The organism is Pseudoalteromonas sp. Z9A6 (assembly GCF_011378805.1).
GTDB classification, from domain to species: domain Bacteria; phylum Pseudomonadota; class Gammaproteobacteria; order Enterobacterales; family Alteromonadaceae; genus Pseudoalteromonas; species Pseudoalteromonas distincta.
On sequence record NZ_WTKZ01000020.1, the window covers coordinates 1 to 57,671 of the forward strand.

The following is a 57,671-nucleotide window of genomic DNA, read 5'->3' on the forward strand; positions in this document are numbered from 1 at the left end:
ACGTTCCTAAAAAGAGTAATTCTACAGCCTCAACGCCCAAATAACAGGCAAAAAATTGTTGGCTAAAATGGCGACGAAGGAGCAAAAAGCCAACTGTTTTTTGTCCTAGTTTATTTGCTTGTTAGATGCCGTATTATGCTAAGATATCAACCTTTCCATTTAGCTGTTTACCGTCAAGATCTTTAAATTTATTTAAAACACCTGATAAAAAGTCAGTATTCTCACCAATGCTTTTTTTAAAATCTATAGATTTTTCAACTTGCCCAATTAAGTCTACTTTGATTTTACCTATTTTTTCGGGATCATTATTATATTGTTCAAGAACATTTAATGGTATAAATGGCACCACATCAAGTAAAGCACTTTCCCCTGATTTAATTAATGTATTAATTTCATCAATTGATATGTTTCTCATATCAATCTTTGTAGGTTGTGAATTATTTTGGTTTATGTTTTTTTCTACAGCAATAGATTCAGTCGGCATTTTATTGCCGCTAGATGCTGTCGTAATGGAATAGTTTTGCCCTACATTTGAAATATTCATATTAAACTCCTCGTGCATTAATAGATATTTGATATTAAAGCAAAAGATGTACCATGTTAGATATTATACTAATGACTATTTTAGGCATATAACAATTTTGTATCCGACATTTGTCGCTTTATAAACCGACAAATGTCCAAATATTACAAAGATTCTAATTTAACCAGCTAATAAGGACTTGTAAACAACTAGTTAGCCGATATTTAAGTTTCCTTGATGTAGAAATACCCCAAAATGGTAGAGATCAGTAATATCGGACAAAAAAGTAATGAGCCATAAAATAGGTGTAAGCGATATTATTAATAAGATAACTTAAATTTTTCTCTAAGCTTTTGCCTTTAACCTAAAAAAAAAGCCGCTGTTTATTACAAACAGCGGCTTTCGTATTAAGATTTACAAGCTTAAAACTTGCTTAACTTAAACTTGATTTTTATTGTTTACCAATCACTTCAAGTCCACCCATGTATGGGCGTAATACTTCTGGTACTACAACTGTGCCATCGGCTTGTTGGTAGTTTTCTAGAATGGCTACTAGTGTACGGCCAACGGCTAAGCCTGAACCATTTAGTGTATGTAGTAACTCTGGCTTTTTAACACCTTCACGGCGAAAACGTGCTTGCATTCTACGCGCCTGAAAGTCAGCCATGTTTGAACATGATGAAATTTCGCGGTATGTGTCTTGCGCAGGTAACCATACTTCTAAATCGTATGTTTTAGCTGAGCCAAAGCCCATGTCGCCCATACATAAAATTACTTTACGGTACGGAAGCTCAAGTGCTTGTAGTATTTGCTCTGCGTGACCTGTTAACTCTTCAAGCGTTGCCATTGAGTCTTCTGGTTTTACAAGTTGTACAAGTTCAACTTTATCAAACTGGTGTTGACGAATTAAGCCACGTGTATCGCGACCATAGCTGCCTGCTTCACTTCTGAAACACGGAGTGTGGGCAACTAAGCGAATTGGTAAATCGCTTTCATCGTAAATTTCGTCGCGGGCGCTATTTGTAAGCGGTACTTCAGCAGTAGGAATTAAGCTAAAGCCGGCTTGTTGTTCGCCGTCGTCATTTACAAGGCCTAATGTGTGGAACAAATCGCCCGCAAATTTAGGTAGTTGGCTGGTGCCATAAAGGCTTGCGCTATTTACTAGGTACGGTACATACATTTCTGTGTAGCCGTTTTTATCAGCGTGTGTATCTAACATAAATTGCGTTAGTGCACGGTGCATACGCGCTACTTGGCCGCGCATTACGGTAAAGCGTGCGCCACTAATTTTAACGCCCATTTCAAAGTCTAAACCGTTTAGGTCTTGGCCTACATCTACGTGGTCTTTAACTTCAAAATCGAATTTTTTAGGTGTGCCCCACGTTAAAATTTCAACGTTGTCGTCTTCGTCTTTACCGGCGGGTACTGACTCGTCTGGCAAGTTTGGAATTGCTAACGCAATGTCGTTAATCGCGGCTAATACTTCATCTTGCTCAGTTTTAGCTGCGTCTAGCTCACTGCCTAAGTTAGCCACTGCATCAAGTAATGGCTGTGCGTCTTCGCCTTTTGCTTTGGCTTGACCAATTGCTTTTGCGCTTGCATTACGTTGACTTTGAAGTTCTTGCGTTTTTACTTGTAATGTTTTGCGTTTTTCTTCAAGTGCCGTTACCGTCGCTACATCGAGTTCGTAACCGCGCGCCGCTAAACGTGCTGCAGTTTGTTCGATGTCTTGACGTAAAAATTTAGAATCTAACATGTTAGTTTTTTAACCTTTTTGCATTACTAGCTGAAGGCCCAGCCAAGCCATAAAAATACACACCATCACGTTTAAGATGATATTGAGGGCCATTTTAATAAAGTGACCTTGTTGTAATAACAACAACGAGTCCATTGAGAATGTTGAAAAGGTGGTTAATGCACCTAAAAAGCCAATACCGATAAGGGTTTTGGCGGGGCTTGCGGTGATAATTTCTTTATCTATCAAACCGTACAAAATGCCCATTAACAATGAACCCAGAATATTAACCGTCAACGTGCCAAAAGGGAATCCCCTACCGAGGAGTTTTAGCATGCTTTCACTAATAAAAAACCGTAAACACGCACCTGAGGCTCCGCCAAGGGCGATCATCATATAAAGTTTAATCATTTTCGTATCGTTTAAGTGGGCTTTGCGCATCGCGCTCTTTTAGGTAATCGAGTTTTTGTTTAATTTTTTGTTCAAGTCCGCGCTCGCTCGGTAAGTAATATTCTTTACCGTCCATTTCTGGTGGTAAATATTTTTCACCTGCGGCAAATGCGCCTTCTTCATTGTGCGCATAACGGTACTCGGCGCCATACCCTAAGTCTTTCATTAAGTTGGTTGGCGCATTACGTAAATGCTCCGGCACTGGGTAACTTGGCTCGTTTTTGGCATCTGTTTTTGCTTGATTAAACGCCATATACACCGCATTACTTTTAGGTGCGCTGGCTAAATATAGAGTGGCTTGTGCAATTGCACGCTCGCCCTCGCTTGGGCCAACACGTTGAAATATATCCCACGCATTTAAGGCTACTTCCATTGCACGCGGATCGGCGTTACCAATGTCTTCTGTAGCTATGGCAAGTAAACGCCTTGCCACATACAATGGGTCGCCGCCACCGGCTAAAATTCGGCAATACCAATACAGTGCGCCGTCGGGGGAGCTACCTCGTACTGATTTATGAAAGGCCGATATTAAATCGTAAAACTCATCGCCGCCTTTATCGTATTTAGCTAAATGTGTTGGTAGCACTTGGCTAAGTACGTGCTCATCTACGTTGTATTGACCGTTTTTCTCGGTTGTTAAGTCAACTGCTTGTTCAAGTAAATTAAGTACTTTACGCGCATCGCCGCCACTTGCTTGGCACAGTGCCTTTTTAGCGTTGTCGGCAATAGTGATGTGTTTTTGGCTTAGCTGCTCGTCTTGTTTAAGTGCGCGCTCTATTACGGTGTATAAGTCGGTATCGGCAAGCGATTTTAAAACATACACGCGCGCACGCGACAATATAGCGTTGTTAAGGGCAAACGATGGGTTTTCGGTGGTTGCACCTACAAATATAAAGGTGCCGTCTTCTATGTGCGGTAAAAAGGCATCTTGTTGGGATTTATTAAAGCGATGAACTTCGTCAACAAACATAAGGGTGCGTTGGCCACGGCTTTCTAGGTTGTCCCGCGCTTGCGTTACGCTGTCGCGTATATCTTTTACACCTGCAGTTACCGCCGACATTTGAATAAGTGAGGCATCAGCATGGTTGGCAATAATTTGCGCAAGTGTTGTTTTACCCACACCAGGCGGACCCCATAAAATTAAACTATGGCATCGCCCCGCGACAATGGCTTGATGCAGTGGTTTATCAGCACTTAATAAGTGCTGCTGACCAATGTATTCATCAAGTGTTGTAGGGCGCATACGCGCGGCAAGTGGGCGTACATCGGGCCCAAAATTAAAACCTAAATTACTCACCGTTACTCTGATCGTCTATTTCAACACCTTCAGGAGGCGTAAATTCAAAAGTGCTTTGATCAAGCGGCATATTAACTTGGGCATTGTTAAACGTAAATGACGATAGCTGCCCTGAGTTGTCGGTAACCACTAGTTTAGCAAGCCCTTGCTCGTTACCCGCAAATGCTATATCAAGTTGTTCTACTTGGCTTTCTACGCCTTTATTTGGCGTTACGCTAAAGCCTGTACTTGTTGCAAGTACGCTGTATTTTTCCCACTGTGCTGGGTCTTTTGATGTCAGTAGCACAAATGGTGTTGAATCGATTAGGCTGCTGGTTTTCATAATCGTTACTTGCTCAGCAAAGCTGTCGAAGTAATAGGTTTTATCACCGTTTGATACAAATAACGTATCGTCTGGATTAGTTTGCTGCCAGCGAATCATCATAGGCTGTTGGAGCGCTATTGTGCCCTCGCCTTGCATAACTGCTTGGCCTTCTTTGTCTGTTACTTGTTGTGCAAACTGCGCTTTAAAGCTTTTTAAAGTGGCAAGTCTGTCTTGTAATGCTTGGCTGTCGTCAGCAAAGCTTGGTGCGGCAAGTACGCTGCCTAACACTAATAATAAGGCGTTAACTTTTTTCATGAATTTGCTCCATTAGGTACTAATACATCGCGAGCGCCGTTATGACCTGGTGAACTCACGATACCCGATGTTTCCATTTGTTCTACTAAACGTGCTGCGCGGTTGTAGCCAACACGTAATTTACGTTGCACTGACGATACAGATACTTTGCCGGTTTCAATTACAAACGACACAGCTTCGTCGTATAACGGATCAGATTCTTCATCTGCATTTTCGCTAGCTTCACCCGGTAATAAAATATCTTCAGTGGCATCGCCATTGAGTATTTCGTCAATGTAATTTGGTTTAGCACGTGCTTTCCAATCGTTTACTACGGCGTGTACTTCATGGTCGTCTACAAACGCGCCATGCACACGCTCTGGTACGCTAGTGCCTGGCGGTAAATAAAGCATGTCGCCCATGCCTAGTAAGTTTTCTGCACCTTGTTGGTCAAGTATTGTCCGTGAATCTATTTTGCTTGATACCTGAAACGCCATACGTGTTGGAATATTAGCTTTAATTAAGCCGGTAATTACATCAACCGACGGGCGCTGCGTAGCAAGCACTAAGTGAATTCCTGCCGCACGTGCTTTTTGAGCAATACGTGCAATAAGTTCTTCTACTTTTTTACCTACAATCATCATCATGTCGGCAAATTCGTCTATTACTACAACAATACTTGGTAATTTACCTAGCTCGTCGGGGCCTTCTTTCATGCCATCGGTGTCTTTAAATAATGGATCAAGAATTGGGTAACCCGCTTCATTGGCTTCAAGCACTTTTTGGTTGTAACCTTTTAAGTTACGCACACCCAATGCTGACATTAATTTATAACGACGTTCCATTTCGCCTACACACCAACGCAGTGCGTTGGCAGCTTCTTTCATATCGGTAACTACTTCACACAATAAATGCGGAATGCCTTCGTATACTGAAAGCTCAAGCATTTTAGGGTCAATCATGATCATACGTACATCGTCAGGACCCGATTTGTAAAGCAAGCTTACTATCATGACATTAACGCCCACTGATTTACCTGAACCAGTTGTACCGGCTACCAATAAATGTGGCATTTTACCTAAGTCAGCACAAACCGGCTGACCAGCAATGTCTTTACCAAGCACCATGGTAAGTGGCGACGGATTTTGCTCAAATTTAGGGGCGTTTATAACTTCTGATAAACGCACTATTTCACGGTGTTTATTTGGAAGCTCAATACCAACATAGGTTTTACCTGGAATAACTTCTACAACACGTACACTAATTGCCGAAAGCGAACGGGCCAAATCTTTAGCTAAGCCTGTGATTTTAGACACCTTTATACCTGGCGCTAAATCTAGCTCAAAACGCGTAACAACGGGGCCTGGGTATACCGCTACTACGGTTGCTTGTACATTGAAGTCGAGAAGTTTTGTCTCTACTAGGCGCGATACGCTATCAAGCTCTTCTTGCGAAATTGGGTTTTTAGCTTTATCCGGTCTGTCGAGTAAATCGAGCGATGGTAATGGCCCTGGTGGTGGCTCTTGCGTTAATAATTGCTCAAACTTTTCTTTTGCCGTTGGCGGTGGTTGATATTGCGCTTTTGGTTTAGGCATTGGTCTTGCTGGCGATACCACCGTTGTAACTGGTTTTTCAGGCTCCACAACTGGGCTTTGATCAAGCGCATTTAATGCAGCAGCCGTGTCCATTGGTTCGTCATCTATTGCGCTAAAGCCAATTTCTTGATCGAGTATATCGTCAAGTTCATCAAACGGCATAAAGTCATCACTAATTTGTGGTTCACTAAATGGTGTTTGAGGCTTATCTATTGCTTTTTGTTTATCTGCTTTTTTAGCTGATGTAGGCAGCTCTATTTGCTCTTTTATATCGTCTTCAAAATGGGCGTCTGCTTCATCGTTATTATTTACTTTACCTGCAGTGTGTTCTCGGTGCATCCAGCCTTTTGCATACGATACAACATAGCGATAAAGCCTAACCATTAAATCGCCAAGGTAATCTACAAAATCAACCCACGATACTCCCGTCAATAAGGTAAGCCCTGCAAAAAAGAAACACAGCAATAATATAGATGTACCGGTAAAGTTAAACGCAGGCATCATGGCTGATGCAATAACATCGCCCACTACCCCACCCGATGAAAAGTTATAAATATCGTCGAAATTAATACTACTAATAGCGGTAGCTGAGGTAATAAATAAAGCAAAACCAATAACTCGCAGCGCTAAGGTAGTGTAATCAAGCTGTAAAATGCGGTGAGGTTGTTTAAATAGCAAGTAGCCAAATAGCTGAATGGCCGCAGGCACTAAGTAAGCCAACCAACCAAAGGTGAGTAATAAAATGTCGGCTATCCATGCACCGGCTGCTCCTGTGATGTTGCTTACTTCGCTAAAACTAGTTTGCGACCATGCAGCATCTGCTGGATCAAAGCTGATCAAGGCACATAAAATAAATATTGCCGTAAAGGTACTGATAATCAGCCCTGTTTCTAATAGTCTTTGCACACCGTTTAGGCGCATAGTTCCCTATTCCTCTTTATTATTCTATTTTTATTCACACTTACTTAGCAGTGAAATACCTTAGCAGGAAATGCAATTTGTTGCACTTTATCTTAACCTTGATGGCCTGATTATGAACAAGTTTTTATAATTTGAGCTTATATAAGCAAATGACGCAGCTAATATAAATAACCTTAAGTAATATAAGGACGAATAATTACGCCTTCTTCACCTTTTACTTCTTCCATTACTACATAAGTTCGGCTTTCACTTACATTTGGCAGTTTCAATAGTATGTCGCCTAATACGCCACGGTATTCTGACATATCATTTACGCGCGTTTTAAGTAAAAAATCAAAATTACCCGATACTAAATGACATTCGATAATTTCTTCGTGCTTTTTAACCGCAGCACTAAACTCATCAAATACGTCGGGAGATGTTTTAGTAATCGTTACTTCTACATACACAGATAAACCTTGCCCAAGTTTAGCGGGATCGACCACCGCTTTATAGCCAAGTATGTAACCTTCTCGTTCTAGCTTTTTTACTCGCTCCAAGCAGGGCGTGGCGCTTAGGCCAACTCGTCTGGCCAGTTCTACATTCGACAAGCGTCCATCGTGTTGTAATTCCATTAAAATTTTACGGTCAATTCTATCTAATAATTGATGCATAGTACCAACAAGTTTTTTATGCTGTTTATTTTTATTATCTAGATGATAACACTAGATTTGAGTTTAAAAAAGGTGAGACACACGGGCTTATGATGAATATAATAGTGGAAAATGTTAATCCGTTCTTAATAAGGCAAATGATATGATTATTGGTGTTCCTAAAGAAATTAAAAACCATGAATACCGTGTAGGTATGGTTCCTGCAAGTGTTCGTGAATTAGTAAACCACGGTCACCAAGTGATTGTAGAAACTGATGCAGGCATGGGCATTGGTTTTACTAACGAAGATTACACACAAGCGGGTGCTGAAATTTTAGCAACTGCTGCTGATGTTTTTGCTAAAGCAGACATGATTGTAAAAGTAAAAGAGCCGCAAGCTGTTGAACGTGCAATGCTACGTGAAGACCAAATTCTTTTCACTTACTTACACCTTGCACCTGATCTTCCACAAACTGAAGACCTTGTAAAAAGCAAAGCTATTTGTATTGCATACGAAACTGTAACTGACTCACGCGGTGGTTTACCGCTTCTTGCTCCTATGAGCGAAGTTGCTGGTCGTATGTCTATTCAAGCTGGTGCACAAGCGCTAGAAAAATCTAACCACGGTCGTGGCATGCTACTAGGTGGCGTACCAGGCGTTGAAGCTGCTAAAGTTGTTGTAATTGGCGGCGGCATGGTTGGTCGTAGCGCAGCGCAAATGGCTGTTGGTCTTGGTGCTGAAGTTGTCGTTCTTGATCGTAACATCGATGTATTACGTGCACTAGACGCGCAATTTGGTAATAAAGTTAAAGCTATTTACTCAACTGCTGATGCACTAGAAAAACACGTACTAGAAGCTGATTTAGTAATCGGTGGTGTACTGATCCCTGGTGCAGCTGCACCTAAACTAGTAACTGCTGAGCACATTAAAGCAATGAAACCTGGTTCTGCAATTGTTGACGTTGCAATCGACCAAGGTGGCTGTATTGCTACTTCTAAAGCAACGACGCATGCTGATCCAACTTTCATCGTTGATGAAGTTGTTCACTACTGTGTTGCTAACATGCCAGGTGCTGTTCCACGCACATCTACGTTTGCACTTAACAATGCAACATTGCCTTTCATCATTAACCTTGCAAACAAAGGTTATAAAAAGGCGCTACTAGATGACGCTCACTTCTTAAAAGGCTTAAACGTAATTAAAGGCCAAGTAACTTACAAAGAAGTAGCTGAAGCGTTCAACATGGAATATGTTGACCCACGCACAGCGGTAGAAAACGCATAATTTAGCGTTTCGTAGTTAGGTTGGTATTAAATAATATAGTAACTTAACTACAACACATAAAAAAAGCAGCTAATTAGCTGCTTTTTTTATGTCTGATTTAAAGTAAATTTATATGAAACGCTTAATTATAAAATCTACTTTTACGCGCTTAGCTTGGCCAAGTAGTTTTTTAACTGGCTGCGGGTAATCATCCATGGTTTCTAAATCATCTGGGCCTTTTAAACGGCGGCAGTGATGTAAAATTTCCTGCTTTTCGTTATCAATAGCATCCATAATTGTTTGCTCTGGATCTTCTATTAAAATACCGTTTTCGATATCAAGACCCCATGCACGCGGATTTAAGTTATGCCCACTCAGTAAATGTTTTGTTCTATCTGAACAAATACCTTTTAAATGAAACGAATTACTTTCATCTTTCCACAGATACACATTTAAATTACCGTTATCGATGTGGCGTTTTTGCGTTTTTACAAACTTATGCAAAATAGTTTCGTATAAATAAGGTAATGCCCCTATTTTACTAAACGGCTCGCTTGGCGGTAAATAAAAGTCATTTGCTGTTTTATCCCCTACCACAATAGTCACTTGCTTGCCTTGCTTTAATAATCGGCGCAGTGATCGCATAAGTGGCGCCGGAAAATTAAAGTATGGCGTATACAACACAAGCTCTTGCTCTGTGGTATCAAATAACGCTTTTATTAAACGATTTAATTCGTTATTACGACGACCAAGCCCTAAAAACAAACGAATACCTAATGCTTGCGTATTCAGTTGCTCTGCTGCGTTGTAACTTGCAACTTTTAAATCACGCATTAATTGCTTTTGATCAAGCTTGAAGTCGTGTAAACGCTTAAGCGGTCGTGTGTCTATGCGTGGCACAGCAACGGAGCTAATTAGCTTTGTCTCAATAAAATCAACCACTGAGTCACACAGTTCGCTCTGCGTTATTAAAAAGTAACGATCGAGTCTGTAACGCTCGTTATACTGCAAATACACGTTGTTTAAGCTTGCGCCGCTGTAAAGTAAGGTATCGTCAATGACAAAACCCTTTAAATGTAATACGCCGAATAATTCTTTAGCTTTTACAGGTACGCCATAAACTTGTACGTTCGATTTAAACTTTTCTAAATCGTCACAGTATAAACTTGCGTTACCATCAGACTTCTCTGCACCAATTAAACCACGTTGCGCACGATGAAAATCCACCAGCACTTTTACATCAAGCGCAGGGTTCTCTAATGATACTCGATGCAGGGCTTCTAAAATCTCGCGGCCTGCTTCGTCATCCTGTAAATAAAGCGCTGTGATATAAATTCGTTTTTTTGCATTAGCGATCAAACGTAGCAATTGCGTTCGGTAATCTTGCGCATTGGTTAAGACGTTAACGTCTTTTGAAGTCAACCCGAATGCGGGTTTTTCCTGCCAAAATAACATAGTTGCCTATTTGCTTAGGTCACATAATCTATCAGTGACAAATAAAATTAGGTAAAACATAACAAAAAAAATCAAAGGGGTCATGAATTAACGCTGTTTTGTTGCCTGTTAGTCTATTTATTGAGCTACTTAGGTGTTTTAACTGTAAAAGTACTGAGCTCTAGTACACAATACTGCACAGCTTTTCGATTTGCGAAAAAAAATAATCGCGGATTTTGTTTACATCCGCCTTGATTTTCTTAGAATCGAGCGCATTAAAGACCGTATTAAACGTTTAGGAAAAAATAATGACTGAAGCAAAACATTGTAAGCTACTAATTTTAGGCTCTGGCCCAGCTGGTTATACTGCCGCAGTATATGCAGCACGTGCAAATTTAAACCCTGTTTTAATTACAGGCATTCAACAAGGTGGTCAATTAACAACCACGACTGAAGTTGAGAACTGGCCTGGTGATGCACACGGCTTAACGGGCCCTGCATTAATGGATCGTATGAAAGAGCACGCTGAGCGCTTTGAAACTGAAATCATATTCGATCACATCAATAAAGTAGATGTATCTAAGCGCCCTTTCACACTAACTGGCGACCAAGGTACTTACACATGTGATGCGTTAATCATTGCAACAGGTGCTTCTGCTAAATACTTAGGCTTAGAGTCTGAAACTAATTTCCAAGGCCGTGGCGTTTCAGCCTGTGCTACATGTGATGGCTTTTTCTATAAAGGTCAGAAAGTAGCGGTTGTTGGTGGTGGTAATACAGCGGTTGAAGAAGCGCTATACTTATCTAACATTGCTGACGAAGTACATGTTATTCACCGCCGTGATAGTTTCCGTAGTGAAAAAATACTTGCAGATCGCCTAGCTGAAAAAGCAGCTAACGGTAACGTTGTTTTACATTACAACCGTACGCTTGACGAAGTATTAGGCGACCAAATGGGCGTAACTGGCATTCGTATTAAAGATGCACAGTCTGATGCAACAGAAGAGCTAGATTTAGCCGGTGTATTTATTGCTATTGGTCATAAGCCAAATACAGATATGTTTGTTGGTCAACTAGAAATGAAAGACGGCTACTTAGTTGTAGAGTCTGGATTGAATGGTAACGCAACTCAAACAAGTGTAGAGGGCGTTTTTGCTGCAGGTGATGTGTCTGACCACATTTACCGTCAAGCAATCACATCAGCGGGTACAGGCTGTATGGCTGCCCTTGATGCAGAGCGTTTCTTAGATAATTTATAAGCAATTAAATAAATTATAATAGGGCTGATTATTCAGCCCTTTTTTTATGTCTAAAATATAGTTACACTTTTACGATCAATTATAAAATAAGTACTGTATGAGAAATCAGCTATACCAATTAAGTGAAACCGATATAGCATTCCCCAATCCGGAATACGCATTAGAATCCCCTGATGGCTTGTTAGCAATTGGCGGAGATTTAAGTTTACCTCGCCTAAGTAATGCCTACAAAAGCGGAATATTCCCTTGGTTTAGCGAAGATGAGCCTATTATGTGGTGGTCGCCGAGCGAACGCGGGATTTTTGAACTGGATGATTTTCATATAAGTAAGAGCCTGCGTAAACATTTAAAAAAGCACCCTGTAAAAGTAACCATTAATAATGCCTTTGAGGAGGTAATAGAAGCTTGTCGCGATCAACGCCTTGATACCGATGGCACTTGGATCACCTCTGACATGCTCAACGCTTATGTTAATGCACACAATGCTGGCATTGCCCATAGCTTAGAAGTGTGGAGCAACGGAGAGCTTGCAGGTGGCTTATATGGTATTATGCAAAATGGTGTTTTTTGTGGTGAATCGATGTTTCATCATCAAACCAATTGCTCAAAGCTTGCTATGTGGGCACTGGTAAATTGGCTTAAACGTCATAATGCGCATTTTATTGATTGCCAGTTAGAAAACCCTTATTTAATGACCTTAGGTGCACAAGTAATCCCCCGCTCAACATTTTTGACTAAACTAAAAGCTGCACATAACTATATTATTAATCCTATTATGTGGGAGCCACAAGAACTTGACGCAATCTATGAATGAGCAACTTCCTGCACGTGTTGGTTTAACCCAAGAATTTGACTGTAGTTATTTACCCAACAGACAAGAGCAACTTTTAGTTATTCTAGATCCTAGTTGCTACAGTACAGACAAATTTGAGTCATTATTAGGCTTAGGGTTTCGTCGCAGTGGTAACCAAATATATCGTCCACACTGCCCAATATGCAGTGCATGTAATTCTGTACGTGTATTAGCACAAGACTTTATCCCTTCAAAATCGCAAAAACGTAAACTAAACAAAGCAAAAAACCAGTTTGAAGTGAAATACTCGACGCAAGAACGCCCTGAGTATTATCCGCTCTATAGTAAATACATAACGATGCGCCATCAGGATGGAAGTATGTATCCTCCTGAAAAAGAACAGTTTCAAAGCTTTTTACTTTGCAGTTGGCTCAAAATCACATTTATTGAACTATGGTACCAGGATACTTTAGCCGCAGTTGCCGTAACTGATTGTATGAACAGCTCTATTTCTGCAATTTATACTTTTTTTGACCCCGACTTTGAACACTATAGTTTAGGCTCTGTGATGATATTAGAGCAGCTTAAATTTGCAAAAGAGCAAAATAAGCAATACGTGTACTTAGGCTATCAAATTGATGAATGCGATAAAATGAAGTACAAAACTCAGTTTTTACCAGCTCAAAAACAGCTCAATGATGAGTGGGTGGCTATTTAATTTGCAAATATAGTCCCTGCGCCTTTACTTATTGGTGTATTTTGGGCAAAATCTGCAGCGTTTAACTATTAAAGAGGTGTTACGCTAAACATGGCGAAAGAAGACGTAATCGAAATGCAAGGGACAGTCCTTGATACTTTACCAAATACAATGTTCCGAGTTGAGCTAGAAAATGGTCACGTAGTTGTGGCTCACATTTCAGGCAAAATGCGCAAAAACTATATCCGTATTTTAACCGGCGATAAAGTAACGGTAGAAATGACTCCTTACGATTTATCAAAGGGTCGTATCGTATTCCGTGCTCGCTAAGTAAGTGCGTAAACGAGATTTAGTTTTTGGCTAGTGTTTTACTAGCTTTAAGCGTTTATTAAATGTAATTGATAGACATTGACTAGCAATTACATTTAATAAACAAAAAACCCAGTTTTTACTGGGTTTTTTGTTGGCTATAAAAATGGCAAAAAAATGGCCCGCTATTATTTAGCGGGCCATTTTTATTTAACTTAGTTGTGTAATTAACGTTTTACGCTGGCGTTAAATTGCTCTCGTAATCAAAGCGAATCTTCTTGTCCTTAACCGATACTTTAACTGTACCGCCATCAACAAGTTCACCAAACAGTATTTCATTAGCTAATTGCTTTTTAAGCTCTTCTTGAATAACACGTGCCATTGGTCGTGCGCCCATAGCCTTGTCATAACCTTTATCTGCGAGCCATTCACGCGCTTTAGGCGTAAGCTCAAGATTAACCGATTTTTTATCAAGCTGAGCTTGCAGTTCCACAATAAATTTATCAACCACCAGTAAAATAACTTCACGTTCAAGGTGATTAAACCAAATAATGTTATCTAAACGGTTTCTAAATTCTGGCGAAAATACTTTATTAATTTCGCCCATTGCATCGTGCGTATGATCTTGCTCTGTAAAACCAATCGACTTACGCGTGGTTTCTTGTACGCCCGCATTGGTAGTCATTACAACCACTACATTTCTGAAATCAGCTTTACGACCGTTATTATCGGTTAACGTACCGTGATCCATAACTTGTAGTAAAATATTGTAAATATCTGGATGCGCTTTTTCAATCTCATCTAAAAGTACAACCGCATGTGGGTTTTTAATAACCGCCTCGGTTAATAAACCGCCTTGCTCAAAACCAACATATCCTGGTGGAGCACCAATTAGTCGGCTGATTGCGTGGCGCTCTACATACTCAGACATATCAAAACGAATAAACTCAACACCCATACATTTAGCAAGTTGCTTAGTTACTTCTGTTTTACCAACACCTGTTGGGCCTGCAAACAAGAACGAACCCACTGGTTTTTCTTCGCTTGATAAACCTGAGCGAGATAAACGAATAGCCGATGTAAGTGCATCAATAGATTGATCTTGTCCAAACACCAGCATTTTAAGATTACGGTCTAGATTTTTAAGCGTCTCTTTATCTGTTGAAGACACATTTTGTGGTGGAATACGTGCCATCTTCGATATTATTAGCTCTATATCAGCCACACCAATGGTTTTTTTACGTTTAGAACTAGGTTGTAAACGTTGGTTAGCTCCCGCTTCATCAATTACATCAATTGCTTTATCTGGCAAGTGGCGCTCATTAATGTATTTAGCACTAAGTTCAGCAGCTGCTTTTAATGCTTTTTGAGTGTAGCGAATACCATGGTGCTCTTCGTAACGCTCTTTTAATCCATTTAAAATTTTAGTGGTATCGGCAACACTTGGTTCAAGTACATCAATTTTTTGAAAACGGCGTACTAATGCACGGTCTTTCTCAAAAATATTTTTATACTCATTGTAAGTGGTTGAACCCATACAACGTAACTTACCACTTGAAAGAAGTGGTTTAAGTAAGTTTGAAGCATCCATAACGCCACCAGACGCTGCGCCGGCACCTATTATGGTATGTATTTCATCAATAAATAAAATAGACCCAGGTTGTGCCTGAAGCTCTTTTAATAAGCTTTTAAAGCGCTTTTCAAAATCGCCACGGTATTTAGTACCTGCAAGCAATGCCCCCATATCTAGTGAGTACACAACTGCATCTGCAATTACTTCTGGTACTTGCTCGTTAACAATACGGTACGCTAAACCTTCAGCAATAGCTGTTTTACCAACGCCCGCTTCACCAACAAGTAATGGGTTATTCTTTTTACGACGACACAATACTTGTACCGTACGCTCTACTTCGCTGTCGCGCCCAATCAGTGGGTCAATATTACCTTCACGAGCCTGAGCGTTTAAGTTAGTTGTAAAGCTGTCTAGCTTACTTGCTTCTTCGTTTTGAACTTCTTGCACTTCTTCATTTATATCATCGCTGTCGTCGCCTAGTTCATCATCAGCTTTTGAAATGCCGTGCGAAATAAAGTTAACAATATCTAAGCGCGATACATCATGCTTTTTAAGTAAATAAACGGCTTGGCTCTCTTGCTCAGAAAAAATAGCAACCAGGACATTGACACCCGTCACTTCGTTTTTTCCTGACGATTGCACATGAAACACAGCGCGTTGTAATACACGCTGAAAACCAAGCGTTGGCTGAGTTTCACGTTCTTCTTCTAAATCGGGGATGACGGGTGTTGTTTCGTCAATAAATTCTAATAATTCGGTTTTTAAGCCTGAAAGATTAACACCACACGCGTTTAATGCTTCTCCTGCAGAAGGATTATCTAATAGCGCAAGTAAAAGGTGCTCTACGGTCATAAACTCATGACGGCGAGTGCGCGCTTCACGAAACGCGGCATTTAAAGTGAGTTCTAAGTCTTTGTTTAGCATTGGCAACCCCTTACTGAGATAATAATTTATACCACAACAATCGGATGTTTGATCACCCTAATTGGTATTTATACCAATTGTATTAAATTGGTATTATTCCTGCTCACAACTACAAAGCAGTGGATGCTCGTTATCCCGTGAGTAACGGTTAACTTGTTCAACTTTGGTGTGGGCAACATCGGCGCTGTAAACACCGCAAATACCCTTACCTTTTTCATGAACCTGAAGCATCACATCGGTTGCTCTATCGCTATCCATATTAAAAAACGTCGTTAAAACTTCAATTACGAAGTCCATCGGCGTGTAGTCGTCGTTATTTAAAACAACTTTATATTTTCGCGGCGGCTGTAGCTTTTGCTTTTCACTGTCGCGAACTGTGTCGATAACACCTGAATCTTTCATACCACTCATAATTAAATATAGTCTTGTCTTTGTAACTCAAGCAAACTTGAATAAAAAATAAATAAAATGTTAAAAAATAACTCAAAACACTTGACTGGTTGGCTAAATAAACTACAGTCAAACATAGATTGATTAAACCTTAGTCAGTCTAGCAAATTATACGGTTTAGAATAACTAAATTAGTCAACTTATTGAAGGATGTAGAAGTATGGCTTGTGGTAAAGTTAAATGGTTCAACAACGCCAAAGGTTTTGGTTTCATCGTAGAAGACGGCTGCGAGAATGATATCTTCGCTCATTACTCAACAATTGTAATGGACGGCTATAAAACGCTTAAAGCTGGTCAAGATGTAACATTCGAATTAGAACAAGGGCCTAAAGGCCTACACGCTAAAAATATTGCCCCAGATGGTGACATTATTGAGTGACGATTGTTTTGTTCGACTAAAGCGAGCGACCTTTTAAGATCCTCGCTTAATTCCTTAAGCATACTAACTTATCTCTTCTTCCCTTATTTATTGCCTCTTTTCATTCAAATTCAACCCTTTTCCTTGAATTTATTTTATATACCCCAATGTTCTAAGAGTTGATTGTTTAACTGCTTATTGGGCATGCTCAAACTCTAGCCCTTTTTATTTAAGCTTGTTACACTCTTGGTGCTAAAAATTGCGCATAACACCTTATCGCCTCTTTTATATGTACTAGGCTAAAGGCTGATTTATTTTTGTTAATTTTTTAGCTATAAATACGATTCCAGTTCGTCAGGTGTGACTATTCTGCTTTTATAAAAGAGCAACGCTGAGTACCAACACCTAACAAACTATTCATTACGAGCGTACGTGTTCATTAACTTGTTTAATAATATGTACTCACTCATAAGTAATGATTTTCTTTGCATTGTTGAATAAGACCTTATCGGTCGACTATCTAGGAATGATGATGACATCAAAAATTATCTATACAAAAACGGACGAAGCTCCGGCACTAGCAACTTATTCGTTGCTACCGATCATCCAAGCATATACAAATGCGGCCGGTGTTGAAGTTGAAACTCGCGACATTTCATTAGCAGGTCGTGTAATTGCTAGCTTCCCTGATTATTTAACAGAAGAACAACGCATCGGTGATGCACTTGCTGAACTTGGCGAGCTTGCTAAAACACCAGAAGCAAACATCATCAAATTACCAAACATCAGTGCATCTGTACCACAGCTTCGCGCTGTAATTAAAGAGCTTCAAGCAAAAGGTTACGCTCTTCCAGAATACCCTGTAGAACCTAAAAATGATGAAGAAAAAGCAATTCAAGCGGCTTACGACAAAATTAAAGGCAGTGCAGTAAACCCTGTACTACGTGAAGGTAACTCAGATCGTCGCGCGCCAGGCTCTGTAAAAGAATATGCACGTAACAACCCACATTCAATGGGTGCATGGAGCAAAGATTCGCAATCTTACGTTGCAAGTATGAGCGAAGGCGATTTCTTCGGTTCAGAAAAATCAGTAACTGTTGATACAGCAACTGATGTGCGTATTGAACATGTTGCAACTAACGGTGACGTTACTGTTCTAAAACAAAGCACACCTCTTTTAGCTGGCGAAGTTATTGATGCATCAAGCATTAGCGCTTCTAAGCTTCAAGCTTTCTTAGCTGCAGAAATTGACGCTGCTAAAGAGAAAGGTGTTTTGTTCTCGCTTCACATGAAAGCGACAATGATGAAAGTATCTGATCCAATCATCTTCGGTCACGCTGTAAAAGTATTCTACAAAGATGTATTTGCTAAACACGGTGAGCTTTTTGAAGAGCTAGGTGTTGATGTAAATAATGGTTTAGGCGACGTATATTCTAAAATTCAAACATTAGACGATGCTAAGCGCGAAGAAATTGAAGCAGATATTCAAGCTGTTTACGCTAACCGCCCTTCTATTGCTATGGTTGATTCTGACCGTGGTATTACAAACTTACACGTACCAAGTGACGTGATCATCGATGCATCTATGCCTGCAGCAATCCGTTCAAGCGGTCAAATGTGGAATAACGATGGTAAATTACAAGACACTAGCTTTGTAATTCCTGATCGTTGTTACTCAAGTGTTTACCAAGCAACTATCGATTTTTGTAAAGAAAATGGCGCGTTTGATCCAACAACAATGGGTAGCGTTCCAAACGTTGGCCTTATGGCTCAAAAAGCTGAAGAATACGGTTCACACGACAAAACATTTGAAGCAAAAGCGGACGGTTCTATCCGTGTTGTTGATGCAAATGGTAATACATTACTTGAGCACAATGTTGAGCAAGGCGATATCTGGCGTATGTGTCAGGTTAAAGACGCACCAATTCAAGATTGGGTTAAGCTTGCAGTAAATCGTGCACGCGCAACAGGCGTTCCAGCTATTTTCTGGTTAGACGAAAACCGTGCACATGATGCGCAGCTAATCAAAAAAGTAAATAAATACCTACCAGATCACGATACAGCTGGCCTAGATATTCAAATTTTAGCACCGCTTGAAGCAACATTGTTCTCACTAGCGCGTATTAAAGAAGGTAAAGACACTATTTCTGTAACAGGTAACGTACTACGTGATTACCTAACAGATTTATTCCCAATTTTAGAATTGGGTACGAGTGCTAAAATGCTTTCAATTGTTCCACTTATGAACGGTGGTGGCTTATTTGAAACTGGCGCGGGTGGTTCTGCACCTAAGCACGTTCAACAGTTCGAAAAAGAAAACCACTTACGTTGGGATTCTTTAGGTGAATTTCTAGCACTTGCTGCATCACTTGAGCACTTAAGCGTAACTGCTGGTAACAACAAGGCACAAGTACTTGCTGATACCCTAGATAAAGCAACAGGTACGTTCCTTGCTGAAAACAAATCGCCTTCACGTAAAGTGAAAGAAATTGATAACCGTGGTTCTCATTTCTTCCTATCTTTATTCTGGGCACAAGAACTTGCTAAGCAAAATGATGACAGTGAACTTAAAGCACAGTTTACTCAAATCGCTAGCGACCTTGAGTCTAATAAAGAGCAAATCGTAAGTGAACTTAACGATGCGCAAGGCCCTGCAGTTGATTTAGGCGGTTACTTCCAGCCTAACGATGATGCAGCCTTTAAAGCGATGCGTCCAAGCACTACATTTAACGATATTCTTGCTAAATTAGTATAAATATTAGTTTAAATTTAAAAGCCGCTTACTTGTAAAAGTAAGCGGCTTTTTTATGTCTAAACTTTACAAAAAAAGGCCGCTATCATTAGATAGCGACCTTTTTGATTAACCAAAACTATTTAAGTTATTTAAACTCTGATTACTTAGTATAAGCCCGTGGCATTTTTGAATCTGTTGTATAACGGTCACGCAGTTTATCTTGACGAGATTGTGTAGAAACCTCAACGCCATTAATAAACATTTTGCTCACATGGCTGCTTAGCTCAAACGGGTCATTACTCCATATTACTACATCAGCAGCTTTGCCAACTTCAAGGCTACCTGCATTAATGCCAAATACATCAGCAACGTTTGATGTAACCGCTTTTAACGCACCTTCTTGGCTCATACCGTACGACACAGCATTACCAGCATCAAAACGCAGCTGATAAATATTGTGACTTGCATCACCACCTACCGTTAATAATACTTTAACGCCTGCTTTTTCAAGCACACTTGCATTATCTAAACTTGCATGAAGCGAATCAAAGCTTCCTGGTAAGCTATCCATTGCACTAATAATCACTGGAATATTTGCTTTAGCAACGCGCTCTTTTACTACAACAGCGTCTTGTGCGCCGTTAAGTACTAAATTAATGCCAAATTGCTCTTTTACTTTAATTAGCTCAATAATATCAGCCGCACGCGAAACGCCAACCACTAATGGCATTTCACCACTGAGTACTTTAGCCATTACTTTATCTTCAGTACTTGGCTTGTCGTCATCTTTTTTCGCTTTTTTACCGGCTTTAGTTTTGTGCTCATCAAGCTTATTAATCAGTGTTTGCAAAGTAAAAGCACGTGAGCCTTTACTACGCTCACCTAAGTAAACAATTAAAGCCGCTTGTTTTTGCATGTCGCTGTCAAAACTACCACTTAAATCAACAACACTCGCAAGGCCTGAAAAAATGCTATCGCCGCCATGAGGAGTAATTACATCGCGTGTTACGCCGCCTTTACGAGCGTAAGGAATTAAGCTTGAATGTGCGTTGTAAGCAAGGCTTACATCAAAATCAATACCAGCTTTTTCTTCACCTGCATCGCGAGAGCCTGCAACTGCACTTACTTCAACCAAACCAAGTTGATTAATACTTGCTATAAAGCCAGGGGTTACAATTTGCCCCTTTGCATCAATAATTTGATCTACTTTAATTTCAGCTGGGTTAATCGCTGTGATTTTACCATCTGTCATTACAATGCTTGCCGCTTCTAATACACCTTGATCAGAAGACGTATGCAATGTTGCATTAATAATTGCTAGCGATTGTGCGCTTACAGCACCAGATGCTAATAATCCTGCAGCAACCAGAGAAAGCGAAAACGAACGTGATAAATTTTTCATTCTGGGTGCTCCTTATTGTTGACCTAACATAAAATCACTTGTTGCTTGGTACGCGCTGTCGTTTCTATCGTAAACCTTTGCACCATCAACAAACACTTGTTCAGCTTTAGCATAGACACTAAATGGGCTTTGATTCCAAATAACAACATCGCCCTGCTTACCCGCTTCTAGTGAACCTGTTTTGTCATCAATACCTAACGATTTAGCAGCGTTAGACGTGATCCATTTAATAGCGTGTTGCTCAGAAATATCAAAACCATTTTCGTTAGCTCGGTACATAACCTTGCCCGCTTCTTGGTTTAAACGCTGAATAGTAGTATCTGAATCTGAGTGAACAACTGCACACGAGTTTTTAACCGCATCAACAATAGCCACATTTTCTTGAACCATGTCGTAGGCTTCCATTTTAAAGCCCCACCAGTCTGGCCAAAGTGCAGCACACGAACCATTTTGCGCAAGTAAGTCAGCAATTTTATATGCTTCTACACCGTGGTGAAAAGTACCCGCGTGGTAACCAAATTCTTTTGACAGGTCAATCATCATTGCCATTTCTTCAGCTTTATAACAATGATTATGAATACGTACTTCGCCTTCAAGCACACCGCGAAGCGTATCGTGTTTAATATCACGTACTGGTGCTTCTGGGTTTAAACCTGCCGCGTAATCAGCATCGTACTTATCCCATGCACGTTTGTACTCAGCGGCTTCAGCCCACGCCATACGGTAACCAGCCATATTACCCATACGGGTTGAAGGCAATACACCTTGACGACCATAAACACGTTTAGGGTTTTCACCACACGCCATTTTTAAACCATACGGCGCCTCTGGAAATTTCATCCCTTGCATAGTGTGTGCTGGTACGTTTTTAAGCGTAACGCCGCGTCCACCAAATAAGTTAGCTGAGCCTGGTAAAATTTGTAGAGAAGTAATGCCGCCTTCGCGTGCACGATTAAAGCCTGGGTCTTGTGGCCAAACAGAATGCTCAACCCACACTTCTGCAGTGTTAGGGCTGGTCATTTCGTTACCATCTTGATGCGACTCGACCGACGGACTTGGGTATGCGCCTAAATGTGAATGTACGTCAATAATACCCGGTGTTACCCATTTCCCTTGTGCATCAATTGTAATATCAGCAGTGGCTGTTAAGTCTTTACCGACTTGTTGTACTTTACCATCAACAAGTAATACATCAGCCTCATCTAAACGCTCACCAGTACCTGTAAGTACTGTTGCATTTGTAATAAGAGTGCTTGATGTAGAAATTGGCTGATAAGTACTTGGGTAAGGATTTTTGTTAATTGTTATTTTATCGTCTTGTGGGCCGTTTTCTTGGCAGCCTACAAGTGCAGCAGCTAAGCCAACCGCTAATAAAGAAGGTGCAAATTTTTGCATGTTGTTTGGATCTCCTGTTTTTTTGCTACTTTAGCGAAACCTAAAGGATAAAGCCAAAAAAACAGGTGAAAACGCAGTTAATTAAGATGAATTTCTGTAATTATTTCTTTATATAATTGTTATACAGCTTTTCAAGCGCACCTTCGGTGGTAAGCGAGGGATCTTTACTAATAAAGTGCTTAACCGTACGCGTTACAAAATCAGAGTTTTGCTTATGTAGCTTTGAAAAATCTTTAATAAGTGTATTACCATCTTTAGCCGCAGTAACTTTGTCATGACGATGACGATACTGGCTCAATGCTTTATTAAAATCGCCTTGATAGTCTTCAACCAAAATTTTATAAAAGTCGCTTTTTTGAACATTTAAATCGTTAATGCAGTAATTAAGCGCCTCTTTAAAGTCGGTAAATATCATGCCTTCTACATCAAACTCTTTTGTTTTTTCGCGCACGGCTACTTTGGCATCTTCTGTGGCATAGCTAAAACCCGTAAAGGCTAAACGCTCAGCGGCTTCTTTGCCTAATTTCATACCCGCTTGAATACTATGGGCAAACTCGTCGCTCATGTCGCCAAGTTCGCTTTCTTCCCACATGTTATAAACGCGCAATGGTTTAGCATATTTATTTGAGAGCTTTTTTTTAAGCTTGGTAAAGCGCTCATCAATCGTCATCAGTCTTTCGTTATGTAAAAGTGCATGGCACTCATAACACGCAGGGATAGAGATAAAGTCAGCCTCTTCACCTAAATCAACAATACTTTGTAGCATATGCAGTGGCGGACAATGATCGCGCTCTGTCGCTTCACAGCCACAATAAAAACACTGATTAAAATGCTGCTGATCGCACGCGTATGCTTGCTGATAATAACTGGCTAACGTTTTGCTCACCGTTGCTCCTAAAAAAACACGACTAAATTATGGGGGCGATAATAACAGCCTGAAAAAATAAGTTATACCAATTGCATTAAATTAGTGCTCTATTATTTTGCTAAGAAAATAGTGCAATAACAGGCACAAATAACAACGTGTAGTTATTCTATACAAATAATTTTTAACGCAGTAAGTACACTATTTAATGCAATAGAATGATTATGTTTTTTATTAGTCGCTAGATTTAAATAACGGCCGCTATTAAACCAAATAAACCACCAAACACACCGCCCCATACTACAAGCCAACCTAGGTGCTCGCGGATCATGGTCTGAATAATCTCTTTAACCATTTTAGGAGTAAGCTCATCTAAGCGCTCATCAACTAGTTTAAGCACCGTTTTATGTAGGCTTTCTGCGCTATTACCTTGTGAAAGTGTTTGGCTTACTAATGCTTTAAAGTCGTCAGTTTGAGAAATCTCACTAAGCGACAACTGCATTTTTTCAATAAACTTTTCACGCATCGGCTCTATTGCCGCTGTACCGCCAAACATTCCTAGCATACTACCAAACTGAGACTGCTCTATTACCTCTAACAAATTGTCGAATGCAGGGTTTAAATCAACATTGCTAATTATTGGCTCAAAGTCGATATTGGGCTGTGCTTTATTGAGTAAATTATTAATTTTTTGCTCTGAAAAAAACTCCGTTAATATTAAGTTTCGTATAGCGACTTTAAAGCTTTCAAACTTAAGCGCTATAACACCTGAACCATATAAAAACGGGACTTTTTCGAATAACATATGAATAGCTAATAAATTAGTTACCGCGCCAGAAAGTGCAAATAAACCAACAGACAACACAATTGCTTGGTTAAACATAAAACCTACAACAACACATAAACCCGCTAGCAAATTGGTTATTAAACTTTTGTTCATTTTAACTCCACTACAGTAAGTGTAATTTTATTCAATATAGCCGTTAATTTTACAACGTTTAGATTGTTAAATTAATACCTTTTTGCCATAGTTTAAGTATCTGTTTAAAAGGCGAGCAATTGTTATGTGGAAAACAGTAAATGAGCACATCAGCCAAGCCATTAATTTTGACTTTAAGCACACCTACAAACGCCAATTACAAAGTACAAACACCGACAAACTATTTCATATTACCAATGGTACGCATAACTACTTCGTTAAAATAGCACTAAAAAGTGAGCTCGAGCGTTTAGAAAGTGAATTTATTGGCTTAAAGCTTTTGACGCAAAATAGTAACTTTAAAGTACCTGAATGTATTACAACTGGTGCAAATATAGAGTTTTCGTTTATTGTTTTACAATGGCTTGTTTTAGATAAACAACCCCACGACACGTGGACCAATATGGGACGCAACCTCGCTAAAATGCATCAAAAACATGACCAAGCTATGTTTGGTTTTGATGTTGACAATTACCTAGCCACAACCACACAGCCAAACCGCTGGCACAAAAAGTGGGATGTATTTTACGCCGAAGAACGTATAGGGTGGCAATTACAGCTACTCGCTGAAAAAGGCATTAACTTTATTGAGTCCGAACGCTTAATTAATACCGTAAAAGAGCAACTACATAGCCATCAAGTACAACCTTCATTACTGCATGGCGATTTTTGGCGTGGAAATATGGGCTTTTTAAAAGCAGAACCAACAATATTTAACCCGGCTTGTTATTATGGTGATCGGGAAGTAGATATTGCAATGAGCGAACTATTTGCCCCCCTGCCTAAAGACTTTTATAGCGCCTATAACGCGCACTACCCGCTTTCTCAAAATTACGAAAAACGTAAGTTAATATATCAGCTATACCCCATTTTAAATCACGCCAATATCTTTGCAGGTCACTATCTTACTGAAGCTAAACAACATATAGAAAAGCTGGTATTTGAAGGTATAAAATAAGTGTCATAAGCTGCATTTCAACACTATATTTAATGAGTAAGTAGGGGTTCATCTGTAAGCGATTAAGTTGAACCTAACTTAATTATTTATAACTGGAGTGATTATGAAAGATTTTTTATCACAACGAATAACGTGCCCACACTGCGGTCACCACATACATCTAGACCTAGACGCAAGCAGCGGCGATCAAGACTATATAGAAGATTGCACTGCCTGCTGTAACCCAATTCATTTAAATATGCATATAGACCATGCTAACAATAAATTGGAGCTACACGTAGACAGTGACGACGAACAAATATTTTAACTTAAGCCTGATGGCGTAAGTAGTTCTCTACCGTATTTACAATAGTGTAAGTTTGCTGATCAACTTCAATATTAAACTTGTCACCCACTTGCGCTGCACCAATGTTTGTAATGGCGAGCGTTTCCGGAATTAGGTGTATCCAAAAACCTTGTTCATCAACTTCGCCTACGGTTAAGCTTGCGCCATTTATAGCAACAAAGCCTTTATATAACACGTACTTTTGCCACTCTTTTGGCAAGCTTAATTGTATTTTGCAGTTATTCTCAAGCTTCACTATTTGAGAGATTTGTGACGTACAATGAATATGCCCAGACACTATATGCCCACCAAGCTCAGTACCAAACGTAACAGAGCGTTCGTAATTTACTAAACTACCTAGCTCAAGCAGGCCTAAATTGGTTAACTTTAGCGTTTCATCAATCACATCAAAATGCACTTGCGCCACCACATCATGATTACTTAGCTCAACTTGCACAACAGTTAAACAACAGCCATTAATAGCAATGCTTGCGCCTAAATCTAAATGCTTAACGTACTCATCGCCCACCGATACAACTAAGCGTAACACACCATCAGTTTGAGTTTTAGAGACCACTGTTGCTTGTGTTTGCACTATTCCTGTAAACATAAAATCACTTAAAATTATTACAAAGTGCTAGTTTAACGTATCAACTCATAAAATCATTCACTACTATGATTTTTATTTGAAACGCAATGGATTACAATTGTCGCCTGTTTTATTTAGTAGCTTTTTTTATGACCTTTTGCAATTGGGAAGCCAAGCGTTTACTTTCCCTAGCCTTACCTGTTTTTTTAGCACAAGTTACACTTATTTTAATGTCGGTAGTCGACACAATTATGGCTGGCCAAGTTAGCCCTACTGACTTAGCTGCACTTTCTATTGCAACAGGGATATGGAACCCATTATTACTGGCTCTGCAAGGTATTTTATTAGCGCTCACTGGTATTATTGCGCAGTTTTCGGGCAGCGATGACCGCAAAGGCATTAGTCACTATTTTCAACAATCACTTTATTTAACCGCTATTTTAAGCTTTACAGGTTTTGGTATTGCCCATTTAGCAGATGCCATTATTTTAAAGCTCGATACAACGCCTGCTATTGCAAACCTTGCCATTGACTACATCCATTTTGTGAAATGGGGTGTGTTTGGGTTTTTAATTTTTACAGTATACAGAAACGTTACCGAAGGCATGGGGATGACCAAACCCGCCTTTTACATAAGCCTATTAGGTTTAGCCGTTAATATTCCAGTAAATTATATTTTCATAAATGGCTTATTTGGTTTTCCCGCTTATGGCGGCGCAGGCTGTGGCATTGCCACAGCAATTGTTTTAACTGTTATGGCAATAGCACAAGTTACTTACTGCCAAATGAGTAAAAAGGTAGATGCTAAAGGCCTGCTTTCATCATTCGGAAAACCTAATTTCACTACCATTGGTATTATTACTAAGCTAGGTATACCAATTTCACTAGCCACCTTTTTTGAAGTCACTTTATTTGCGTGTATACCGCTATTTATTGCGCATTTAGGTGCAGTGGCTGTGTCGGGGCATCAAATAGCAGCGAGTGTAACTACATTGCTTTTTATGATGCCGCTGAGCCTCTCTATCGCTATAAGTATTCGTATTGGTAATCTATATGGTCAAAATAATTTACAGCAGTTAAAAGTTGCCGTATCGACTAGTTACATATTAGCTATTGTAATTGCACTATTTTTGGCACTTATGACTTTTACAGGTCGTGATTTAATTAGCCAACTTTATACCGACAGCCCCGCTGTAATGGCTCTGGCTTCATCAATTATGATACTAGCGTGTGTCTACCAGTTACCCGATGCATTACAGGTTGCTGCAAATGGCATGCTTCGTGGGTTAAAATACACCACGCCTATATCGTATATTACGTTTATATCGTATTGGTTAATCGGTTTTTGTTTAGGTTACGTATTAGCAAGAACAGACATAATTGTGCCAGCTATGGGGCCGCATGGCTTTTGGGTTGGAATAATAGTAGGCCTTAGTGTCGCTGCTATTTTATTAATGCTAACAGTAAGAAAGCGTCTAAAATATGAATTTGCTAACAGTGATTCACTCAATCAAAACTAATAAGATCAGCCTTAAATCATTACCAGCTGCTTTGTTGGTAATGTGTTTTTTAATGCTTACAGGCTGCAACAAACCACAAAGTACTGTAAACGCTACTTATATTGAACGCTTAAGTAGCACAGTTAATGCAAGCCCAACACAGCCTAAGCCGCTCAAGCAACTCCCTTTACTGCAGCCTCCCCCAATAGCACAAAGTGACTTAACACTGAGTATTGTGGAGCTTGCAGGCATTAGCCAATGTAAGCTTAACGTGCTTATAAGTGAGCACAATAACCAATTAGGAAAAACAGCCAGCGCTGCTGGGCAATTAAAGTATCAAATAAACTTTATTAAAAGTACGCAGGTTTGCTTAAATACGCTTGATAAAAATAGCCCTAGTTACACAAAAATACTCGCAGCCAAAAACTATAAAGAAACACACCTAATGTACTTTTTTAATACCATGTTATTTAGAGAACCTGAGTTAAATCGTACCTGGCAACTCACCTCAAACGAGCTCACTACTGAACCCGCTGGTTTTAGCGATACCGTATTTGCGCTAAAGCAACTTGTACTCATTAAGCAGCAAATTAAAGCTAAAGAGTTTAGTACAATTAATAGCGATTCTATTTTTAGCGCACTCGAGCAGCTTAATAAATTTCAATTTAACCAAGCACTCATTCAATCAGTCCGTATGCAGGTCGTGTTAAATAACAACGCCACACAGTTTGTACAAACACTAAACTTTAATACGCTGTGCCCAGAGGATAAAAATAATAAAAACGCAAAAATCATAAGCAACGTATTTCAAAAGTTTTACCTAAAAGAAATTCAGCCCTATCAAGCGCAATTAACTGGTTATCTAGAGGTACTGCAACCACTTTATAACGAGCTTTGGTTTAACGAAAGTATCTCAAGCCCTCAAATTAATAACTTAGTAAAAACGGGCTCGACAAGTAACTTACTGAACTTACTTAAAAGCTCAGCTAAAAAACATGTGGTTTGGTGGCAAGGTTTTTATAAAACGTGTGAAATAAGCCCAATATGAATAAAAAAACGGCAAATAAACTCAAAAACAACAAACTTGCTTGATTCACCAACCGCCACGCTATATATTAGCCGCCGTTGTTAAGCAATTAACACTTACTTAAATAAAGTAATACGACTGTAGCTCAGCTGGTTAGAGCACTACCTTGACATGGTAGGGGTCGGTGGTTCGAATCCACTCAGTCGTACCAAAATTTAAGAACCCTAAAAAAATTGTACGACCGTAGCTCAGCTGGTTAGAGCGCTACCTTGACATGGTAGAGGTCGGTGGTTCGAATCCACTCGGTCGTACCAATTAAACTCTATATTTCAAACAGTTAAAAAACCCTATTCAATCTACTCGTTTGATTTTTTGTTGAAAATTAAATTCTTAGTTTTTTATTATTTTGTATTCAAAGTTTTAAAATAATGAGAGCCAAGCCTCAAAAGATCATCTTAAAAATTCCAGTTTTTATCGATTTGTGCCCAAACTTGTGCCCAAGCGCCCAAAGCACATTTTTAGCTCTTTAATCCACCTCAAAATTAGACCCCTACCCCTGATAATTACAAGTCAAATTATAAGATTGAATGGCAATGTATAAATACAGCACAACAGGGAATGACAGCTCTAGGCTATCTGCTCTACTTCTACTAGCGTAAAGTAAGGAAACACACCGCATACTATTGAACACAACTGGTAAGCTAAAGCTTTATACCAGTGATTTATAACTATAATAAAAAGATTCAAGTAAGTATCCCGGCTAACAAACGCTCCTAGCACATATACAAGAGGCGCATTCCAATTAATTGCCACTTCGTTCGTTGAGTAACTACACCAGCTATCGCTGTATGATTTTGCAGGTTCGTTGGAATCATAGTTACACTCATCCTGCTGCCCAGCTTGGGGACCGCCAACTAACATACCTGGTACTGGAGCTGTAATGCCATCACTTTGTGAAATTCGATGATGCGGGTGTTGTGGTGTTTTATCACCAAAACCAGTAACAAACGAATACCCTGTTGGGTTGCGTCCTAAAATGTAATCAACAAGCCCTTGCGCAGCCTTTAAGTACTGCGAATTATTATTTAACTCAGCGGCTTGTAGCAAAACTATTGCTTTATTTAACGCTGCTGAATTACTTCCCCACACAAAGTCAGACTTTTCCATCGCAACAATATATGGGCTATTTTTATGTTGTTTTAAATACACATCAGCTAAGTGTTTTTGCTTTATTTTAAGATCTTCGTATTCTTGTTCACTCAATAAATCTTTTGCCTTAAACAGTAAACTGCTTAAAGAAAGATACGATACATTTCTCCATGAAGGAGCTGAATAATGAATATTTATCTCTTTGTAAGTATTATAAAAACCTTTATCTCTAGTTGTTATAAATAACTCTGCAGCGGCCCAAGCAAACTCATCTTTTAGCTGATTATCACCATACTCTCCACTTTTAATATCATCAGGTTGCTCATAATATTGGGTTTGATTTTCAAGCGAGTACTTCCATGCGTTAATTGCAGCCGCTAAATATTGCTTACTTTTATTGGGATAATAGGGAGCAAGTACTCTACTGGCCACCGATAACGTCGCGGCAAAATCAAGGCTAGCCGCTGTGCTTTTTCCTATCATGTAGCGCGCTCTTTTATCTTCATGCGGCATTTCATAGCCTGGCCATTCACGCGTTGTGAGTTTATGATAAACACCCCCATCATCGCTTTGCATAGTGATCAGCCATTCAAGGTTCCATAGTGCTTCGTTTATAATATCGGGGACGTCATCTGACGATTCAGGGATGTTTAATATTTGCTTTTGATACACTTCAGGGTAGTGCTCAAACGCCGCAAGTAATGTGTACGTGGTAATACCAGAATTAACAACATACTTACCATAATCGCCCGCATCGTACCAGCCTTTTTGAGATTGCACCTCTTTCGCTTTAAAGTCATCGCCTTGCTCTGCTGATGAGTGATAAAGCACGTCGTCGTCTTTATGCCCTAAAGGCCGCGCATAAATACCTGCATACTTTTTCTCTATTACAATACTTGAACGATTTAAGTAATAGTATTTTAACGCCGCTGTATGAATCGAGTCATATACATGATTATTAATTGAGAATACGGCAGAATCTCTCACTCCTTTTACACGTAAAAGGTAATCTCCTGGTGTTACAATATCTGTAAATTCAGCGCGTTTAAAGGTGTCATTTCCTGAGTTGTCCCACATTTTAGCGTGTGATAACTGGCCGCTACGTATTATTTTATTAGTATTTACATCCACTAAATCATAAGTAGTCGCGGTTACATTTGGCACTATTGCTATTTTTTCGCTATTAACTAAATAACCAAGCTGATTAACTGCTATTTTTTGATTAGATGACTCTGTGCTCAGTTTACTAAAATCATCTTGTACTACCGCCGTGCATGCACTCAAGAAAAGCACAGCGATTAACGTTAATTTTAAAACAACATTTTTCAGGTATATCTGATAGTGACTTCCTCAAAATTATTTCTTATACATTTAATCAGTTAGTTGTGAACTGCGATAAAAATGAATTTAAACTTGATACCAAACTAAATCAAGCAATTACTTTACCTGTTTCAGAATCAGTGTTTAATGATGTGTCATCTAAACTAAGAACATATCTTGTTCTAGCGCGGAATGAAAATCTTTACGAAATACATAAAGAGTAGACAACTAAACTATCGAACTATTTTACTGCTAAAAACTCTGCAGACAGGCAAATAATGAGCCTAGATGAATACGTGCAAACCTTGCTAGAAAATCCGAAATTAGAAGCTAAATACACTGGTAATGCATACATTACACACAAACAGAAAAACCATAGACTACATGGTGTAATCATTGTTGATACCCCGAAAAAGTTAAGAAGTTATAGTATTCGTTAGAGGCAAGAATGTACTGCAATCACACGTTTATTTTGTATCAATAGTGAGCCTTTATTGCCCTACAATGATAAAAGCTGAAGATTTATATTTTGAAAAAAACTACAGCTCTAAATCAAGCTCCTCAATGCCTTTAGCAGGTACGGCGCAGCAAATAAGCGCCTGGCCTGTTTCTGCTGGGTAACTTACGTTATTGCGATAAACCACAGCGCCTGCATTTATTCTTACGGCGCAACTGCCGCAGCTACCGTTTCGACAGCCAAATTCAGGTTCTAAACCATGGGATTGGGCTACATTAAGTAAATAATTAATTATTACCTGTGGAGTTTAAAAATTCTCAGCTCTAAATGTTTAGTGTGGGTTGACCAGTACAAGTGGAGTTAGCTATGTATTGCAGATTTTAAAAGTTCTGAGCTAAATTCTATTTATGAGCACCAGATATGCCGCTCATTTCAATTTTTCGCTATCAGTTTTGTATCTAACTAAAGTGAATTGGTGAGCAAATATTCATAATCAGCTCACCTTTAATAAAAATGTTTACCAAATAGTATTTAACTCGTTAACGGTATTAAGAACACTCGCATAGCCGCCTGTTATTACATACCATTGCGTTGGGTTTAAGTAGTAAACATGTTTTTGTTGCCACGCTTGAGAGTTTTCTATAAACGGTGCTTTTGCTAAAGCTTGCTCAATATTGCTTTGCCCACCAGTTGCTAAACCTCTGTCGAGTATAAACAGCCAATTTGGTTTTGTTGCCATATAATCCTTTGTTAATACTGCAGCTTGTTTGGCTTTTTGCACTTTAGTTTGGCTTTTATCGTTATCTTTTAGCTGCGGTTTATTAATTTTATTTGGGCTTTTTATACCAAGTAGTTCATACACCATACCAAATCTGTCTCCAGGTAAGTGCGCAATAAACATATCTTTTACAGTAAATAAAACAAGCCCTGGCCCTTTACCCATTGCTTTAGCCTGTAAAGCATTAATTTTATTATTTAGATTGTTCCACAATAACTTTGCTTGCTGTTGTTTTTCAAAAACATCACCCAGTAATATAATATTTCTTTTAATATTAGAGACAAAATCATCGGAACTTAATGTTAAATCGATGGTAGGTGCAATTGCAGTTAATTTATCTAATGCTCTACGGCTGCGTGGTCCGACTATAATTAAATCAGGTTTAATTTTATGAAGTGCCTCAAAGTCTGGCTTAAATAAGCTACCCGCTGCTGCTTTGTTTGGGGAGTTATAATGAGCTAAATATTCAGGAAACACCCCCTTAGCAACCGCTGTGACATCAACATCAAGTGCTGTTAATGTATCAAGTACTCCTAAATCGTATACAACAACTTTTATAGGCTTTTGTTTTATAACAACTTGGGTATTCCCTTGGTTAATTGTTATTGGGTAATTAGCAAAGCTAGCTACTGAGAAAAAACTACAACCAGCTATAAAAAACATTTTTATTAGTATGCCGTACATTTATATTTCCTTTTTAATTTATGAACATATTAAGGATATGCTAGCATGTCACACATCAAATGATAATGAGTAGCATTTACTTTTATTGATTAAAAAGCGGTTTTTTACGTTGCAGTTTCTAAAACACTTAAAATAAATTGCCTAAGTAATACTAAATAAAATTTACATTTCTTGGCAAAGCTCATTATCCCATTCCTGCGGTAAATTGCTTTTTATATGCTCTATAAAAGCACGCTGCTTTTTGGCTAATTTGCCAAAAGGATAACATAACCAAATAGGAACAGGATGACCTACCCAGTCTTTTAAACAACGCTCAAAGCATTCGGGGTGGGCATTAAGACGCATGTTTGCTTGCCATAGAGGTAATAAACCAAGCCCATGTCCTTGGCTTATTGCATCTCCTTGTAACACCAATTGATCTGACTGAATTCGTGACGAAGGAACTCGTACACTTAATGTTTCTCCTCCTTGGTTTGTCATAACGAACTGCTCATTTTTATTGCCAATTAATTGTAACCAGTGAGTATTTATTAAATCTTCCGGTGAGTTAGGATAGCCATTACACTTAAAGTAATCTTTACTACCAAATACCCCCTGCCAAAGAATACAGAGTTTTTCTTGGCGTTGGCTGGATTCAGGTAACTGCCCCATACAAAGCAAAATATTGTCTTGCCATTGGTTTGAGTCAGCTTTTATATCTGTTTTAAGAGTCACGCTAACATCTGGAAAGCGCGTTAAAAACTGAGTAACAACATCACCTAGCCATCCTCTTAATAAGCCAGTATCAACATAGATAACGACTTCACCCTGTATTTTTTCATCTAAGGTATCTAATTCTTGTTTAGCTTCTTTCGCTATACCTAGTATTTGCTCACAATAATCGTAAAAACACAGCCCCGCCTCTGTAGGCACCAAGCTGTTAGACATTCTTTTAAGTAAAATACTCCCCACATCTTGTTCTAAGTTTTTAAGATGTCGGCTAATAGTTGATTTAGACAACTGCAGTGTTTTTGCCGAATTTGATAAGCTTCCTGAACTAACCACAGAGACAAAACTACGTAATTCTTTAAATTGAGGCATTGCAACATCCCTACTGCGTTTAATACGCTCAGTGACGGCTAATTTACATGCTAATAAATTAGCCATTACACGAGCTAACGATCAACATGTGTTGCAACTTTGGCAACACATTGTTCCATTTAATTTCCTTTACATGATAACAATAAGTATTATCATTTGCACTCTTGAATTTAGGCCTACATGTAAAGGAGAACATTTTAATGTCCAAACGATCAATGTCGAAGTTAGTACCATTGACCTGTAAAAAGTTACCTCTCACTATTTTGATCCCTATAGCCATGGGCGCTTCAGCGGCAGAAAAAACAAATGAAATGGAAACAATGGTTGTAACAGCAACCGGTTATCAGCAGAAAATTATAGATGCTCCTGCATCTATTTCGGTCATATTACAAGAAGAGCTACGTAAACAATCTTATACCACAGTTGTTGATGCTGTTCGCGATATACCAGGCGTATATGTAACTGGTGGCGGTAATATGCAAGATATTAGTATCCGTGGTATGGATGATCAATACACATTATACCTTGTCGATGGTCGCCCTCTTTCGGCAGGTCGTTCAGTAAATACTAATGGCTCAGATGGGGGTAAACAAATAGGTATTCCACCACTTGCAATGATTGAACGTGTGGAAGTTATTCGTGGTCCTATGTCATCACTTTACGGCTCTGAAGCAATGGGCGGAGTGATTAACATTATTACTCGTACGGCTCCACAGCAATGGGCCGCAAGCTTAGCCGCAAGCTATACTTCATCTATGAATGATGTAAGTAATGATCAATACAATACCGACTTTTACGCTGGCGGTGCGCTGATTAAAGATGTATTAGGCATAGAGCTTACAGGCTCAATACAACATACAGATGAAAGTGATTACTCTGGCGGTGGCGACGCTACTGCTAGCCGTCCAGACTCAGATACAACCCAATTTGGGGTTAAATTTAACTGGGCCGTTGATGATAAAAATAAGATGAGCCTAGCCTACGATACATCAAATATTGATTTTGAGCATACACCAGGTAACTCAATAGCTATTGATGCAGAAGGCTCACAGTACGAATTTGAAAAACAAATGTACTCCCTCACCCATATGGGAAATTACGGAAAATTAACAACAAACACTTATCTTCAGCAAGATTTATCTGAACGCGTGCAAGATGAAGATAAAAAAGAAGAAATAATTACGTTTAATACATCTGCAACTTATGCAGCAGAGCAACATATTTATACTGTGGGCGCACGATATAAAACCGAAGAACTTGTTGACGAAACGAATGGTTTGCTAGATGCTAACGTGGCTATTGCCAGTGATACAGTTGACCGATGGATTGGGGCTTTATTTACTGAGGTTGAATGGAACTTTATAAAAGACTTATCCATAACTACCGGTTTAAGATACGATAACGATGAACAATTTGGTTCTCATTGGTCACCTAGGATTTATGCTAACTGGCATGCAAATAACCGCTTTACTGTTAAAGGAGGGATTTCTACAGGGTATACTCAGCCTTCATTATCTCAAGCTACCGCTGGCTTTGGTCGAGGCACAGGTGGGGGCGGATCTCCTAACCTATCTCCTACTGGAACATCCATTTCACGTGCCCTGATAATAGGTAACCCTGACTTAGATCCAGAAACTAGCGTTAACTACGAAGTTAGTTTTATTTATAACGATCCTAAAATTGGACTATCGACCAGCTTAACGTTTTATCATACTGATTTTGATGATAAAATAGCAGAAGATCGCTACTGTATTAGTGAAAATATTGATAGAAATGATTTTGAAAACTATCAATGTGAATTCAGTGGGAACACTTATCAATTTTTGAGTACGCAAAAAAATATTTCAGAGGCCGAAATGCAAGGGGTAGAAGCGACTGTAAACTACCGTATTGCCGACAACCTTCGCTTTAAAGCTGACTACTCTTTTACTGACTCTGAGCAAAAATCAGGAGACTTTGCGGGTGAGCCTTTAAATAAAATACCCAAGAGTATGGCTAATGCAACCTTAAACTGGGATGCGAGTGACACAATAAATTTATGGAGTCGTGTAAATTACCGTGGTGAAACCACTGACTATTTAAGCCGTACAAGCTTAAGTGATGGTACACCCGGCTACACCATGATGGACATAGGCGCACAATATTGGATGACTGATGAGCTGAAAGTAATGGCCGGTTTATACAATGTTACAGACCGTGTAGTGACCAATGAAACCTACGGCGTTGTGCTAGACGGAAGAAGGCTTACGGTCAGTTTTAATTTTGAGTTTTAATAAAAGTAATTCAACGGAGCGTTTTTAAAACGCTCCGTTGTTTAACAAAAACAGTTGTTTTAGCGCATAATTTTGTATTTAAAAGCGCTATATTTCAAAATACTACAGCTCTAAATCAAGCATCTCAACGCCTTTAGCAGGTATGGCGCAGCAAATTAGCGCCTGCCCTGTTTCTACTGGGTAACTTACGTTATTGCGATAAACCACAGCGCCTGCGTTTATTTTTACAGCGCAACTACCGCAGCTGCCGTTGCGACAGCCAAACTCAGGTTCTAAACCATGGGATTCGGCTACATTTAGTAATGTATTGTCACCTTTGTTCCACCGCTGCTCAAAACCCGATTTACTGAATTTAATTACAGTGTTGTCTGCTTCTTCTACGCTAATCTCTTTGCTTTTATTAGGCGTTTCGTTTGTGTTAAGCACTTTTCGCTTAATAATGGAGGGCCCGAATGCTTCAGCAAATATGTTTTTATCCTGCACACCGAGCAATAACAGCTCGTTATAGACGTGCTGCATAAACGCTTTTGGTCCGCATAAAAAGAACTCGTAATCATCAAGTGGTAAATAGTATCTAAACACATCCGCATTTATTCGCCCTTTTAAATCAAAGCTTTCGTCTTTTAAATTAAGGCCCTCATCTTTTACGTTAAAGCCATTGCCTTGTTTTTCATCAAGCTCAGGCTGAGATAAAAGTGAGTAGTAATCAATTGCGCCGCCACTCGTATCAGCAAGCGTTTTTAGCTCGTTATAAAACGCACGCTGCTGTTTATTTTTAGCACTGTGAAAAATATGCAAAGGGCGTGTATAGCGGGTTCTCAACCCTTCATTGGCAATGTGTTTAGCCATTGAAACCATGGGTGTAATGCCTATTCCGCCACCAATGAGTACCGCTGGTTTAGTATTGATTGAGTCAATAAAAAATTGCCCTTGTGGGTATTTAGCTAAAATAACGTCACCTACTTTTACGTTATTATGAAAGTAGTTAGACACCTCGCCATTAAGCTCTTTTTTAATCGATAACCGATAAAATAGTTCATGCGGGCTCGATGACTCGGTGTAGGTTCTAATAACAGGTTTGCTATTACTGTTTTTGCTATTGCGACTATTTTTACTTGGTAATTGTACAGTTAAATGCTGCCCAGCTTTAAACGGTAACAAGGTTGTATTGTTATGCCCTTCTAAATAAAAGGAGGTAATTACATTACTTTCTTTTATTATTTTAGTTACTTTAAAAGGCTGCCAAGTATGTTTTAGTTTTTCGGCTTGTTTGTTTTTATCAGCCTCAAGCCACGTGCCCGTCATTTTAGTGTTAGGGGAATAAGCATCAAATTTAGCACTAAACGGGAGTAAGTTTTTAAGCCACATTCCTTTAGTGAGGGTAAATTTCCAGCCTCGGTCTGCGCCAATAAAGCCCTCTAACTCTGGATGCCCGTCCCATAAAATTTCAACGCTGCCAGTAAGCATTAATACATTACCCGTGTCAAAATCAGGAAATAACAAACCTGCTTTTGGGTTTAATAAAAAGTTACCCAAGGTATTAAAAAAATTGTTACCTGCGTAATCAGGAATCGTTAATGTGTTGCCTTCGCGCTTTACAAAACCCGGCAACCCACCACGGTGAGAAACATCAACCCCTTCAATTTTTGGATTGTTTTTTGCGGTTATAAAACTCGATACAAAAAATGTATCGGTGGTGTCAATTAACGCACTGGCTGCGTTATCAATTGTATTAAATTCAACTTTTTGTACTGCACTACTTTTAACTAAAGGATCTCTATTAAACGTTAAGTCGCGCGTTTGAATATATTGCGGGCAATTTCCAAAAGATTGATCAACATTAAAACTCACCTGATTATCACTAATTGCCTCACCTACGCGCACATTTAAACGGTTACGCCTACGCGTGCTTAGCTCAATGCCTAATAAACCAATTGGCGAGCCGGCAATATTTAACGTGCCATGTAAGGGGTCGTTTTTATCAACCGCGTGCGTCATTAATAACGACCTAGGTGTGGGGGCGCTTAAAAAGCCTGACTGCCATGAAACAATAGATACCCACACATCGGCATTTTCATCAACACTGCCTGCAACCACAAATGGTAACTGCTCAAAAAAAGGCCTGATGCTGCTCTGGCATAAATGAGCGCACGGCACGTTTGCCAAATGTTGCCATTATTTCTCGTTTACCGAGCTTGTCTTGTATTGCCAGCTCGCCTTCGTGAAAAGGTGAAGCATCTATTGAGTTTGTGTTTATCATTTTGCCCGTGAGAGTACGTGTACGTATTTTATGGGCTAAATTTAACTCAATATACAATCAATGATAATGGGTGTTTTATTGACTGATAATGCACAAAACAATGACAATACTTGCACCCTCTTAGTGCCAGGCGCGCACCAACATATGTCAAAACGAGTTTTTCATTCACTCTAAAAACATATTAAATAGTATTTAAACAATAACTTAAAAAACTGGCTATGTTTTTGCAAACACTCTATTAACAAGCCCGTTTTACTTACGGCAACAAATTTAGGTTGTTGGCACTATAGCTATTAGCAACCATCGGCAAAGAAGCCCGCACACAATTATGCATAATGCGTATTTGTGGCGGGCTTTTTTGTTATTTGTATTTAAACCGTCACTTTAAGGAATGCCCTATGCAAACCTCGCAAAAAATACTCATTATTGGTAATGGTATGGTCGGACACCACTTTGTTGAGCAAATGCGCCAAAGCGATGCCAACGCAGACATTACTGTACTTTGCGGAGAAGCAAATCTTGCATACGATCGCGTGTATTTATCAAGTGTATTTGATGGCAAAACAGCCGCCGATTTAGCACTCACCACTCACGACAACTATAAACAACTTAATATTAATGTGCATACCAGCCAGTGGGTTGAAGACATTGATAGAACAGCAAAAATAGTGACCACATTAACGGGTGAGCAATACCCGTACGACAAACTTGTACTCGCTACAGGTTCGTTCCCATTTGTGCCGCCTATAAAAGGTAACGACCAACCCCATTGTTTGGTGTACCGCACATTAGAAGATTTAGAACAAATAAAAGCCAGTGCCGCTGTAAGTAAAAGTGGTGTAGTTATTGGCGGTGGTTTGTTAGGGCTTGAAGCCGCAAATGCGATTAAGCAACTAGGGCTTGATACCCACGTAGTTGAATTTGCGCCACAACTTATGGCTGTTCAACTTGATGGGCAAGGCGGTACGCTTCTAAAAAATAAAATAGAAGAACTTGGCGTAACGGTACACACATCAAAGGCAACCAGTGAAATAGTAAAAGGCGAAACGAGTCGCTTTAGATTGAACTTTTCGGATGAGTCATTTTTAGAAACAGACCTAATTTTGTTCTCTGCCGGTATTCGCCCGTACGATCAACTTGGTAAAATTGCTGATTTAGAACTCGGTGAGCGCGGCGGTATTATTATTAATAACCAATGCCAAACGTCAGATCCTGATATTTTAGCCATTGGTGAATGTGCCATGTGGGACAAAAAACTATTTGGCTTAGTAGCACCGGGTTACAACATGGCACGCGTTGCAGCGAGTCAATTAAGTGGTGGCAAGCTTGAGTTTTTAGGTGCCGATATGAGCACTAAACTTAAGTTATTAGGTGTAGAAGTAGGCTCAATTGGCGACGCTCACGCAAAAACGCCAGACTGTAAAGAACTTATATATCAAGATGCTATTCGCGGCTGTTATAAAAAAATCATACTAAGTGAGAAAGGCAATAAATTACTGGGCGCTGTACTAGTTGGCGATACCAGCGACTACGATACTTTATTGCAGTACATGCTTAACGACATGGACTTACCAGAAAACCCTGAGTGTTTAATTTTACCAGACAGCGGCGGCGCGCCGTCGTTATCGGGCAGTGCCCTACCCGACACCGCCACTATTTGTTCATGTCACAATGTGAGTAAAGGCGACATTGTAGGTGCAATTGATGGCGGCTCATGCGATTTAGCCTCGGTAAAATCATGCACTAAAGCAGCAAGCGGCTGTGGTGGTTGTGCCGCGTTATTAAAATCAGTTGTTGATAACGAATTAGCAAGCCGCGGTGTTGAAGTTAACAACCATGTATGTGAGCACTTTGCGTATTCACGCCAAGAACTACTACACATGGTAAAAGTAGAAAGCATTAAAAGCTTTGATGACTTACTAACTAAACACGGCAGCGGTCATGGCTGTGAAATATGTAAACCTGCCATTGGCTCTATTTTAGCTTCAACATGGAACGACTTTATTTTAGAACCCGCTCATGTTGGCTTGCAAGACACTAACGATACATACCTAGCAAATATGCAAAAAGATGGTTCGTACTCTGTGGTACCGCGTATTGCTGGTGGCGAAATAACGCCCGACAAACTCATTGTAATTGGACAAGTAGCAAAAGACTTTAACCTGTACTGCAAAGTCACTGGTGGTCAGCGTATTGATTTATTTGGTGCGCGCTTAGAAGAGCTTCCTGTTATTTGGGAGCGACTTATAGAAGCCGGATTTGAGACAGGTCATGCCTATGGTAAGTCTCTTAGAACTGTTAAGTCGTGTGTGGGTAGTACGTGGTGTCGTTATGGTGTGCAAGACAGCGTTGGACACGCAATAGAAATAGAAAACCGCTACAAAGGGTTACGCGCACCGCATAAATTTAAAATGGCGGTATCGGGTTGTACCCGCGAATGCGCCGAAGCACAAAGTAAAGATATTGGCATTATAGCCACCGAAAACGGCTGGAACTTATACGTGTGTGGTAATGGCGGTATGCGCCCTCGCCATGCTGATTTATTTGCGACCGATTTAGACACGCCAACACTGATTAAATACATTGACCGCGTAATTATGTTTTACATTAAAACGGCTGACAAATTACAGCGTACGTCGGTATGGATGGAAAACCTTGAAGGCGGTTTAGACTACCTTAAAAGCGTAGCAATTGACGACAGCTTAGGCATTTGCGACGAGCTAGAAGCGCAAATGGAATTAATTACACAAACCTATGCGTGTGAGTGGAAAAAAGCGATTGAAAGCCCTGATGCAGCCAAACGATTCCGCCAGTTTGTTAATAGCCCCGAAACCGACGACAATATTTTATTTGTGCAAGAGCGTAACCAAATTCGCCCTGCTACAGAAGCCGAAAAGCGTGAGCAACGTAATACACAAAACCGTATTCCAGTAATGGAAGTTGAAGAGGAGCAAGCTGATGTCTTGGCATAATATTGGAACAATCGACAACCTAGTGGCTAATAGCGGCGTATGCGCATTAGTTAATAATCAGCAAGTGGCTATTTTTTATATTCCACAAAACCCAACGGCTGTGTTTGCCATTAGCAACTTCGACCCTATTGGCAAAGCCAATGTATTATCGCGTGGCATTATTGGCTCTATCGACACTAAATTAGTTGTTGCATCGCCTTTATATAAGCAACACTTTTGCCTAGAAACAGGTGAATGTTTAGAAGCAGAAGCAATACACTTACCGGTTTTTAGTGCAAAAATTGAAGACGGCAGTGTATTTATAAGCTCTGAACCCAAAGTTACAACAGCTGTGGCTTAGGGGAATAATATGAGTGTACTGTCTTATTTTTCGGGTATTGAAAACGTGTGGTTAAATAAGCTTGTTACTAAGCTAACAAGCACAAATAGTCGCAGCGCCAAAAGCGGCAACGTTTATATAATTGGTGCGGGCCCAGGAGACGCAGAGCTAATTACGGTAAAAGCGCAGCGCTTAATTAATACCGCCGATGTTGTTTTATACGATTGGTTAGTAAGCGATGATTTACTAAAAACACTGCCTAAAAAAGCGCAGCGTGTATTTGTAGGTAAACGTGCTGGTAAGCACTCGATGACCCAAGCTAACATTTGCGAACTACTGGTTAAATACGCGCAACAAGGCTTAAACGTAGTGCGTTTAAAAGGAGGTGATCCGAGTATATTTGCACGCATTAACGAAGAAGCCGATGCGCTTACAAAGCATAATATTAATTTTGCTATTGTTCCGGGTGTAACAACGGCTTGCGCTACTTCTGCTTATACAGGTATTCCGCTTACAGCAAGAGACGTAGCGCGTAGTGTTACGTTTTTAACGGCGCAATTTGCCGCTCCTAACAAGCAACCTCATTGGAAAAATTACGCATTTGAGCAAGGCAATAACAACCCTACTTTAGTGGTTTATATGGGACTTTCGCGCCTACAAGCACTAAGCAACGGTTTACAATCAGTGGGTTGGCCAAGTGAAACGCCCATTGCACTGATAGAGAACGCTACTACCGCTAAGCAAAAGGTAATTACCAGTACGCTTGAACTAGTAGTAAATGAGCATGCTAAACACGACCTTCAAGGCCCTACCCTAATTATGATTGGTGAAGTAATAAATCATAAAATGGCAATTAGTCCTGAATTACTAAATAGTGTAAATATTAACGCATGATGCAAAATGAATAATGCACTTTTCGCGCTTACTACCTCCCCAGGAGTAGGCGCTTTTTTTGTTTTTAATTTAGGTTCAAGTTGTGTGCAATAACATGCTTAAATGCACCAAATAAGTTAAAAGTAATGGTAAGTTAAATTATAGAAACACAGTGACAAATAAAAATAATACTTTAAGCAATTGTATTAGCTTGATTTTAAATTCAATGATGAAATTTATTAATGATTGGAACAGTGGTTGCACTTTAAAAACAAAAAAGTGTGGAATAATACCAATGGCGACAAGCAATCCTCTCACAAAACAGTTTTTATTAGCGGCTAAGTATCAAGAAATACACGCGCTAAAGCAATTACAAAACAGTTGTGCCTCGCTTACTAAATTAGGCGATTTTGTACATCAGTTACAAAAAGAACGCGCAATGAGTAATATATTTTTGGCCTCAAATCGAGAGCGATTTAAAACCCAATTACAAGAACAAATCCCTTTAAGCAGCAGCGCACAAACTGCATTTTATAATTCTCTTAAACAAACATTTATAAACGACAACGCCGATACTGGTCATACTCGGTTATTTAATTTAATTACCTATAGTCTGCAAACACTTGACGCATTGCCCGAACTACGCAATCAAATAGCACAACAAAACATTAGTGCAGTGCATGCTACGCAGTCGTTCACGCAGTTAATTGCTAGTTTACTCAATATTATTTTAGAGGCAGCAGATGGCGCAAGCGATCCTAATATAACGCGTTTATTAGTTGCCTTTTTTAACTTTATGCAAGGTAAAGAGTATGCAGGACAAGAGCGCGCCTGTGGTGCACAAGCATTTGCAGCGAGTAAATTTACCACTGAGCAAAAACAACAACTCGCGCATTTCGTACAAGAGCAAAACCACAGCTTTGACTTTTTTAATGAGTACGCCGATGCGCACCTTTTAAAATGCTTTGCCACGTTAACAACACATCAGGTTAATAATCAGGTAGATCAACTTAGAAGTTTACTGCAAAAACTCGATGACGAAAACGCTCAACCGCTCTCGCAACTAAGCGAAGTATGGTATGAAGTAACCACTACGCGCATAGATATAATGCACAAAATTGAACAAAACATAGCAGATCAATTAATTGATACCGCAGCAATGCAAATAGCCTGTGCTCAACGTAGTTTAAATACAAATAAGCAAGTACTTAACAATATGGCAGAGCAGCACATAGCCCCGACTTTTGGGCAATTAGCCATTAAGCAACCAGAGCCAGAAGTAAGCCAAAATATAGCGGCCGATAAGCTCAATAGTAATAAAAGTATGTACGATTTAATTATCGAGCAAAGCCAGCATATTAAACAAATAAACCAAGCGTTACTTGACGCTAAAAAAGTTATTAGTGAGCAAAAGGTAATTCACCAAGCCAAGTACATACTTATTGAGCAGTTAAAGCTCACCGAAGAGCAAGCCCATAAACAGCTACAAAAACAAGCAATGGATACGCATAAAACCTTATTTAGCGTAGCGCAAAAAATTGTACAACTGAGCGATTAAATATGCTGTTTTAACTTGGGCATGTTGCTCTTTAGTAAGAACACTACCCTAAATAATAGTTATTTATTAAGTTACAAATTTCACACCCAGATTGAGTTTTGCCTTATTTTAAAATTGATTCATAACCTGCTGACTACAATAAGGTAAAACTCTAATTTGACGTCTATTTATAATGCAAATTATTCAACGTATTCAAAATAATCAACTACAATAAGTTAATCATTTGTTGCATCTCATTTTAATGAGGCATATTTAATACTGTTGTAGGAGTTTGAATGCCCAATGTAGAGAGTTATATAGAAGGTGTATTATTAATAGATGAGCAGCAGTTAACAGCTTCTCTTGATAATGACATTCAAACGAACATAGAAAACATTGCTGAGCTAATTTTAAACATTTTTGATGCGAGCTCATTTTCTATTGTTGCTAATCTGCCTGCAGGTGTCGTTGAGCTATATAAATCAGGTTCAGAAATAGCAGTAGCTAAAGAGCAACTATCTGATGATATTTTTAATGAATCGATTATTGAGCATGACCTTAAAATATTTAGAGTTATATCGCCTATTATTTTGCCCTCAGGTCTTAAGTTTGGATGGTTGATATTCGAGCGAGCAAGTGATTCACAACTTACAGAAAAAGAAAAATCAATTTTAAATAGTTTACAAAAAAACTTTGTAAATCAGTTAGTCCAACGTAAAAATTCATTTTCTATGTCTTTTTCACAAATTGTTAAAGTTTGCTCTGTGTTAATAAATTTCATAACAGCATAATTTAATGGATTTATTTCTTCAATACACTCAATTGGTTGCTGCCTAATTAACAATATATCTGACTCAATGGTATTTATATCTATGGGGAGATCATTTTCTATTTTTTAACTGACTTGGTAAGTTGATGAGTATATTTTAAGTGAAGAAAATTAAGCTGGTGAAACTAAGCCCCTTTAGCTATTTCAAAAGCTGAGTAAACAGTAATACTTACCTCTGCAGCTGTTAAAATCACAATAAGCATCAGTTTTCTAGAGATATTCATATACGATACCTATTTTAGCTACTAACCCAACAGTTTTTTAATAACACTATAATAATTATAGTATTTATAACATTAGGTATAGCAGGTTTTATCTTTTTTACTAGGTCCTCTATAAATAATAATTTATGCTTAACTTTGTTCGCTTTTAATAAAAAGCTTCTTTTTAATTTTAGTGTGCCACTCAAGAGCAAGCTCGGGCAATTCGAGTGCTGCTAATAATACACTTTCATAATCTGGATATTTTTTATCAAAAAATGCCTGGAACAGTTTTTTAACTGATATGTCGTGCGAAGCTTTCTTCTCGATAACAACACTATCACCCGTTTTTGCAACGCCTTGCTCTAGTACCCTAAAATACACGCCAGTGCAGTAATGCTGCGTAAACAGTTTAAGGCTGTTTTTATTATTAAGGGCGATAGCTAATTTAAAACAAGGCACACGAGGTTGGCTTACTTCAAGTAATGCAGTACCAATTCGAATATGGTCACCTATGTGTATATTCGCTTCATCAAGGTCAGAAATCGTGAAGTTTTCGCCAAAGGCACCTACTGCCAAATCATCATTCTCGAGGGTTTGTTTCCAATAATCATAATGATTGTGCGAAAACGCGTAAACCGCTTTATCTACCCCGCCGTGATTAACTAAATCAGCTTGCTCGTCACCTATAATATTTAGCTTTTCAATAACAACAGGTTCGTTAGTTGGGGTTTTAACAATACCGGTTTTAACCTCTTTTCCGTTATACACTACCGTTTTTATTTTAGAGATATTAGTAGAGATTATTTTCATATAAAACCTTTGATTAATACTTTAAATAGCCCAGAGCTAAATTATAATAATATCTAAGTCTATTTTTTGATAGGTATTAAATAGAGCTAAGCGCTAAATAAAGCAGGCCAGAAATAGGCAAACTCATAATAAATACGTAACCATAAAAAAAGGCGATGCCACCAGCAGAAGTTTTGTCAACACCACTGCTCACAATAGCGCCGCCTATTGGGATAAGTAAAAATATATTAATAAGTGTGCATAAAATAAATGCATCCCCAAATGCAGAAACAACTGACGCAGCAACACATAAAGCCAGTACCAGCATATTGCTCAGTCCATCTTTAGTTTTTCGCTTTTTTTCAATAATTTTTATAACAAAAACACTAAAAAGTAGCCAAAAAAAAATAAAGCGAAGGCCAGAATGTTTCATACCAGTTTTCAACTATAAAGTGGCCAACTAACCAATAGAAGAAACCTGCTACTAAGAGGAATGAAACGATTGAAGTTAGGATTACACTCGTATTTATTTTTCTTGTCATCACATATCTAAAGTTTAGCAATAACGATAAAACAAGTGACACTGCTGTAACCATAAACATTAATACAAATGCCCCCCAGAAATCTTCTGCAGATAGATATGCAAGAATTGGCGTAACACCTAATGCGAGCTGATTAATTGGCTTATTTTCTGATGAATATTTTGCTTTTGCATATAAAGCAAAGTAAATACAGAACGGTTGTATAAAAATAGCCAATAATAAGAGAGTATAGATTTTCATCATTCATTCTTGATGATCAACAAAGTAATATTATAAGTCGTTAATATATAATAAAGTTAAAATTAGAAACACAACAAATATGGGGGTCAGTATATAAAAAAAGATATTTGATATAATTTTGTGTTTTTCCCTAAAATGAAGCAAGCTATTGTACATAGCTCTAAAAAATGGGAATGTAAAAAATGATCTAAAAATCAACCATAAGACTAAGCTGCAGTGCAATTTTATTTCAAACCAAAACTGTTCAGGGTTAATATTTTTAGATTTACTCGGCGAGCTCTTTCCACCTATCGACCAGCCTGTTATAAGCTCTAACATGATTACTAAAATTAATAGAGCCGCGACCCAAAGAGCAGCAGACTCTATTGATTCTCTTTTTGAGATAAATTTTAAACGCATCTTTATCCACACATTACATTTATGGCTTCTTTTGCCACCTACCCATCGCTTGTTTGTCACTTTGTTTAAACTCAACCCAGTTTGATGAGTCTTTAAAGTGCTCTTTTTTCCAAAACGTGGCGTGGTTTTTTAAATAATCCATTATAAATTGTGCGCCTTCGAACGCGGCTTGGCGATGGCGGGACGTTACGCCTACAAATACAATTTGCTCGCCAAGTGCTATGTAACCAACGCGGTGAATAATACATATTCGCGCCAGTTGCCAGCGAGTTTGTGCTTGCTCTGCAATAGATTGAAGCAGTTGCTCGGTCATACCAGGGTAGTGTTCAAGTTCAAGTGCAATAACGTTATCGCCACTGCTGAACTCTCTTACCAAACCTGTGAAGGTAACAACAGCGCCATCGCTTTTATTATTACTACAAAGCGTATTGTGCTCGTCACCTACATTAAAATCATCAGTTTGTACTTGAATATGTATGCTCATTAGCCACCTGTAACCGGCGGGAAAAAGGCAAGCTCATCCCCTGCTTTCACTATTTCGTCGCTTGATGACATAGTTTGGTTAAGCGCTGCAAGTAACTCACGCTCTTCCAGCCACGGTTGCCAGTGCGGGTATTGACTCACTAATCTTAATTTAAGCTCTGAAATAGTAAGCGGCTGCGTAATCTCAAGACTTAATTTACTGCACTTTAACCGCTCTTTTAGTTGCCCAAAAAACAATAACTCTACTTTCCCGGCGCTAGATATTGCATCGTTTGGATTAATCGCGTTGCCAACTACCATTTTTGCCCCCTGCTTTTTGAGTAACGCGCATGCCGCTAATTTCCATTAGAGGGTCGGCTGCTTTACACATATCAAACAAAGTAAGGCTAGCCACAGATACCGCTGTTAACGCTTCCATTTCAACCCCCGTTTTACCTGCAAGTTTGCAGTAGCTGGTTATTTTAATTTGGCTGTTTGCTTCATCAAGTTCAAAATCAACAGCGACTTTACTAAGTGCAAGCGGATGACAAAGCGGGATTAAATCAGCGCATTTTTTAGCGCCTTGAATACCTGCAATGCGTGCCACGCCTAGCACATCTCCCTTTGTGTTTTGATTAAGCATTACTTGCTCAAAGGCAAGCTTGCTCATGCTAATAAAGGCTTCAGCTGAGGCATCGCGCAGGGTTACTTCTTTGAGCGATACATCAACCATATTAGCTTGGCCGTTTTCGTCAACGTGGCTTAACATACTATTGCTCACGCGATTCACACTTTTTACCAATGGTAATGTGCGGTACAAAGTTACACGGTTTATGCATTGAGTTAAGTTGATCTTTTATTATGCCTGTCCACGCTGTTTTACATGCGCCTGTAGAGCCTGGCATACAAAAAATAACGGTGTTGTTAGCAAGTCCTGCCAATGCACGAGATTGAATAGTAGAGTTACCAATTTCGCCGTACGATATGTGCCTAAATAGCTCACCAAAACCGTCTACGCTTTTATCAAACAGCGGCGCAAATGCCTCTGGTGTTGAATCGCGCTCAGTAAAGCCTGTACCGCCAGTCACTAAAATAGCATGAATGGTGTCATCGGCTATCCACTGCGATGCCACTGCACGCATTTGGTAAACGTCGTCTTTAACTATGTCTTTATCCGCTAAGTGATGACCCGCCTCAGTTAGCGCTTTAATTAAGTAATGACCTGAGGTATCAGTAATCGCATCGCGCGTGTCGCTTACTGTAAGTACGGCAATGTTTAAAGGTATTTGTGTATCGCTTGTGTGGCTCATAATGTTCTTCTTAAGTGATTAATGCTTTGGTCAAAATGCTCATTTACAGCTTTAAATTGCGCCGGCGTATTGGTGTTTATTAATGCATGCGTTTTATTACATAAAAGCGTTTGCACACCAATACTTTGGGTAAACTGTTTTATTGATTTATGACTGTTTGCGTTTGTGAGTATGTGTTTTAAATGATTTTTTACACTGCTTGTATTACGAATATACAGCGGTAATGGTTCATTTTCAAAGTGCCAAGCATGTATTTGTGACTGATTTAATTGATTGCTCACACTTTGTACGTTATTTGACTGAGAAGCCAGCACAATTGTGCTTAACAAACTACTCGTAAGTAGAGGCATATCTACCGCAGTAATAAGTAAGTCGTGCTCGGTGGCTATTAATGTTGAGTAAATACCGCCCAGGGGTCCACTATTTGGGTATATATCTTTAACGTACTTTTCTGAAGGATAATCGCTCGGTGAATAATGGTTCAATGACTTGACTGGATTTGTAACGTTGCGACTTATAAGTATGTTTTTAGCGCCTACGTCTTTTAATAAATCACACGCATTGTGCAATAGCGTTTTATTTTTTAAAACTAAATCGGCTTTGTCTGTGCCCATTCTTGATGACTTACCACCAGCAAGCACAACGCCTGTAAAATCTCGCTTAACTTTCATATTAGATTTTATATTAGCTTCCATATTAGCCGCCTAACATGGCTAAGTGAGTTGTCGCACCTGTTAAGCGTTTATCCAGCTCATGACTTATTTCTTTATTGCCCATAGCGGCTCGAATTGCCTTTACGGTCGCTGCAGTATCGTCCTCGTTGAGTAGTTCGCACAAATCTATACCTTGCTCTGCAAATAAACATAAGTGTAATTTACCCAGCGCCGACACCCTTAAGCGATTACAACTTTTACAAAAGTCTTTACTGTACGGCATTATTAAACCAATACGACCATCGTAATCAGGATGACAAAACTCCTCAGCGGGTCCATTTAATTTCCCCCTAACGACTTGTAACCAACCTTGGTCGAGTAATTGGGCCTTAACCGTTTGCCCACTTAAGTGGTTTTCTTCAAAAAATGTTGCGCCGTCACCTGTTTCCATTAATTCTATAAAGCGCACTGTAACTTTGTGGTGTTTTACCCACGCTAAAAAATCCTTTAATTGGTTTTTATTAAACTGCTTGGCAAGCACTGCATTTATTTTTATATCTTTTATGCCCAGATCTACCGCGCGCTCAATCCCTTTTAAAATAAGGTTAAGTTTGTCGTGCCCTGTTATGAGTTTAAACATACTCGGATTTAAACTATCAATACTGACATTAAGCGCATCAAGCCCTGCATCGGCAAATTCATCAATTTTATTTAATAAATTAAACCCGTTGGTAGTAATGGCTACTTTTTCTATGCCAGGCGTATTTTTACAGAGTTTTATAATATCGGTGACGTCGTTTCGTAAGCACGGTTCGCCACCTGTAATGCGCACTTTTTTAGTACCTAGCTCTGCAAACGCATTTACAAGCATGCTAATTTCGTTTTTATTTAAAAAATTACGCGGTGTATCGCACTGATACCCGTTTGGTAAACAATAACTACAACTAAAATTACATACATCGGTTATTGAGAGGCGCAAATAGTTAAACTGCCGACCAAATTGATCATTAAGCATATGCTTCCTTGTTTGTTTACATTACAACCGCAACATCAATGCTGCTAGAACCTGCTTTGTAATGTTGTTTTATTAATTGGCTTAATTGCGTTTTACACGAACCGCAGTTCGTGCCGCATTTTAGTTCAGCCCCCAATTGCTCGACTGTGTTTGCACCGTTTTTAATGGCGTTTATAATCGGCTGCTCTCTTACTTTAAAGCAGCTACACACTTGCACGCCTTGAGTAAATTCTTCATCGGGGGTTGCATAAAGCAAAGACTGTAATTGGGTAAAAGTCAGTAATGGCTCTGCAAATAAATGGTTTATCCACTCAAGTGATATTTCTTTTTGCTCATTAGAAATAACACCAACAAACGCTAATTGATCGTTTTGAATACACTGCACATGCATGGCTTTTGCCGTATTCATAGCCGACCACTGCCCTTGTAAACCAGTTAAGGTTTGGCAGAAATACAGTAAATCACTTTGTGCCTCATTAAGCGCCAATTGGTAATTAAAGCAATTACTTGCATTAACTTTGAGCCAAAAATCACTGTTTATAACAAGTTCGTTTTTAGTAAACAGCTGCATATATTGCTCAAACGGTGCTTTAACTATATTTACGGCGCCATGTTTACACTCAGCCTGACCAGATATCGGATCAACTACCGATTGATACAACCCACTTACTGTAGCGGATGACGCAAATTGCTTATTCCAATGAATAGGCATAAAGCATTCACCTTTTCGCATGGCATCGGTCACTTTTGCATGCGCGGTAACCTGCCCTGTTTGGGCAATCGCACTTATTAAATCGTTTTGTTTAATTGCTAATTTACTGGCATCAAGCGGATTAATTTCAATGTACGGCCGTGTAATATGCGATGAAAGCGCAGTGCTTTTACCCGTGCGGCTCATGGTATGCCATTGGTCGCGTATACGCCCTGAGTTCATTACAAACGGATAATCACTTGATGTTTGTTGCACAGGTAATTGCGGCGTTATAGGTATAAAACGCGCCTTTTTATCAGCGGTGCTAAATTGGTTATTTGTAAAAACCTGACCGTTTTTATAAGGCTGATTTTTAATAACAGGCCACATAATGGGTTTTAAGTTATCGTACTGGCTTTTTGTGAGCCCAACTAAACCAGAGAGGTTTAATAATCGGCTGCCGTTATTTTCAAAGTCGGTTAATTGTGCCCATTCTTCAAAAATGCCACTTGGATCTGTAAAGTCAAACCCCTCAAAGCCCATTTTTTTAGCGACTTCACACATAATTTGCCAATCGTTTTTAGCTCCTGAATAAGGCGCTACTAACGGGCGTTGCCTTGATATTCTTCGCTCTGAGTTAGTTACTGTGCCGTTTTTTTCGCCCCATCCGGTTGATGGAAAAGCAACATCGGCAAATTTTAACGTATCACTTTTTGCAATACAGTCAGATACAACCACCAGCTCGCAGGTCTCTAATGCTTTTTTTATAGCGGCGTTATTGGGCAAACTCACCATTGGGTTTGTTGCCATTATCCACACTGCTTTTATTTTGCCCGCGGCTATGTCATCAAACATATCGATGGCATTGCTACCTGCTTTTTTAGCGATAGTTGGCGAGAGCCAAAAACGTTGTACAAGTGATTGATGCGCTTCGTTTTCAATATCTAAATGCGCCGCTAACTGATTAGCCAAACCACCTACTTCGCGCCCGCCCATCGCATTAGGTTGCCCAGTAATCGAAAACGGACCACTGCCTGGCTTAAGTAATTTACCTGAGGCTAAATGAGCATTAATAATGGCGTTACATTTATCTACACCCGAGCTTGATTGATTTATACCCATTGAATAAAAGCTAATCGCACTTGGGCTTTTAGCAAATAGCGCATAAAACTCAGTAACTTGCTCAATTGCTATATCGCAAAAGTCGCTAACTGCCTCACAGCTCCACTTTTGTGCCTCTTGCAGTGCGCTTTCAAAACCGTTTGTGTGCTGAGCAGTAAATTGCGTATCGAGGTGGTTATGCTCATTTAAATAATTAAGCAAACCGTTATAAAGCGCAGCGTCACTGCCTGGTTTTATATTTAAAAATGTGTCGGCAAGCTCAGCGGTGTCAGTTTTACGCGGATCAATAACCACCACTTTCATATTTGAGTTAAGCTGCTTTGCACGCTCCATTCGCTGATACAAAACCGGATGAGTCCATGCGGCATTAGAGCCAATTAAAATAAGCAGCTCAGTTTGCTCTAAATCCTCGTAGGTACACGGCACTACGTCTTCACCAAAAGCGCGTTTATAACCTGCCACAGCAGATGACATACACAGGCGCGAATTTGTATCAATATTGCCTGAGCCTATATAGCCTTTCATTAATTTATTTGCAATGTAGTAATCTTCAGTAAGTAACTGCCCCGATACATAAAATGCCACCGCATCGGGTCCGTGTTTTTGTATTACGTCGTTAAATTTATTGGCAACATGGTCGGTTGCTTCATCCCACGTAACGGCATGGTTATTAATAAGGGGCGACGTTAAGCGATTATCACTGCCTGTGGTGTCGAGCAAATGGGTGCCTTTTACACATAAACGACCAAAGTTTGCGGGGTGTTCTCGCATGCCTTCAAGCTTGGTTGGCACATTATTCAAAAGTGAAATATCAACACCGCACCCTACACCACAGTAAGCACATGTTGTTTGTTTTAAACTGGTTTTATTTATAGTTGGTGACGTGTTTGCGGTTGTCATACTACTGCTCTCTTTTAGTGTGCTTTAATTTATGCAGGCTGTTTTACAGGCTCATTAAGGGTAACTACGTTAATAGTGTTACTTGCTTTAGCGAGCGCGCTGTTTATTACATTTTGAACGAGCTTTTCACACCCTCCACAACCTGTACTGGCTTTGGTGCTTTGCTGCACACTTGCCAAATCTATGCAGCCGTTAGAAACTGATTGTTCAATGGTGTGTTTGGTTACTTTATGACACGCGCAAATAATGGCGTCATCAGGCAAGTCATCGGCGCTTAGCTCTGCTATGTCGCCGGCAAGGGGCATAATGAGCGCTTCGGGATCGGTGGTAAGTTCAATGTCGTTTAAATGATATTGCAGCAAATTGTCGTAATCGCTGGTATCGCCAACAAGTACCGCGCCAATCAGCTTATTACTTTGTGAATTGGTAACTATTTTTTTATAAATACCATTGGGTTGATCTTCAAAATAATAGCTTATTGCGCCTTCGCTGCGTGCATGTGCATCGCCAATAGAACCCACTTCAACACCCATTAATTTAAGCTTGGTGCTCATATCGGCACCACTAAATTCATCGGCTTTATTGTCTAAGCCAGTACTTTGCAAAGTACCTTGCTGCGTCTGTTGTAAAATATGCCCAACTGCTATTTTAGCCATGGCGTAACCGGGTGCTACTAAGCCAAAAATAAAGTTATTCCATAGTGCACATTCGCCAATCGCGTATATGTTTTTATCGCTCGTTTGGCAGTGGTTATTAATTACAATACCGCCGCGCTCGCCTAACTCTAAATTAAACTCGCGTGCCAAATTATCATAAGGGCGAATACCTGCCGAAAATACAATCATGTCAGTTTCAAGGGTTTTACCGCCTTTAAAACACATTTTGTAACGACAACTTTCACCTTCTACTATTTCCTCTGTTGCTACCGATGTATGCACAGTAACGCCCAAGTCTGTAATTTTGTTTTTTAGTAACCGACCGCCCCCCGCATCAACTTGTACGCCCATAAGTTGCGGTGCAAATTCTATTACGTGAGTATGCAGACCCAGTTGCTTTAATGCGTTTGCAGCTTCAAGCCCCAGTAAACCGCCACCAATTACCACGCCTACTTTACTGCCGTGGGCTGAGTTTTTTATTGCGTGTAAATCGTTAATGGTGCGATAAACAAGGCAATGCTCGCGATCTTTACCCGGTATAGGCGGTACAAATGGGAATGAACCTGTAGCAAGCACAAGCTTGTCGTATTCAAACAACTCCCCTTTAGCGGTCGTTACAGTTTGCGTATCACGATTTATATCAACCACTTTAGAATGAGTATGAAAGCGTACTTGCCAATCGTCATAGGTTTTATTGCATGTAAGTGCGAGGTCGTCTGCGGTTTTGCCTTTAAAAAAAGACGATAGCTGCACGCGATCATACGCTAAACGGTCTTCACCGCTAAGTACCGTAATTTCAAATTGCTCATCAGCTTGATTTTGAGAAACTAGCTGCTGCACAAAATGGTGCCCGACCATTCCGTTTCCTACCACTACAACACGCTGCTTGCTTAGCATTTACTCACCTTAAAATGATATCTACTTTAGTGATTGACTAAAGCTAACATCGAATAATTTGTTATAGGATTGTTATAGCAATATGTAAGCCAAATATATAAGCATTTAAAATCAGTAATTTGCCTACATTGGTGCAGAGGTGAAAAGCATAAAGCCCCACAAGATGGTGCAACTGCACCATCTTGTGTCGCTATAAATTACAAGAGGATTTTAGAAGATAGTGAGGGTTAAAATTTAGCGCTCATCCATACCCACAATTTTTGAGTATCGACTTTATTAGCAGCAGTATCGCCCGCTGAGTAATCAGCGTATTTAACACCTACTGCATATTGTTTATTAATAGGTTTAACGTATTGTACGTTTAGTTCAGTACCCAAATCGTCAACCCCATTTGATTGCTCATTAGCATCAAAACTGTGATAAGCCACCAGCCATTTTCCGTCAAACGCTTTACCGTTTAAGCTTATGTAAGTGTCGTCCAAGCCTTGTGCGGGTGTATTTAAAAATGTATCTGCCCAACCATTAAATTTATGTAACGTGGCAAGCGGTGTTGCAAACCCGTAATCGCCATTATCAGAGCCAAGTGACTCTATGCCAACTTTTAATGTTACTGTTTTTATACCCAAACCATTTAAATCAACAGCGCCTTCAAGTGCATAGTAATCGGCATCAAAATCACTCACGCTTGTTGACGCAGACTGCGTTGCATACTCCGCTTTGTAATAAAATTTTATGTCGTTTAGGGTTTTATTACCGTTAAAAGAAACGCCATAAGTGTCTAAACTGTCGTCTTGTAGTGCATCGTCACTTAATAAGTAACTGTATAAAACCACTTTACCGTAGTCTGTTTTAAAGCTTGCATTAATTAGATGATCGGACGATTTAATGTCTTTATCGTCAGCAAATATGCGGTTACGCTTATTTAAATAACTGTACTGTAAATCTATGTTGTTAAATGCGTAATTAATGGTTGCTGCATCAAAGGTTTGTCTGTCTTGGCGCCAACCTACGTGCCCAACAAAACGCTGCCCATCAAGGGCTATTACTTGGCGTCCTACTTTTAGCGATAGACCATCGCGGGCATATTTAACAAAACCTTGGTCTATCTCGGTGTTTTCTGGGTCGGCAATAACAGAGTAATTAGTATTTTTCCCCACCGTATTGTTGTAATCATCTACGCCCAATAGGCTGCGGGTGTCTTCTACTTCAATAAGGGCTGAAAAACCATTCACCTCATCTGTTTGATGCGTTAAGCGGGTTCTAAGTGTTAAGCCGCTTGCATCTTTTAGAGCATTTTCTTGATCAACGCTTTCAAAACGCAGTCTAAAATCAAGATCAGTTTGCGAAGCTTGGCTTATTGAAGGCGCAGTGAAGCAACCCAGTATAAAAATAATAGGTAAGTTGTTCTTATAGTTAAGCATTTTAGTTCTCTAAGTTTTAATTATTAATACACATACCAAAGCAATAAATAAACACAGCGAAATACATTTCCACACCATAACTGGATCGCGTTTCATTATTGAACTTTTATTAGCGGTACTTTCTAAATAAGGATTAGGTTTGTTGATATCGTTTATAAACTCAGAAAAAGCTTGGTATCTGAGCTCAGGTTTAGGGGCAAGCGCCTTCATAAGGGCTTGATCTAACCAAAACGGAATATCGGCTCTGTATTTACGAATACTTGTGTAATGCCAATGGCTGTAATCTTTTGGCGCTACGTGGTTAAGTGGCAGTGGTTTGTAAGGCAGTTTTGAGCACAATAACTCATATGCAATAACGCCAAGTGAAAACAAATCACTTTTAAAATCGGCGTGCATAGTAATCAGTGTTTCGGGTGCGGTGTAGTCGGCAGTACCTTGTGGGCAATCATCCGCAATTTGTTTAACCGATTCGTCCATAGCCGCAACACTTACTGTGCCGTAATCTATTAGCGTTACTTTTCCGTGCGCATCTATCATTACGTTATCGAGTTTTAAATCGCGATGTACCATATCGAGTCGTTGAAACGCCCTTAGTGCATGTACTATTTGTTCAATAATACTGCGCACTTGGGTTATTTCTGGGTGCGGCACATCGTGCTTCCAATCACTGAGTGTTTGCCCGTCCATGTACTCACAAATATGATACAAAAAACGACTCTGCGATTGCGTACTTAGTACTTTCATCACGTTTAAATGGTTTATGCGTTGCCCTACCCAACCTTCTCTTATAAAGCCTTGAAGGTAGTGCACATCGTCTTCAAAATTAACCGAAGGTGCTTTTAAAACCACTGGCGGTATATCGGGCGCTTGTTGCACTAAATAAATATGCGAGCGACTACTGGCATGCAATTTACGGATAACCTTGTAGTCATCAATTTTTTGTCCAACATTAAGCGCAGGTGGAATTTTTCGTCGTGTTAGCGAATGATAAAGCTCATCTAACTTTTGCTCGGCAATATTTTCTACTTTTACAAGCAAACAACTTACGTTGTCGTCACTACCTCGCGCTAATGCAAGTTCGGTAATTGCTTTAGCTGCATTTTCTAAATTAGTGTGATCTAAATTAACGTGTTCATTAATTAGTTTTGCTATATCGCTGTTTGGGAGCACATCGTGTACGCCATCGCAGGTTAATATATAAATATCGTCTGCTTTTAGGTCAACTTCGTATACATCTATTTCTTGATGAAGTTGT

General features: G+C 39.4%; 50 protein-coding genes and 2 tRNA genes (1 of these 52 running past the window's edge). 19 read left to right on the top strand and 33 right to left on the bottom strand.

What is annotated here, in order from left to right; translation table 11 throughout:
* Positions 1–133: 133 nt before the first annotated feature.
* The 7 genes from GQR53_RS09515 to lrp form a co-directional block, all read right to left on the bottom strand.
* The gene (locus tag GQR53_RS09515) at positions 134–544 is read right to left on the bottom strand and encodes a hypothetical protein (RefSeq protein ID WP_002961863.1); all 411 of its coding nucleotides are present in this window, start codon (positions 542–544) and stop codon (positions 134–136) included.
* Positions 545–974: 430 nt separating this feature from the next.
* Positions 975–2,279 carry a serine--tRNA ligase gene (serS, locus tag GQR53_RS09520; protein ID WP_002962971.1) on the bottom strand — a complete coding sequence of 435 codons (1,305 nt, stop codon included), beginning with the start codon at positions 2,277–2,279 and terminating at the stop codon, positions 975–977.
* Between the two features lie 9 nt (positions 2,280–2,288).
* Complete coding sequence (gene crcB, locus GQR53_RS09525; protein WP_021032117.1) at positions 2,289–2,669, bottom strand: fluoride efflux transporter CrcB; 381 nt, start codon at positions 2,667–2,669, stop codon at positions 2,289–2,291.
* Entirely contained in the window at positions 2,662–4,005 is a 1,344-nt protein-coding gene (locus GQR53_RS09530) for a replication-associated recombination protein A (protein WP_165743787.1), read from the bottom strand. Before GQR53_RS09530 ends, crcB begins: the two co-directional genes overlap by 8 nt.
* On the bottom strand, positions 3,998–4,624 hold the full coding sequence (lolA, locus tag GQR53_RS09535; RefSeq protein WP_165743788.1) for an outer membrane lipoprotein chaperone LolA: 627 nt from the start codon (positions 4,622–4,624) through the stop codon (positions 3,998–4,000). The genes GQR53_RS09530 and lolA overlap by 8 nt, the downstream gene beginning before the upstream one ends.
* Complete coding sequence (locus GQR53_RS09540) at positions 4,621–7,119, bottom strand: DNA translocase FtsK 4TM domain-containing protein (RefSeq protein WP_024595504.1); 2,499 nt, start codon at positions 7,117–7,119, stop codon at positions 4,621–4,623. Before GQR53_RS09540 ends, lolA begins: the two co-directional genes overlap by 4 nt.
* A gap of 173 nt (positions 7,120–7,292) precedes the next feature.
* Positions 7,293–7,772, bottom strand: coding sequence for a leucine-responsive transcriptional regulator Lrp (gene lrp, locus GQR53_RS09545; RefSeq protein WP_007582985.1), 480 nt, complete (start codon positions 7,770–7,772; stop codon positions 7,293–7,295).
* 142 nt (positions 7,773–7,914) lie between these two features.
* On the opposite strand from lrp, the gene ald reads away from it, so the two are divergent.
* Entirely contained in the window at positions 7,915–9,036 is a 1,122-nt protein-coding gene (gene ald / locus GQR53_RS09550; protein WP_002962982.1) for an alanine dehydrogenase, read from the top strand.
* 108 nt (positions 9,037–9,144) lie between these two features.
* On the opposite strand, the gene pssA is transcribed toward ald, so the two are convergent.
* Entirely contained in the window at positions 9,145–10,470 is a 1,326-nt protein-coding gene (pssA, locus tag GQR53_RS09555) for a CDP-diacylglycerol--serine O-phosphatidyltransferase (protein ID WP_165743789.1), read from the bottom strand.
* A gap of 287 nt (positions 10,471–10,757) precedes the next feature.
* On the opposite strand from pssA, the gene trxB reads away from it, so the two are divergent.
* The 4 genes from trxB to infA all read left to right on the top strand — a co-directional run bounded on the left by trxB (position 10,758) and on the right by infA (position 13,528).
* Positions 10,758–11,708 carry a thioredoxin-disulfide reductase gene (gene trxB / locus GQR53_RS09560; RefSeq protein WP_024595506.1) on the top strand — a complete coding sequence of 317 codons (951 nt, stop codon included), beginning with the start codon at positions 10,758–10,760 and terminating at the stop codon, positions 11,706–11,708.
* Positions 11,709–11,805: 97 nt separating this feature from the next.
* Positions 11,806–12,522 (top strand): leucyl/phenylalanyl-tRNA--protein transferase, encoded by a 717-nt coding sequence (aat, locus tag GQR53_RS09565; RefSeq protein WP_024595507.1) that lies wholly within the window; start codon positions 11,806–11,808, stop codon positions 12,520–12,522.
* Complete coding sequence (locus GQR53_RS09570; RefSeq protein ID WP_165743817.1) at positions 12,515–13,219, top strand: arginyltransferase; 705 nt, start codon at positions 12,515–12,517, stop codon at positions 13,217–13,219. Before aat ends, GQR53_RS09570 begins: the two co-directional genes overlap by 8 nt.
* Positions 13,220–13,309: 90 nt before the next feature.
* A complete protein-coding gene (gene infA / locus GQR53_RS09575) occupies positions 13,310–13,528 on the top strand; it encodes a translation initiation factor IF-1 (RefSeq protein WP_002962494.1) in 219 nt (72 codons plus the stop codon).
* 214 nt (positions 13,529–13,742) lie between these two features.
* On the opposite strand, the gene clpA is transcribed toward infA, so the two are convergent.
* Entirely contained in the window at positions 13,743–16,004 is a 2,262-nt protein-coding gene (gene clpA, locus GQR53_RS09580) for an ATP-dependent Clp protease ATP-binding subunit ClpA (RefSeq protein ID WP_165743790.1), read from the bottom strand.
* A gap of 93 nt (positions 16,005–16,097) precedes the next feature.
* Positions 16,098–16,406: an ATP-dependent Clp protease adapter ClpS gene (clpS, locus tag GQR53_RS09585; RefSeq protein ID WP_002962498.1), complete on the bottom strand. Its 309-nt coding sequence runs from the start codon at positions 16,404–16,406 to the stop codon at positions 16,098–16,100.
* 208 nt (positions 16,407–16,614) lie between these two features.
* Here clpS and cspD point away from each other — a divergent pair, with 208 nt between their 5' ends.
* Positions 16,615–16,833 (top strand): cold shock domain-containing protein CspD, encoded by a 219-nt coding sequence (cspD, locus tag GQR53_RS09590; protein WP_002962500.1) that lies wholly within the window; start codon positions 16,615–16,617, stop codon positions 16,831–16,833.
* 511 nt (positions 16,834–17,344) lie between these two features.
* Complete coding sequence (locus tag GQR53_RS09595; protein ID WP_165743791.1) at positions 17,345–19,567, top strand: NADP-dependent isocitrate dehydrogenase; 2,223 nt, start codon at positions 17,345–17,347, stop codon at positions 19,565–19,567.
* Positions 19,568–19,706: 139 nt separating this feature from the next.
* Here the strand turns inward: GQR53_RS09595 and GQR53_RS09600 are convergent, their stop codons facing one another.
* The 4 genes from GQR53_RS09600 to GQR53_RS09615 all read right to left on the bottom strand — a co-directional run bounded on the left by GQR53_RS09600 (position 19,707) and on the right by GQR53_RS09615 (position 24,148).
* Positions 19,707–20,948 carry an amidohydrolase family protein gene (locus GQR53_RS09600; RefSeq protein WP_165743792.1) on the bottom strand — a complete coding sequence of 414 codons (1,242 nt, stop codon included), beginning with the start codon at positions 20,946–20,948 and terminating at the stop codon, positions 19,707–19,709.
* Between the two features lie 12 nt (positions 20,949–20,960).
* Positions 20,961–22,343: an amidohydrolase gene (locus GQR53_RS09605; RefSeq protein WP_165743793.1), complete on the bottom strand. Its 1,383-nt coding sequence runs from the start codon at positions 22,341–22,343 to the stop codon at positions 20,961–20,963.
* Positions 22,344–22,443: 100 nt separating this feature from the next.
* Positions 22,444–23,229 carry a hypothetical protein gene (locus GQR53_RS09610; RefSeq protein ID WP_002962505.1) on the bottom strand — a complete coding sequence of 262 codons (786 nt, stop codon included), beginning with the start codon at positions 23,227–23,229 and terminating at the stop codon, positions 22,444–22,446.
* A 226-nt stretch (positions 23,230–23,455) separates the two neighbouring features.
* Positions 23,456–24,148, bottom strand: coding sequence for a hypothetical protein (locus GQR53_RS09615; protein ID WP_024603971.1), 693 nt, complete (start codon positions 24,146–24,148; stop codon positions 23,456–23,458).
* 124 nt (positions 24,149–24,272) lie between these two features.
* Here GQR53_RS09615 and GQR53_RS09620 point away from each other — a divergent pair, with 124 nt between their 5' ends.
* Together GQR53_RS09620 and GQR53_RS09625 are read left to right on the top strand one after the other, a co-directional pair.
* Positions 24,273–25,145, top strand: a complete 873-nt coding sequence (locus GQR53_RS09620) for a fructosamine kinase family protein (RefSeq protein WP_165743794.1) — start codon at positions 24,273–24,275, stop codon at positions 25,143–25,145.
* A gap of 103 nt (positions 25,146–25,248) precedes the next feature.
* Positions 25,249–25,452, top strand: coding sequence for a CPXCG motif-containing cysteine-rich protein (locus tag GQR53_RS09625; protein WP_002962509.1), 204 nt, complete (start codon positions 25,249–25,251; stop codon positions 25,450–25,452).
* Position 25,453: 1 nt separating this feature from the next.
* On the opposite strand, the gene GQR53_RS09630 is transcribed toward GQR53_RS09625, so the two are convergent.
* Complete coding sequence (locus tag GQR53_RS09630; RefSeq protein WP_165743795.1) at positions 25,454–26,080, bottom strand: riboflavin synthase subunit alpha; 627 nt, start codon at positions 26,078–26,080, stop codon at positions 25,454–25,456.
* A 128-nt stretch (positions 26,081–26,208) separates the two neighbouring features.
* Between GQR53_RS09630 and GQR53_RS09635 the strand changes: the two genes are divergently transcribed.
* From GQR53_RS09635 to GQR53_RS09650, 4 genes are all read left to right on the top strand, one after another.
* Positions 26,209–27,579: an MATE family efflux transporter gene (locus GQR53_RS09635; protein WP_165743796.1), complete on the top strand. Its 1,371-nt coding sequence runs from the start codon at positions 26,209–26,211 to the stop codon at positions 27,577–27,579.
* A complete protein-coding gene (locus GQR53_RS09640) occupies positions 27,542–28,606 on the top strand; it encodes a DUF3080 family protein (RefSeq protein WP_165743797.1) in 1,065 nt (354 codons plus the stop codon). Before GQR53_RS09635 ends, GQR53_RS09640 begins: the two co-directional genes overlap by 38 nt.
* Positions 28,607–28,719: 113 nt before the next feature.
* Positions 28,720–28,796, top strand: a tRNA-Val gene (locus GQR53_RS09645).
* 26 nt (positions 28,797–28,822) lie between these two features.
* Positions 28,823–28,899 (top strand) — tRNA-Val (locus GQR53_RS09650).
* Between the two features lie 313 nt (positions 28,900–29,212).
* Here GQR53_RS09650 and GQR53_RS09655 read toward each other — a convergent pair.
* The 4 genes from GQR53_RS09655 to GQR53_RS09670 form a co-directional block, all read right to left on the bottom strand.
* Positions 29,213–31,027 carry a glycoside hydrolase family 9 protein gene (locus GQR53_RS09655; RefSeq protein ID WP_331461831.1) on the bottom strand — a complete coding sequence of 605 codons (1,815 nt, stop codon included), beginning with the start codon at positions 31,025–31,027 and terminating at the stop codon, positions 29,213–29,215.
* Between the two features lie 566 nt (positions 31,028–31,593).
* Positions 31,594–31,806 carry a 2Fe-2S iron-sulfur cluster binding domain-containing protein gene (locus tag GQR53_RS09660; protein ID WP_165743819.1) on the bottom strand — a complete coding sequence of 71 codons (213 nt, stop codon included), beginning with the start codon at positions 31,804–31,806 and terminating at the stop codon, positions 31,594–31,596.
* Positions 31,807–32,028: 222 nt separating this feature from the next.
* The gene (locus GQR53_RS09665; protein ID WP_165743798.1) at positions 32,029–32,973 is read right to left on the bottom strand and encodes an ABC transporter substrate-binding protein; all 945 of its coding nucleotides are present in this window, start codon (positions 32,971–32,973) and stop codon (positions 32,029–32,031) included.
* Positions 32,974–33,135: 162 nt separating this feature from the next.
* Positions 33,136–34,119 carry a LysR family transcriptional regulator gene (locus GQR53_RS09670; RefSeq protein ID WP_165743799.1) on the bottom strand — a complete coding sequence of 328 codons (984 nt, stop codon included), beginning with the start codon at positions 34,117–34,119 and terminating at the stop codon, positions 33,136–33,138.
* 134 nt (positions 34,120–34,253) lie between these two features.
* Here GQR53_RS09670 and GQR53_RS09675 point away from each other — a divergent pair, with 134 nt between their 5' ends.
* Entirely contained in the window at positions 34,254–36,326 is a 2,073-nt protein-coding gene (locus GQR53_RS09675) for a TonB-dependent receptor (RefSeq protein ID WP_231619975.1), read from the top strand.
* A 102-nt stretch (positions 36,327–36,428) separates the two neighbouring features.
* Here GQR53_RS09675 and GQR53_RS09680 read toward each other — a convergent pair whose 3' ends face one another.
* Both GQR53_RS09680 and GQR53_RS20870 read right to left on the bottom strand, forming a co-directional pair.
* Positions 36,429–38,423, bottom strand: a complete 1,995-nt coding sequence (locus GQR53_RS09680) for an FAD-binding oxidoreductase (protein WP_331461832.1) — start codon at positions 38,421–38,423, stop codon at positions 36,429–36,431.
* Positions 38,424–38,436: 13 nt separating this feature from the next.
* A complete protein-coding gene (locus GQR53_RS20870) occupies positions 38,437–38,586 on the bottom strand; it encodes a hypothetical protein (protein ID WP_231619976.1) in 150 nt (49 codons plus the stop codon).
* 398 nt (positions 38,587–38,984) lie between these two features.
* Between GQR53_RS20870 and nirB the strand changes: the two genes are divergently transcribed.
* The 5 genes from nirB (at position 38,985) to GQR53_RS09705 (ending at position 45,078) form a co-directional block, all read left to right on the top strand.
* Complete coding sequence (nirB, locus tag GQR53_RS09685) at positions 38,985–41,558, top strand: nitrite reductase large subunit NirB (RefSeq protein ID WP_165743800.1); 2,574 nt, start codon at positions 38,985–38,987, stop codon at positions 41,556–41,558.
* Entirely contained in the window at positions 41,545–41,898 is a 354-nt protein-coding gene (nirD, locus tag GQR53_RS09690; protein WP_165743801.1) for a nitrite reductase small subunit NirD, read from the top strand. Before nirB ends, nirD begins: the two co-directional genes overlap by 14 nt.
* A 9-nt stretch (positions 41,899–41,907) precedes the next feature.
* On the top strand, positions 41,908–42,771 hold the full coding sequence (cobA, locus tag GQR53_RS09695) for a uroporphyrinogen-III C-methyltransferase (protein WP_165743802.1): 864 nt from the start codon (positions 41,908–41,910) through the stop codon (positions 42,769–42,771).
* Positions 42,772–43,045: 274 nt separating this feature from the next.
* Positions 43,046–44,308: a nitrate- and nitrite sensing domain-containing protein gene (locus tag GQR53_RS09700; RefSeq protein ID WP_165743803.1), complete on the top strand. Its 1,263-nt coding sequence runs from the start codon at positions 43,046–43,048 to the stop codon at positions 44,306–44,308.
* 275 nt (positions 44,309–44,583) lie between these two features.
* Positions 44,584–45,078 carry a hypothetical protein gene (locus tag GQR53_RS09705; RefSeq protein WP_231619977.1) on the top strand — a complete coding sequence of 165 codons (495 nt, stop codon included), beginning with the start codon at positions 44,584–44,586 and terminating at the stop codon, positions 45,076–45,078.
* A gap of 391 nt (positions 45,079–45,469) precedes the next feature.
* On the opposite strand, the gene GQR53_RS09710 is transcribed toward GQR53_RS09705, so the two are convergent.
* The 12 genes from GQR53_RS09710 to GQR53_RS09765 form a co-directional block, all read right to left on the bottom strand.
* A complete protein-coding gene (locus tag GQR53_RS09710) occupies positions 45,470–46,129 on the bottom strand; it encodes an MOSC domain-containing protein (protein WP_165743804.1) in 660 nt (219 codons plus the stop codon).
* A gap of 76 nt (positions 46,130–46,205) precedes the next feature.
* Entirely contained in the window at positions 46,206–46,541 is a 336-nt protein-coding gene (locus GQR53_RS09715) for a hypothetical protein (protein WP_165743805.1), read from the bottom strand.
* A 767-nt stretch (positions 46,542–47,308) separates the two neighbouring features.
* Positions 47,309–47,773, bottom strand: a complete 465-nt coding sequence (gene moaE / locus GQR53_RS09720; protein WP_165743806.1) for a molybdopterin synthase catalytic subunit MoaE — start codon at positions 47,771–47,773, stop codon at positions 47,309–47,311.
* Positions 47,773–48,072 carry a MoaD/ThiS family protein gene (locus tag GQR53_RS09725; RefSeq protein ID WP_039488090.1) on the bottom strand — a complete coding sequence of 100 codons (300 nt, stop codon included), beginning with the start codon at positions 48,070–48,072 and terminating at the stop codon, positions 47,773–47,775. The genes moaE and GQR53_RS09725 overlap by 1 nt, the downstream gene beginning before the upstream one ends.
* Entirely contained in the window at positions 48,050–48,520 is a 471-nt protein-coding gene (gene moaC, locus GQR53_RS09730; protein ID WP_165743821.1) for a cyclic pyranopterin monophosphate synthase MoaC, read from the bottom strand. The genes GQR53_RS09725 and moaC overlap by 23 nt, the downstream gene beginning before the upstream one ends.
* Position 48,521: 1 nt before the next feature.
* On the bottom strand, positions 48,522–49,061 hold the full coding sequence (moaB, locus tag GQR53_RS09735) for a molybdenum cofactor biosynthesis protein B (protein ID WP_165743807.1): 540 nt from the start codon (positions 49,059–49,061) through the stop codon (positions 48,522–48,524).
* The gene (locus GQR53_RS09740; RefSeq protein WP_197099077.1) at positions 49,058–49,756 is read right to left on the bottom strand and encodes a molybdenum cofactor guanylyltransferase; all 699 of its coding nucleotides are present in this window, start codon (positions 49,754–49,756) and stop codon (positions 49,058–49,060) included. Before GQR53_RS09740 ends, moaB begins: the two co-directional genes overlap by 4 nt.
* 1 nt (position 49,757) lies before the next feature.
* A complete protein-coding gene (gene moaA / locus GQR53_RS09745) occupies positions 49,758–50,729 on the bottom strand; it encodes a GTP 3',8-cyclase MoaA (RefSeq protein WP_165743808.1) in 972 nt (323 codons plus the stop codon).
* A gap of 16 nt (positions 50,730–50,745) precedes the next feature.
* Positions 50,746–53,442, bottom strand: coding sequence for a nitrate reductase (locus GQR53_RS09750; protein WP_165743809.1), 2,697 nt, complete (start codon positions 53,440–53,442; stop codon positions 50,746–50,748).
* Between the two features lie 29 nt (positions 53,443–53,471).
* Positions 53,472–54,995 carry an FAD-dependent oxidoreductase gene (locus tag GQR53_RS09755; RefSeq protein ID WP_165743810.1) on the bottom strand — a complete coding sequence of 508 codons (1,524 nt, stop codon included), beginning with the start codon at positions 54,993–54,995 and terminating at the stop codon, positions 53,472–53,474.
* 227 nt (positions 54,996–55,222) lie between these two features.
* The gene (locus tag GQR53_RS09760; protein ID WP_007375242.1) at positions 55,223–56,416 is read right to left on the bottom strand and encodes an alginate export family protein; all 1,194 of its coding nucleotides are present in this window, start codon (positions 56,414–56,416) and stop codon (positions 55,223–55,225) included.
* Positions 56,417–56,425: 9 nt separating this feature from the next.
* On the bottom strand, positions 56,426–57,671 hold the 3' portion of the coding sequence (locus GQR53_RS09765; protein WP_165743811.1) for a bifunctional protein-serine/threonine kinase/phosphatase. It continues 512 nt past the right edge of the window; 1,246 of the gene's 1,758 nt are visible here — the last part of the coding sequence; the start codon falls outside the window, past its right edge; the stop codon is at positions 56,426–56,428.

Excerpts from the sequence above, each read along its gene's own strand:
- GQR53_RS09570 (WP_165743817.1), top strand. The coding sequence starts at position 12,515 with ATGAATGAGCAACTTCCTGCACGTGTTGGTTTAACCCAAGAATTTGAC.
- nirB (WP_165743800.1), top strand. The coding sequence starts at position 38,985 with ATGCAAACCTCGCAAAAAATACTCATTATTGGTAATGGTATGGTCGGA.
- GQR53_RS20870 (WP_231619976.1), bottom strand. The coding sequence starts at position 38,586 with ATGATAAACACAAACTCAATAGATGCTTCACCTTTTCACGAAGGCGAG.
- lrp (WP_007582985.1), bottom strand. The coding sequence starts at position 7,772 with ATGCATCAATTATTAGATAGAATTGACCGTAAAATTTTAATGGAATTA.
- GQR53_RS09540 (WP_024595504.1), bottom strand. The coding sequence starts at position 7,119 with ATGCGCCTAAACGGTGTGCAAAGACTATTAGAAACAGGGCTGATTATC.
- nirD (WP_165743801.1), top strand. The coding sequence starts at position 41,545 with ATGTCTTGGCATAATATTGGAACAATCGACAACCTAGTGGCTAATAGC.
- trxB (WP_024595506.1), top strand. The coding sequence starts at position 10,758 with ATGACTGAAGCAAAACATTGTAAGCTACTAATTTTAGGCTCTGGCCCA.
- cobA (WP_165743802.1), top strand. The coding sequence starts at position 41,908 with ATGAGTGTACTGTCTTATTTTTCGGGTATTGAAAACGTGTGGTTAAAT.
- aat (WP_024595507.1), top strand. The coding sequence starts at position 11,806 with ATGAGAAATCAGCTATACCAATTAAGTGAAACCGATATAGCATTCCCC.
- GQR53_RS09620 (WP_165743794.1), top strand. The coding sequence starts at position 24,273 with ATGTGGAAAACAGTAAATGAGCACATCAGCCAAGCCATTAATTTTGAC.
- GQR53_RS09755 (WP_165743810.1), bottom strand. The coding sequence starts at position 54,995 with ATGCTAAGCAAGCAGCGTGTTGTAGTGGTAGGAAACGGAATGGTCGGG.
- GQR53_RS09630 (WP_165743795.1), bottom strand. The coding sequence starts at position 26,080 with ATGTTTACAGGAATAGTGCAAACACAAGCAACAGTGGTCTCTAAAACT.
- GQR53_RS09625 (WP_002962509.1), top strand. The coding sequence starts at position 25,249 with ATGAAAGATTTTTTATCACAACGAATAACGTGCCCACACTGCGGTCAC.
- GQR53_RS09615 (WP_024603971.1), bottom strand. The coding sequence starts at position 24,148 with ATGAACAAAAGTTTAATAACCAATTTGCTAGCGGGTTTATGTGTTGTT.
- GQR53_RS09600 (WP_165743792.1), bottom strand. The coding sequence starts at position 20,948 with ATGAAAAATTTATCACGTTCGTTTTCGCTTTCTCTGGTTGCTGCAGGA.
- lolA (WP_165743788.1), bottom strand. The coding sequence starts at position 4,624 with ATGAAAAAAGTTAACGCCTTATTATTAGTGTTAGGCAGCGTACTTGCC.
- GQR53_RS09640 (WP_165743797.1), top strand. The coding sequence starts at position 27,542 with ATGAATTTGCTAACAGTGATTCACTCAATCAAAACTAATAAGATCAGC.
- GQR53_RS09760 (WP_007375242.1), bottom strand. The coding sequence starts at position 56,416 with ATGCTTAACTATAAGAACAACTTACCTATTATTTTTATACTGGGTTGC.
- GQR53_RS09725 (WP_039488090.1), bottom strand. The coding sequence starts at position 48,072 with ATGGTAGTTGGCAACGCGATTAATCCAAACGATGCAATATCTAGCGCC.
- GQR53_RS09740 (WP_197099077.1), bottom strand. The coding sequence starts at position 49,756 with ATGGAAGCTAATATAAAATCTAATATGAAAGTTAAGCGAGATTTTACA.
- moaA (WP_165743808.1), bottom strand. The coding sequence starts at position 50,729 with ATGCTTAATGATCAATTTGGTCGGCAGTTTAACTATTTGCGCCTCTCA.
- GQR53_RS09715 (WP_165743805.1), bottom strand. The coding sequence starts at position 46,541 with ATGAAACATTCTGGCCTTCGCTTTATTTTTTTTTGGCTACTTTTTAGT.
- clpA (WP_165743790.1), bottom strand. The coding sequence starts at position 16,004 with ATGCTAAACAAAGACTTAGAACTCACTTTAAATGCCGCGTTTCGTGAA.
- moaE (WP_165743806.1), bottom strand. The coding sequence starts at position 47,773 with ATGAGCATACATATTCAAGTACAAACTGATGATTTTAATGTAGGTGAC.
- infA (WP_002962494.1), top strand. The coding sequence starts at position 13,310 with ATGGCGAAAGAAGACGTAATCGAAATGCAAGGGACAGTCCTTGATACT.
- GQR53_RS09605 (WP_165743793.1), bottom strand. The coding sequence starts at position 22,343 with ATGCAAAAATTTGCACCTTCTTTATTAGCGGTTGGCTTAGCTGCTGCA.
- GQR53_RS09700 (WP_165743803.1), top strand. The coding sequence starts at position 43,046 with ATGGCGACAAGCAATCCTCTCACAAAACAGTTTTTATTAGCGGCTAAG.
- GQR53_RS09705 (WP_231619977.1), top strand. The coding sequence starts at position 44,584 with ATGCCCAATGTAGAGAGTTATATAGAAGGTGTATTATTAATAGATGAG.
- GQR53_RS09670 (WP_165743799.1), bottom strand. The coding sequence starts at position 34,119 with ATGGCTAATTTATTAGCATGTAAATTAGCCGTCACTGAGCGTATTAAA.
- GQR53_RS09665 (WP_165743798.1), bottom strand. The coding sequence starts at position 32,973 with ATGTACGGCATACTAATAAAAATGTTTTTTATAGCTGGTTGTAGTTTT.
- crcB (WP_021032117.1), bottom strand. The coding sequence starts at position 2,669 with ATGATTAAACTTTATATGATGATCGCCCTTGGCGGAGCCTCAGGTGCG.
- GQR53_RS09635 (WP_165743796.1), top strand. The coding sequence starts at position 26,209 with ATGACCTTTTGCAATTGGGAAGCCAAGCGTTTACTTTCCCTAGCCTTA.
- GQR53_RS09515 (WP_002961863.1), bottom strand. The coding sequence starts at position 544 with ATGAATATTTCAAATGTAGGGCAAAACTATTCCATTACGACAGCATCT.
- cspD (WP_002962500.1), top strand. The coding sequence starts at position 16,615 with ATGGCTTGTGGTAAAGTTAAATGGTTCAACAACGCCAAAGGTTTTGGT.
- GQR53_RS09595 (WP_165743791.1), top strand. The coding sequence starts at position 17,345 with ATGACATCAAAAATTATCTATACAAAAACGGACGAAGCTCCGGCACTA.
- clpS (WP_002962498.1), bottom strand. The coding sequence starts at position 16,406 with ATGAAAGATTCAGGTGTTATCGACACAGTTCGCGACAGTGAAAAGCAA.
- ald (WP_002962982.1), top strand. The coding sequence starts at position 7,915 with ATGATTATTGGTGTTCCTAAAGAAATTAAAAACCATGAATACCGTGTA.
- GQR53_RS09675 (WP_231619975.1), top strand. The coding sequence starts at position 34,254 with ATGTCCAAACGATCAATGTCGAAGTTAGTACCATTGACCTGTAAAAAG.
- pssA (WP_165743789.1), bottom strand. The coding sequence starts at position 10,470 with ATGTTATTTTGGCAGGAAAAACCCGCATTCGGGTTGACTTCAAAAGAC.
- GQR53_RS09750 (WP_165743809.1), bottom strand. The coding sequence starts at position 53,442 with ATGACAACCGCAAACACGTCACCAACTATAAATAAAACCAGTTTAAAA.
- moaC (WP_165743821.1), bottom strand. The coding sequence starts at position 48,520 with ATGTTAAGCCACGTTGACGAAAACGGCCAAGCTAATATGGTTGATGTA.
- moaB (WP_165743807.1), bottom strand. The coding sequence starts at position 49,061 with ATGAGCCACACAAGCGATACACAAATACCTTTAAACATTGCCGTACTT.
- serS (WP_002962971.1), bottom strand. The coding sequence starts at position 2,279 with ATGTTAGATTCTAAATTTTTACGTCAAGACATCGAACAAACTGCAGCA.
- GQR53_RS09710 (WP_165743804.1), bottom strand. The coding sequence starts at position 46,129 with ATGAAAATAATCTCTACTAATATCTCTAAAATAAAAACGGTAGTGTAT.